Raw genomic sequence first — 55303 nt, 5'->3', positions numbered from 1 at the left:
ACCGTGGTCCCCGCGCGTGCGGGGGTGTTCCCCAGGCGTCGTATCGCCGCGCCCGGCGGCGTCCAAGTGGCAGCGCCCGCACCTCCCCGTACACAGTGACTACAGCCGGGAGACACTCATCACCCGGAAGATGGTCCGGGCGGCGGGCGGGACTGTGTGGGCGTCAGGGGTCGTGGGTCGGGGTGGCTGTGGGCTGGGTGGGAAGGGCAGGGCTGATGCGTAGGACTTCGTCTTCGGGGGTGAGGGCGGTGGAGGTGCGGTCCGGCGTGCCGTCTTCGGGCATATCGCGCTTGCCCAGGCGGCGCGGCGGCGTGTGCCGTGTTCTTCTTTCCCTCGTCAGCGTCGTCTCGGTGGCCGGGTGCATGGGCGAGGCGAGCAGCGCATGCACGCTCGCCGACATGGACTCGGGCGTCTCCGTCGTCTGGCGGCCGGCCGACTTCCAGGGGTCCGGAGGGGCGACCCTTCGGGTCTGTGTGGATGGCTCCTGCGAAGAGCGTGCGTCCGGTGATCCGAGTGTGCCGATGGGGCTGGCCTCGGTGCGGCTTCCGCATGACGTCGGGGCGAAGAAGGTGGCGGTCGAGCTGACCGTGACTCCGGTGAAGGGCGACAGCGTGGTCATGGACACCGCGCAGGCCCAACTGACCGAGGAACGGCCCAACGGGCCGAACTGCGAACCCGTGGCCTGGGTCGCCTCCTTCCGTGCCGACCCGGTCAGGGGGCTGGTTTCTACGGAAGGCTTCTCCGCTCAGGGGGATTAGCGGCATCCGTACCGTCGTCCTTCAGGGGCCCGTCGGCGGCGGTACCGCCGGCGTCCGCAGGCCCAGACGGTCGTGCGGGTCCGCGATCTCCCTCGGGTGCGCGGCCAGCAGGCGGCCCGCCACCGGGAGCGGCATGCGGATCACCACCGGGGTCGGGAGCGTCAGGTCGCGTTCCGCCACCTGGGTGTTGGATGTGCGTACGCGGTCTGTTACGCGGGCCACCACCCTCACATCCAGGGTGAATTGGACCAGGACCGAGGCGAACTTCGGCTTGTGCAGGGGCATCGAGCCCGCTCCGTGTGCCGACGCGCCGGTGGCCGAGCCCGAGCCGTCCGTGTTGCCCATCAACTGGTTGAGGCGGAACTCGTCGGCGTTCAGGACGCCGGCGCCCACCAGGCCGCGCGCCTGTCTGCTCTGTTCGGCCGAGCTCTGGCCGTCCGTCTGGGTGGGGCGGGGCGCGCCCAGGTCGCTCTGGGCTGCCGTCTCGAACGTCATCTTGTCCCCGGTGCCCAGGACCCGGCCCGCCCGCAGGCGTGCGTGCACCGAGGCTTGCAGGTCCTGGCCAGACGCCCCGCTCGCGTGCACCGGGGGCAGCTCCGCGCCGGCGTTGGTGAGCAGGGGCAGGGCCGCGATCAGCCACTCGGTGGAGACCGCCTCGCCCAGGGTGTACGCGGCGGCCTGGCCCTTCCGGCGGAAGCGGTCGTTGCCGCCCGCCGCCCTGATCGCTGTCGACACCAACTCCCGTACGCGTGGAGCACCCTGGAGGCCGTTCACCTGGGCCTCCATCGGGAGCGGGACGCCGTCGGACCGCCAGGCACCGAGGCCCGCCGTGCCGGTGTCCGGGGTGCCCCGGGGCGGGCGTGGAGCGCGGCGTGGGGTGCTCACCCGGCGTAGTGCCGTGAGGTCGCTCTCCAGGATCCGGTGGGTCAGCGCCGTCCGGCCCGATCCGGCCAGGGCCACCCGGCGGTCGCCACGGTGGAGTTCGAGGCTCGCCACGATCGGCACCCGCATCTTCACCGCCTTGGCCGTCTTCGCCTCCGCCACCGTCTTCATGCCCAACTGGCCGCGTGCCGCACCGCCCCTGCGGCGTCCCGAGCCTGAGGCCACACCGAGTCCGCCCGCCCCTCCGACGCTCTTGAGCTGGCCCGCCCCGCCGTCCGGTTTGCCGGAGGCCGCGAGGATGCCCTCCACGCCGGTGGTCGTCCCCTCATCGTGGGAGGTGGCCTGCTGGGCGGCGGCCGAGGTGATGTACTCCATGTCCCGGCCGTCGTCCGCCTCCCTGTCCCAGACCCCCTCGCCGACCCTGTCCACCTTGAACACCGCCCAGTACGGCGTTCTGCGGCCGTCCAGCAGTTCCACCGTGACCCCGCCGTCCATCGCGCTCGCCAGCAGACCGGTCGAGCCGTCCCGGTCCAGGACCCGCAGCAGGCGCTGCACGTTGTCGTTGCGGTCCCGTAGTTGCCGGCGCGGCAGGAGATCGTCCGCCACGTCCTGTTGACCGGTGAGCGCGAGGTTGCCGCGCAGTCCGTCCAGCAGGGGGACGAAGTCCGGCAGGTCCTCGATCATGCCGAAGCCCAGAGGCAGGTCGCGGGCCAGGGTCGGCCTCGGCCGCGCCGGTCCACCCGTCGATGCCCCCGTATCCGTATCCGTGGCCGGGGCTGTAGCCGTAGCCGTAGCCGTACGATCCAGGCCCTCGGCCGGCCGCGAGCCCCCGTCCAGCTTCAGCGCCTTACGTGCCGACGCGGGCAGGGTCACCCCCGCCGCCTGCAACTGCTCCGCTGTGAGCCACACCGCCGCCGCACCCGGCAGGGTACGCGCCGCGTTGGCCACGTACGGGCCACCGCCCGTCACCTTGACCTCCGCGACCATCGTGACGAGCAGATCGCACCGGACGAGATACAGCGGCGCCTTCTTCGGCGTGTGCGCGTTGCGCTCCACGGTCCCCGAGACGGTGGCGGCCTCGGTGTCGCCCGTACTCGACGCCCCGTACCCCGAAAGGCCTTCGCCCATCCGCCAGTCGGTGCCGTTCTGCACGAGGGTGCCCCCGACCGTCACCGCACTGCTGGTGCCCGTCCCCTGCTGTCCGCCCGCCTGGTGGCCGCCCAGCACGAACGTCTCGGTACCCGGCCCCGCCGTCTCGTGCACCAACTGCGGGGCGGCCAGCGCCAGCCGGGTGCCCACCGCGCCGTTCAGCGCGGCCAGCCGGCGTGGGTAGCGCAGGTTCTTCACCACCCACCCCGACGACGCGGCCTGCCGCAGCGAGGCGGTGATCGCCCGCGGGCTGAACCGCTCCTCGACCGCCAGCCGGGGCGCCAGCCCCTCCGTGGACAGCGCCGCGTCCTCCCATCCCGCCTGGCCTCGGGCGGCGGCCCGGGACAGCAGTGACAGGGCGAGGTCACGGACCGGTTGCCCGTCGCCCACGGTCTCCACCAGCTGCCAGTCCCGTACCAGCTGCCCGGTCGCCGGGGTCGGGGCCAGGCCGGACAGATCGCCGATGCCGGACGCCGCGACCGGCTGCACCGGGCCGGGCGCCTGCCCGCCGCCCGCGTCCAGCCGTGCCTTCTCCGCCGTGTCGACGGTGAACTCGGACGGTGTGAGCAGGCGTACGTCCTGTGCGCCGATGCTCAGGCTGGCCAGTGCCCGGGCCTCCGCCGCGTCCCGGCCGGGGGCACCCGGGGTCACCGCACGGGCCATCTTGCGTTTCCGCGAGGTCATCGTGACGTCCACGTTCAGGTTCAGCGCCGCCCCGAACGCGCTCGCCTTCTCCGATCCGTTGGTGAGGACATCGGTACGGGTGGTGGGTCCGGCCTGGTTGCGGCGGGTGCCGCTGGACTGCCGGTCGTAGCGGGCCGAGGCGGTGAGCGCACCCGGTACCAGCCGGGCCTGGGCCAGCACCATCCCGCCGATGGAACGTGAACTGCTGCGCCCGCTCTGTGCGTTGGCCGCGACTCCCGAGTGGCTGCGCACCAGCCAGTCGTCGATGTCGCCGAGATGGCTCGTCACGCCCAGGACGCCGTGGACCCGCAGCTGTACGTCGTGGGAGTGCATCGTGGTCTTGCGGCGCAGCCGGACCCGGATACCCGTGGACAGCAACTCGTCCTTGTTCGCGCGCAAGTTGGCCTCGGAAAGGGCGGCCATCAGCTCGCGGTAGTTGGCACGCTGCGCCTCTTCCTCCTCCCGGCTGGTGTCGGCCGGCGGCCGTGTCGTACCGAAGGCGGGGAGGTAACCGGCCAGCCGGGCATCGGTGGCGAACATGTTCTGTACGGCCCGCAGCATGGGCTCGGCGTCGATCCGGCCGAGCGTGACACTCGATCCCATCGCGCCGAAGGGCAGATGCCGCTCGTCCGAGGCCGGAGCCGAAGCCGGAGCCGATCCCGATGTCGGTGCCGATGCCGATGCCGATGTCGATGTCGATGTCGTAGCCGTAGCCGTAGCCGTAGCCGAGGATCCCGCCGGCCTCTTCACGAACTCGTCCGCCGTCACCCCCTCCGGCAGCGGCAGTCCCAACTCCTGTGCCTCGTCAGCCCGCAGACTGATCCACACCCGCATCGCGTGGGTGGCGACCCGTGCCTCCGGCCGCAGGATCATCCGGGCCGTCCGGGGGCCCGTGCCCTCCACGGTGAACTGCACCGTCCCGACGTACAGCACCTTCTCGCCCCGCACCTCCGCGCCCTGCCGGCTGGAGACGGTCTGCTCGTTCACGCTGAACCGGGCCTTGCGGGCCGCTGCCACCGGCATCGCGGTGCCTCGTACCACCGCAGCGTTGGGTGCGGCCCCGAAGCCGATCGCCGGGCCGATACCGCCTGCGAGGGAGCGGCCCTTGCCCGCCGTCTCGGTCCTGGTGTGCTGCGCCTGCTGGTGGGTACGGAGCTGGGTCTTCCCGGCCGCCCAGGCGGGGGCGAGGCCGGTGACGGCGGCGCGCATCCGGTAACTGCCGCCGCTGCTCCCGTCCTTGGAGTACAGGTCGTCCCCGGTGACCCCGCTGCCCAGCAGCCGGGGCAGGTCCTCCAGCACGGTCGGGGTGGCCGTCGCCTCGTACAGCCGGGAGCGGCCGGGGGCTCCGGGCGCGGTGAGTGAAGGGTGCAGGACGGAGGCGACCGCGTCGAACAGGCCGCCGCCGCCCCGGTGCGGTGCGGCGGTGTCGGAGACGGCGACCGGGGCCAGCGAGTCGGCCAGGGAGACCCGCTTCGCGAGCTCGGCGTCCACCGGCTGCGGCCGGTCCGGCGCCCCGGTGCCCGCCGGGATCAAGTGCTCCGTGGGCACCCGCTGGGCGAGCCTCCCCTTGCCCTGGAAAAGGTGCGCACCCCGGCCCGCCTGCGGCCGGATCCGTACGACGTACACCACCCGGCGCTCCACCTCCACCGAACCCGTGTCGCTCCGCAGCACCCGCGGTTCGGCCACCCCGCGCTGGGAACGGGAGTCCCGCGAGGACTGCCAGGGCTGTACGCTCCCCGTCGCCGCGGCGCCCAGCCACAGCCCCGGGACGACCGGGGCCAGCCCGAACGCGGTACCGCCCGCGCCCGTGCTGGCGGAGTTGCCGACCGAACTGCCGCTGCTGGCGACGCTGTTGTGCTGGACGTCGACCTTGGTCTCCTTGCCCTCCGCGTCGTCCACCGCGGCGAGCGGTGCCCCACCGGGGTCCGGCGGGGCGCTCGCGAGGGTGGCGGTGGGGTGGAACGTGGGCGGCCGGTCGTCGGGCGCGGGTTCGATGCTCACGGTGACGTCGAACCCGTTGCCGCCGCCCTGCCCTTCCTCCGCGCCCTCCACCGAGAACGCGCGGCCCTGGCCGAAGAACGACTCGGGCCGCCCGGCCAGTTCGGCGGAGATGGCGGCCACCGTGCCGCCTCCGTGCCCCACGACGGCCGCGATCGCGCTGCCCACGAACTCCTGCCCGGTCAGCCCGTACGCCGTGGAGAGCCCGCCCGCCTCCAGGTCCACCAGGTACGGGGGCAGGACGAGGCCCTGTTCGGCGCGCTCGTCGATGGCGGGGGGCCGGTTCACGGGGCGCTTCCCGCGGCGCACCGCCCGCGTCGTGGCCTCGTTGCCCAGCGTCTGCTGCATGGCCCGGAGGCTGCCGGGGCCGCCGCTGAGGACGCCAGGACCGGCCGGGTCGCGGCGCGTCATCCGGGCCGCCTCCCCGGCTTCCTCGGACACGCCCCGCGCACTCGCACGCGCACTCGCGCTGGAACTCCCGCTCCCGCCGTCGCTCTCCGCCCCCCGCTGCTGCCTGCGCACAGCGTCAACGTAGCCAGCGGCAGAGCCCTCCGAGCCCGATCCGTCGGCCCTGCGGCCATTCGCCGCCGGCTCCACATCCGTACGTCAACTGCCGTACATCCGACCGTACGTACCCGCCCGGCCCGGCCTCACCCCAGCTCCTCCTCCACCAGTGCCGCCCACTGCGCCACCACCCGCGCACGCCGGGCGGTGTCGTCGGTGAGGAGGTTGGCGAGGCCCAGGCCGCGGGCCATGTCCAGCAGGCCCTGGACCGTCTCGCGGGCCCCGGGGCGGGACTCGTCGGCGCCCAGGAGTTCGACGGCGATCCGGTGGGTCTCGCGGCCCACCCGCGCCTCCAGCTCCGTCACGCGCGGCCGCAACGGCTCCTCGTTCGACGCGGCCACCCAGAGCTGGAGCGCGGCCCGGAACAGCGGGCCCGTGTACAGGTCCACCAGCGCCGCGACCACCTCCGCGCGCCCCTGCACGGGGAGCGCGCGGAGTGCGGCCGAGCGCTCCTCGGCCACGTACTCCACCGCCCCCGTGAACAGGTCCTCGCGGGTCGGGAAGTGGTGCTGGGCCGCGCCCCGCGAGACCCCGGCCCGCTCGGCGACGACCGAGACGGTGGAGCCCGCCCAGCCGTGTTCGGCCAGGCAGGCCACCGCCGCCTCCAGGAGCCGCTGCCGGGTCGCCCGGCTGCGGTCCTGCTTGGGCGCGTGCGCAGCCCGGGAAGCAGAGGAGGAGGAAGCAGAGGAGGAGGAAGCAGAGGAGGAGGAAGAGGTCACCGCACCCATGCCGGGTCCCGTCGTTCAAGGAAGGCCGTCATCCCCTCCCTGGCCTCCTCGGAGGCGAACAACGCGGCGGATCGGGCGATGAGGTCTTCGGCGTACTGGTCGAAGCTCCTCAGCACCGTAGCCGTGACCAGCTCCTTCGATGCGGCCAGCCCCTGCGGTGAGGCCCGGCGCAGGCCGTCCAGGACCGGTTCGAGCGCCTTGTCCAGGTCCACGTCACCGGCGGCCACCGTGACCAGCCCGATCCGCGCCGCCTCCGCCGCGTCGAACCGCTCACCCGTGAGGTAGTACCGGTTCGCCGCCGTACGGTCCACGCGCGGCAGCAGCGTCAGCGAGATGACCGCCGGGGCCAGGCCCAGCCGCGACTCCGTGAGCGCGAAGGACGACGCCTCGCCCGCCACCGCGATGTCGCACGCCGCCAGCAAGCCCAGACCCCCGGCCCGGACGTGCCCGTCGACCCGGGCCACCACCGGCTTCGGCAGCGCCACGATGTCCCGCATCAGGCCCACGAACGCCTCCGGCTCCGGCGGCGCCTTCAGATCGGCCCCGGCGCAGAACGTGGACCCCGTGTGGGCCAGCACCACCGCCCGTACGGTCTCGTCGGCGGCGGCAGCCGCCAGCGCCTCCCGGACCTCGCCCACCAGCGCCGCCGAGAGCGCGTTGCGGTTGGCCGGGGAGTCCAGGGTCAGCGTCGCCACACCCCGGTCCCGCTCCCGTGCGATCAGAGTCACTGTTCCTCCGTCATCTCCGTCTTGTCCACCTTGTCCGCCTTCTCCCGGTCGCGCAGCTCGCGCCGGAGGATCTTGCCGGACGCCGCCCGGGGGACGGCCCCGATGAACTCGGCCTGCCGCACCTTCTTGTACGGGGAGACCCGCTCGGCGACGTACGTCATGACGTCGTCCTCCGTCAGCCCGTCCGCCCCCGGGCCCCGGACCAGGAACGCCTTCGGGACCTCGTTGCCCTCGGCGTCGTACACCCCGATCACCGCCGCGTCCGCCACCTGCTCATGGGTCAGCAGCAGGGCCTCCAGCTCGGCCGGGGCGACCTGGTAGCCCTTGTACTTGATCAGCTCCTTCACCCGGTCGACGACGTACAGCCAGCCGTCCTCGTCGGTCCGGCCGACGTCCCCCGTGTGCACCCAGCCGTCCGCGTCGATCATGTCGGCGGTGGCGTCCGGGCGACCCAGGTACCCCTTCATCACCTGCGGGCCCCGGATCAGGATCTCGCCGTCCGTCCCCGGCTCCGCGTCCCGCGCCGGGTCCTCCAGCGACACGATCCGCATCTCGGTGTTCGGCAGCAGCTTGCCCACCGTGCCCGCCGGCGGCTCCGCCACGGAGAGCGGCACCACATGCGTCCCCGGCGACAGCTCCGTCATCCCGTACGCCTGCCGCACCGGCGGCAGCCCCAGCCGGGCCGAACACGCCTCCGCCAGCTCGGCGTCGAGCGGGGCGGCGGCGCTGACGATGTACCGGAGCGAGGACAGGTCGTACTCCCCCACCAGCGGGTGCTTCGCCAGCGCCAGCACGATCGGCGGCGCCACGTACAGACCGGTGATCCGATGCGTCTGGATGGCCTCCAGGAACTGGGCCAGGTCGAAGCGGGGCAGGACGACGATGGTCGAGCCGCAGCGGAGCGGGGCGTTCATGAGAGCGGTAAGCCCATAAATATGAAAGAAGGGAAGTACCGCCAGAATACGGTCACCTTCCCCCATCGGGATGAACGGTCCCAGCTGCTCCAGGTTCGTCCCGATCGACCGGTGCGTCAGCATCACGCCCTTCGGCGTGCCCGTCGTGCCGGAGCTGTACGGGAGCGCCGCCACGTCCTCGCCGGGGTCGATGGCGACGGCCGGTTCGGGGGCGGTGGAGGCAAGCATGTCCAGGACGGAGGCGTGGCCCTCCGCCTGGTCGCAGACGTAGATCTCCTGGACGCCGCCGGTCAGTTCGGCCGCCCGGCGGGCCGTGTCCAGGAGCGGGGAGACGGTCACGATCCACTGCGCGCCGCTGTCGGCGAGCTGCTTGGCGAACTCCTCGGCCGTCGCCAGTGGATGGACCGTCGTGACGGAGGCCCCGGCGCGGGTGGCGCCGTAGAAGACCGCCGGGTAGGCGATGGTGTTCGGGCTGTGCAGGGCGAGCACATCGCCCTTCCTGAGCCCCGCCTCGGCGAGCGCGGCGGCGATCCGCCGGTGGAAACCGTCGAGTTGGGCGTACGTGAGGGACATCCCGTTCGTCCCGTCGATCAGGGCGACCGTGTCACCGAACCCGGCGGCCTCGCCGAGGACCGCTTCGTGGATGGGTACGTCGAGGGCCGGTACGTCTGCGTACTCGCTGCGGAACACCATGGCGGTCAACCCCTGTCGTCGCGGTGGCCCGCGCCGCCCGGGAGGCGGCGCGGGACGCCGAGCGGGTGTGGAGAGTCAGAATCGCCCCTGAGGGTGGGGAAGGGGGAGAGGTCGGACGGGTTCTTCTGCGCGAGCTCTAGCGCGAGCTCTAGCGCGAGCTCTACTGCAAGCTCTAGTGCAAGCTCTGGTACGAGCTCTAGTACGACTTCGGCAGGCCCAGCGACTGGTGGGAGACGTAGTTCAGGATCATCTCCCGGCTGACCGGCGCGATCCGGGCCACCCGGGACGCGGTGATCAGGGAGGCGAGACCGTACTCGCGGGTCAGGCCGTTGCCGCCGAGCGTGTGCACCGCCTGGTCGACGGCCTTCACGCAGGCCTCGCCGGCCGCGTACTTCGCCATGTTCGCCGCCTCGCCCGCGCCGATGTCGTCGCCGTCGTCGTAGAGCCGGGCGGCCTTCTGCATCATCAGGCGGGACAGCTCCAGGTCGATGTGCGCGGTGGCGAGCGGGTGCGCGATGGCCTGGTGGGCGCCGATCGGGTCCTTCCAGACCTGACGCGTACGGGCGTACTCGACGGCCCTGCCGAGCGCGAACCGGCCCATCCCGATCCCGAACGCGGCCGTCATGATCCGCTCGGGGTTGAGCCCCGCGAAGAGCTGGAGCAGACCTGCGTCCTCGTCGCCGACCAGGGCGTCGGCGGGCAGCCGTACGTCGTCCAGGATCAGCTCGAACTGCTTCTCGGGCGCGTGGAGTTCCATGTCGATCTGGTTGCGGCCGAACCCTTCGGCCTCGCGCGGCACAATGAAGAGGCAGGGCTTCAGCTTCCCCGACCGGGCGTCCTCCGTACGGCCCACGATCAGGGTCGCGTCGGCTATGTCGACACCCGAGACGAAGACCTTGCGGCCGGTGAGGATCCAGTCGGCGTCCGGTCCCGTGCCGTCGCGGCGGGCGGTGGTGGTGATGCGGTGGGAGTTGGACCCGGCGTCCGGTTCGGTGATCCCGAAGGCCATGGTGAGGGTGCCGTCGGCGAGGCCCGGCAGCCACTGCCGCTTCTGCTCGTCCGTGCCGAAGCGGGCGATGACCGTGCCGCAGATCGCGGGCGACACGATCATCATGAGCAGCGGCGAACCGGCCGCCCCCAACTCCTCCAGAACGATGGAGAGTTCGGCCATACCGCCGCCCCCGCCGCCGTACTCCTCCGGCAGGTTCACGCCGAGGTAGCCGAGCTTCGCCGCCTCCGCCCACAGCTCGCGGGTGTGGGAGCCCTCGCGGATGACGGTGGTCATGTAGTCGCGCCCGTAACGCTTACCGAGGGCGGCGACGGCGGCGCGCAGCGCCTGGTGCTCTTCGGTTTCGAGGACGGCGGTACGGACGGCGGTACGGACGGTGCTCATGCGGTCTCCTCCGTTACGGGGGCGCCATCGGCGCGTTCCTGGACTACGGCGAGCAGGGCGCCGACCTCGACCTGGTGGCCGGGGGCGGCGTGCAGGGCGGTGAGGGTGCCGGAGGCGGGGGCGAGGATGCGGTGCTCCATCTTCATCGCCTCCAGCCAGATCAGCGGCTGCCCGGCCTCGACCGCGACCCCGGGCGCCAGGCCCTCCGCGAGGCGGACGACGGTGCCGGGCATGGGGGCGAGGAGGGAGCCGGGGTCGGTCTGCGCGGCGGGGTCGGTGAAGCGGGGCAGGGCGGTGAAGGTGTACGAGGCTCCGGCGGTGTCCACGTAGCGGCGGTCGCGGTCGACCGTGATGGTGAAGTGCCGAGTCACACCGTGGTGTTCGAGGGTGACGCGGTCCGGGGTGGCGGCGATGACCTGGACGCCGTTCGCCTCGTACGGCTCCGGGGTGCCGGTGCGCGGGGTGCGGTAGGCGATCTCGTGCTCGGTGCCGTCCGGTTCGCTGCGGTAGCGCTTGACCTGGGGCTGCGAGGGGACGTTGCGCCAGGCGCCGAAGCGGGTCGGAGTGGGGGCGGGGCCTGGGGTGCTCGTGGCGCGTACGGCTTCCGCGAGGGCGGCGGCGAGGGCGCCGGTGGCGGGGTCGGCGGCTCCCGGGGCAGTGGCGGGGTCACCCGTTCCGGGCGCCGTCAGGTCGGCCAGGTGGCGGTCGTAGAAGCCGGTGTCGAGGCGGGCCGCCATGAAGTCCGGGTGGCGCAACGACCGTACGAGCAGCGCGCGGTTGGTGACCGGGCCGTGGATACGGGCCCGCTCCAGGGCTCCGGCCAGCAGCCGCACCGCCTCCGCGCGCGTCGGGGCGTGGGCGATGACCTTCGCGAGCATCGGGTCGTAGTGGACGCCGATGGTGTCGCCGCCGACGTACCCCGTGTCCAGGCGCAGCCCGGGCGCGTCCGGCACCTCCAGCGTGAGCAGTGCTCCGGTCTGCGGCTGCCAGTCGCGCGCGGGGTCCTCGGCGTAGAGCCGGGCCTCGACGGCGTAGCCCTCCGCTTCCGGCCGGGCGGGCAGCGGCTCCCCCTCCGCCACCCGCAGTTGCAGCGCGACCAGGTCCACCCCGAACACGGCCTCCGTCACCGGGTGTTCGACCTGGAGGCGGGTGTTCATCTCCAGGAAGTACGGCCGCCCCTCCGCCGAGACCAGGAACTCCACCGTCCCCGCGCCCCGGTACCCGACCGCCCGGGCGGCCGCCACGGCCGCGTCGTGGAGCCGTGCACGCAGCGCCTCCTCCAGCCCCGGCGCCGGGGCCTCCTCGATGACCTTCTGGTGGCGGCGCTGGAGCGAGCAGTCCCGGGTCCCGAGCGCCCACACGGTGTCGTACGCGTCCGCCATGACCTGGACCTCGACGTGCCGGCCCTGCTCCACGTACGGCTCCGCGAACACCTCGCCGTCCCCGAAGGCGGACGCGGCCTCGGCGGCGGCGGCCAGCAACTCACCGCCCAGGGAACCCAGTTCGCGGACGATGCGCATACCCCGCCCTCCCCCGCCCGACGCCGCCTTCAGCAGCAACGGCAGATCCTCGGTCGTCGCCGTGGCCGGGTCCACCGGGGCCAGCAGCGGCACCCCCGCCCCCGCCATCAGCTCCTTGGCCCGGGTCTTCGACGCCATCAGCTCGATCGCCTTGACCGGCGGGCCGACCCACACCAGCCCCGCGTCCTGCACGGCGGCGGCAAAGGCGGCGTTCTCGGAGAGGAAGCCGTAGCCGGGGTGCACGGCGTCCGCCCCGGCGGCCAGCGCGGCGGCCACGACGAGGTCGCCGCGCAGATAGGTGTCGGCGGGAGCGGCCCCCGGCAGGCGTACGGCGAGGTCCGCCTCACGTACGTGAAGGGCGTCGGCGTCCACGTCGGAGTACACGGCGACCGTGGTGATGCCCAGGTCACGGCAGGTGCGGAAGATCCGGCAGGCGATCTCGCCCCGGTTGGCGACGAGGAGGGTGCTGATGGTCATCTGGGCCTCACATCCGGCAGATTCGTCATGCGCGGGTCACATCCGGAAGACGCCGAAGCCGCCGCGAGCGCCCTCGACCGGTGCGGTGTGGATCGCGGACAGGCACATCCCGAGGACGGTCCGGGTGTCGCGCGGGTCGATCACCCCGTCGTCGTACAGCCGCCCGGACAGGAACATCGGCAGCGACTCCGCCTCGATCTGCTGCTCCACCATGGCGCGCAGCCCGGCGTCCGCCTCGTCGTCGTACGGCATCCCCTTCGCTGCGGCCGACGCCCGGGCCACGATCGACAGCACACCCGCGAGCTGCTGCGGCCCCATGACGGCGGACTTGCTGCTCGGCCAGGCGAAGAGGAAGCGCGGATCGTAGGCGCGCCCGCACATCCCGTAGTGCCCGGCCCCGTACGAGGCGCCCATCAGGACCGACAGATGCGGGACCCGGGAGTTCGCCACCGCGTTGATCATCATCGCGCCGTGCTTGATGATGCCGCCCTGCTCGTACTCCTTGCCGACCATGTAGCCGGTGGTGTTGTGGAGGAAGAGGAGCGGAATGTCGCGCTGGTTGGCGAGTTGGATGAACTGGGCGGCCTTCTGCGACTCCTCGCTGAACAGCACCCCCTGCGCGTTGGCGAGAATCCCGACCGGATACCCGTGCAGCCGCGCCCACCCCGTCACCAGGCTCGTCCCGTACAGCGGCTTGAACGCGTCGAAGTCCGAGCCGTCGACCAGCCGGGCGATCACCTCGCGCGGGTCGAACGGCACCTTCAGGTCGCCCGGCACGATCCCGAGGAGCTCCTCCTCGTCGTACTTCGGCGGCTCGGCCGGACCCGGATCGGCTTGCGCTTTACGCCAGTTGAAGCGGGCGACGATCCGCCGCGCCTGCCGGATCGCGTCCTGCTCGTCCACGGCGAAGTGGTCGGCGAGCCCCGACGTACGGGCGTGCATCTCGGCCCCGCCGAGGGACTCGTCGTCGCTCTCCTCGCCGGTCGCCATCTTCACCAGCGGCGGTCCGCCGAGGAAGACCTTGGACCGTTCCCGGATCATCACGGCGTGGTCGGACATGCCGGGGACGTACGCGCCTCCGGCGGTCGAGTTGCCGAACACCACCGCCACGGTGGGGATTCCGGCGGCGGAGAGCCGGGTGATGTCCCGGAACAGCGCCCCGCCCGGGATGAAGATCTCCTTCTGGGACGGCAGGTCGGCGCCGCCCGACTCCACCAGGCTGACGCACGGGAGCCGGTTGGCGAAGGCGATCTCGTTGGCGCGCAGGGCCTTCTTCAGCGTCCACGGGTTCGAGGCTCCGCCGCGTACGGTCGGGTCGTTGGCGGTGATCAGGCACTCGACGCCCTCCACCACCCCGATGCCCGTGATGAGCGAGGCGCCGACGGTGTAGTCGCTGCCCCAGGCGGCCAGCGGCGACAGCTCCAGGAACGGGGTGTCGGGGTCGACCAGCAACTCGATCCGCTCCCGCGCCGGGAGCTTGCCCCGGCCCCGGTGCCGGGTCACGTACTTCTCGCCGCCGCCCGCGAGCGCCTTGGCGTGCTCGGCCTCCAGCTCGGTGAGCTTGGCCAGCAAGGCGGCCCGATGGGCGGCGTATTCAGGGCTGTTGGTGTCGAGCCCGGTGGTCAGGACGGTCATGCGGACACCTCCGGTCCATCGATGCCTTCGAGCAGGGCTACGGGGATGGGCAGCCACCGCGACCGCAGCCACTCCCCCACCGCCTTGGCCTGCGGGTCGAACCGGGCCTGCGCGGCGACGCCCTCCCCGAGGAGGCCGTGGACGGTGAAGTTCAGGGCGCGCAGGTTGGGCAGGACATGGCGGGCGACGGTCAGCTCGGCGGTCTCCGGGAGGAGTTGGCGGAATCGGTCGACGGTCAGCTCGTGGGCCAGCCACCGCCACGCCTCGTCGTCGCGCACCCAGACGCCCACGTTGGCGTCACCGCCCTTGTCACCGCTGCGGGCGCCCGCGATGAGCCCGAGGGGGGCGCGGCGGGTGGGGCCGGCGTCGGGGTAGGGGGCGGGGAGGGGCGGTTCGTCGACCTCGGTCAACTCCCGGGTGAGCGGCGGTGGTTCTACGATCTCCCGGCGCCCGTCCGGCAGTACGGCGGTGTGCTCGACCTCTCCCGCCGGTACGTGGGACGCCTCGAACACCCCGTAGGGCGCGCCCTTTCCGGGTGGGGCGGTGACGTGGAAGCCCGGGTAGCTGCCGAGGGCCAGTTCGACGGCGGCTCCGGAGACGGCCCGGCCCACCGCGTCGGCGTCCTGGTCGCGGACGACGAGCCGGAGCAGGGCACTGGCCCGCTCCTCGGTGTCGGCGTCGGGGTGGTCGGTGCGGGCCAACTCCCAGCGGACCTCGGCCGGCGCGCGCCCGCCGCCGCGCTCCAGGGCGTCGGCGAACTGCTCCCTCACCAGCGCCGCCTTGGCCTCGATGCCCAGGCCCGTGAGGACGAACACGACCTCGTTGCGCCAGCCGCCGAGCCGGGTGAGCCCGGCCTTGAGCGTGGGCGGCGGGGCCTCGCCGCGTACGCCGTCGATGCGGACCCGGTCCGGGCCGTCGGGCGTGAGCCGTACGGTGTCGAGGCGGGCGGTGACGTCGGGGCCGGCGTACCGGGCTCCCCCGGTCTCGTACAGGAGTTGGGCGGTGACCGTGGAGAGATCGACGACGCCCCCCGTACCGTCGTGCTTGGTGATCACGGAGGACCCGTCGGCGTGGATCTCGGCGAGGGGGAAGCCGGGGCGGCGGATGTCGTGGGCGCCGAAGAAGGCGTAGTTGCCGCCGGTCGCCTGCGTACCGCACTCCAGCACGTGCCCGGCGACCACGGCCCCCGCGAGCGCGTCCAGGTCGTCCGGGCCCCAGCCGAAGTGGGCGGCGGCCGGGCCGGTGACGAGGGCCGCGTCGGTGACCCGGCCGGTGACGACGATGTCGGCCCCGGCCCGCAGGCAGGCGGCGATCCCGGTGCCGCCGAGGTAGGCGTTGGCGGTGAGGAAGCCGTCGGGCACGGGCAGGCTGTCGCCCTCGACGTGGGCCACGGTGACCGGGACGCCGACCTTGGCCGCCAACTTCCTTACGGCGTCGGCCAGTCCGGCCGGGTTCAGCCCGCCCGCGTTGGCGACGATCCTCACCCCGCGCTCGTGGGCGAGGCCGAGGCCTTCTTCGAGCTGGCGCAGGAAGGTGGTGGCGTACCCCTTCTCGGGGTCCTTGAGGCGGCTGCGGCCGAGGATGAGCATGGTCAGCTCGGCCAGGTAGTCGCCGGTGAGGACGTCGAGGGGGCCGCCGGTGAGCATCTCGCGGACGGCGTCGAAGCGGTCGCCGTAGAAGCCGGAGGCGTTGCCGATGCGGAGGGGGGCGGGGGCGTCGTTCATCAGAGCCCGTCCCGCTCCGCGCGCGGCAGGCGGCCCGGTCCGGGGGGCCCGGCGAAGGCCTGGGCGATGGAGAGCCACTGGTCCGCGTCGCGCCCCTCGGCGGTGACGGCGAGGTCGGTGCGGTGGGCGCGCTGGGTGACCAGGAGGCAGAAGTCGAGGAGCGGGCCGGTGACGCGCTGGGCGGCGCCCTCGGGGCCGTACGCGATCAACTCGCCTTCCGGTGTCCGCAGTTCGACGCGGAACTCGGTCTCGGGGGCCGTGATCCCCCGTACCGCGTAGGCGTAGTTCCGGGCCCGTACCCCGATCCGCGCGACGTGCCGCAGCCGGGCGGTGGGGGTCCGGGTGGCCCCGAGGGCGTCGGCGATGTCCTGGCCGTGGGCCCAGGTCTCCATGAGCCGGGCGGTGGCCATGGACGCGACGCTCATCGGCGGCCCGTACCAGGGGATCCGGGTCCCTTCCGGGGCGTCCCGCAGCACCTGGTCGAGCCGCTGCCGCCCGTCCCGCCACCGGGCGAGCAGGGCGTCCGGCTCGTGGGCGGCGACCAGGGCCTCGGCGGCCTCGTCGACGAAGGACTCGGGAGCGGCGAACGCCTTCTCCACCTCGTCGCCGAACCGGTCCGGCTCGGTGGCCGCCAACAGCGCGACCCCGTCGGTCCAGGCGAGGTGGGCGACCTGATGGGCGACGGTCCAGCCCTCGGCGGGGGTCGGGCCACGCCATCGCCCCGGCTCCAACGCACCGACCAGCGCGTCGAGTTCGTCGCTCTCCTCGCGCAGATCGTCGACCACCGCTGCGACATCGGACACGTGCGCTCCCCTCGGGACCGGGTGTGGTGCCCAGGAGCATGGCAGCGGTCCAGGAAACAATCAAGCACGCTTGCATGATTTTCTGCCCGGGGGCCACCACCGTGGGTGGCCGGCGGGGACCAGACCGCAGGTGACCCGGGAGGACCTCAGCGCCCCGCCGACTCCGGGAGGGCCGCCATCGCCACGTCGACCATCCGCTCCAGCGCCTACGGACCCGGCGCCTCGGCCACATCCAGCGCCGGGGCGAGGACGGCGAAGGCCCGGTCCGTCAGCACGGCGGGGTCCTCGGCGCCGCCGCTGTCGCTCCAGCGCCGCAGCACGGTGTCGAAGGCGGCGAGGGCGGCACCGGCGGCGAGACGGGGATAGAGGTCGGCCTCCGGGTCGAGCCCCTGGCGCCGGGCCATCTCCACCGCGAGGTCGTCGCGCCACTGCCCCTGGTGCTCCAGGAAGCGGGCGCGCAGGGCGGGGGTGCGCAGGATCAATTGGACGACCCGCAGGGCCCGGCCGGAGTGGTCGACGCCGTCGGCGCAGGCCGCCATGGCGACCCAGACGGCGTGCCGGAGCGCCACGGAGGGGGACTCCTCGGCGGGGCGGGCGGCGAGCTCGGCGCACATGCCGGTGCCCATATCGGCCAGGAACTGGACGACCACGTCCTCCTTGGACGCGAAGTAGCGGAAGAACGTCCGCTTGGAGACTCCGGCGGTGGCCACGATCTCGTCGACGGTGACCGCGTCGAACCCCTCCACCGCCATCAACTGGAGTGCGGCTTCGGTCAGTTCGGTCGAGACGAGCTGGCGCTTGCGCTGGGCCATGGTCACTTCGGGGCGGGTGCTCACGTCGGCCATCGTAGCGTCATGCCATCGCTGACATCCAGTGCTACTCAGACACTCAGTGACTTCTTGACACCTGGTGCCACACAAGACAACGTATGCCACATGACTCGGAACCCGACACCGAAGCAGTCCTGGACCGTCGAGCGGATCCCCGACCAGACCGGCCGCGTCGCGGTCGTCACCGGGGCCAACAGCGGCCTCGGCCTGGCGACCGCGCGCGCTCTCGCCCACCGGGGCGGGCACGTGATCCTCGCCGTGCGCGACAAGGAGAAAGGCCGCCGGGCCGTCGCGGACATCGCCGCCGGGCAGCCCGGCGCCGACCTGGAGGTGCGCGGGCTGGACCTGGCCGACCTCGACTCCGTACGGACGTTCTCCGACGCCCTGCACGCCGACCGCCCCCGGCTGGACCTGCTGGTCAACAACGCCGGGGTGATGGCGCCGCCGCGCTCGTCCGGCGCTCAGGGGCACGAGCTGCAGTTCGCCGCCAACCACCTCGGCCACTTCGCGCTCACCGGGTTACTGCTGGACCTGCTGGAGCAGGGGCAGGACCCCCGCGTCACCACGGTGACCTCGGTCAACCACCGGAAGGCGCGCCTCGACTTCGACAACCTGAACGGCGAGCGCGGCTACAAGCCGATGGTCTTCTACGACCGGTCCAAGCTGGCCAACGCCGTGTTCGGACACGAGTTGCACAGACGGCTGTCGGCGGCCGGCAGTCCGGTCCGCAGTGTGCTCGCGCACCCCGGCTATACCGCGACCCGACTCCAGACGAGCGCGCCGACGGGTCTGGTGAAGCTGCTGTTCGGCCGTGTCCTGCTCCCCCTCGCCCAGCGCCCCGAGGCCGGCGCGCTCCCGCAGCTGTACGCGGCGACCGCCCCGGGCGTGCGCGGCGGCGAGCTCATCGGCCCGGACGGCCGCGGGGAGCTGCGCGGCGGACCGACCCGGGTACCCCTCGCCCCGGCGGCCACCGACGCGGAGACGGGGCGGCGGCTGTGGGAGGTGTCGGAGGAGCTGACCGGTGTCCGCTTCCCGTTCCCGGCACCCGCCTGAGGCCCGGGGCCGCGTCCGGTTGCCGTTGCCGTGTCCGGTCGCCGGTTCCGGTCGCCGTTTCCGGTTGCCGTGTCCGGTCTCCGTTTCCGGTCGCCGGTTCCGGTTGCCGTGTCCGGTCTCCGTTTCCGGCGCGCGCACGAGGCCGGGAGCTGTGTCCGATTCCCGTTCCGGCGCCCGCCTGACACCGGCCGCCGCTGCTAATCTCCGCCGATGACTGCCGAACCGCACCTGGTGACCCCGCACTTCGACGGCGACCGGCTCATCCTGGAGGAGCGCCGGGACGGCGGATTCCTCCGCTACGCCTTCCCCGGTACGGCGACACCGCCCGTGGGCCCGCTGCACGCGCTCTCCCTGGACGAGGCCCTGCACGCGCGCCTGTGGCCGGCCGGCACGGCGGAGGCCGTCCTGCGGGCCTGGGCGGAAGGTTCCGGCCCGTGCGGGGCGGTGGAGGTCGGGGTGCACGATCCGGCCGCCGTCCCTCCCGTACGGGTCCGGGCCGGGGCGATCATGATCCGTGACGGGCACATGCTGCTCATCCACTTCCAGCAGCCGGACGAGGGCGGCCCGCACTTCGAGATCCCGGGCGGCGGGGTGGAGCCGGGCGAGACGCCCGAGGAGGCCGCGGTACGTGAGCTTCGCGAGGAGACCGGCCTCCACGGGAGCGTCGGGCGCGAGGTGGCGCGGGTCTGGAAGGAGGGCCGGCACGAGCACTACTTCCTCATGGCGGCCGAGGGGCGCGTCGGACCCCCCGAGACGCTGGACACCTACGGCGGCACCCCCGTCTGGATCCCCGTGGACGAGCTGCCCGCCACCCCGCTGTGGCCGCGCCGGCTGTCCTGGCGGATCGAGCACTGGCACCGGACGGGGTGGCCCGCGCACCCGGCCGAGCTCGCCGACTCCATCACCGACCTCCAGGCACGCTGCACTTGGTGACCCCACGCTGGAAACTCCCGCCCTGCCCCGCGTAGGGCGGGCGGTAATGTGGAAGGAACGGGCCGCACGCGGCTGATCACCTTCGCCGGCGGCTGAGGCCCCGGTCTGCGCCCCCTCACCCCTTCTTCTTCCGCGCCCCCGTCTGACTGCGTACCGCCCCCATGCTCGCCCCGATGACCAGGGCGATGGCCAGGGCGTCCGTCGTGGACAGTGCCTGGTTGAGGATGAGGAAGCCCGCCGTGGCCGCGATCGCCGGTTCCAGGCTCATCATCACCGCGAAGGTGGAGGCGGGCAGGCGGCGCAGGGCCATGAGTTCCAGGGTGTACGGGAGGACCGAGCTCAGGACCGCCACCGCCGCGCCGAGTGCCAGCGTGGACGGCACCGTGAGCTTCGCGCCGGACTCCCAGAGGCCGAGCGGCAGCGAGAGGACCGCCGCCACCACCATCGCCAGGGCCAGCCCGTCCGCCTGCGGGAAGCGGCGGCCGGTGCGGGCGCTGAACACGATGTACGCCGCCCACATCGCCCCCGCCCCCAGCGCGTACGCCGCGCCCACCGGGTCCAGACGGTCGAAGCCCCCGCCGCCCAGCAGGACCACGCCGACCAGGGCGAGCCCGGCCCACACCACGTTGATCAGGCGGCGTGAGGCGAAGACGGAGAGCGCGAGCGGGCCGAGCACCTCCAGGGTGACGGCGATACCGAGCGGGATACGGTCCAGCGCCTGGTAGAACAGCGTGTTCATGCCGCCCATCGCGACGCCGAAGGCGACCACCGTGCCCCAGTCCGCGCGCGAGTGGCCGCGCAGCTTCGGCCGGCACACCACCAGCAGGATCAGCGCGGCCGCCGCCAGCCGGAGCGTGACGACGCCCAGCGCCCCCGCCTTCGGCATGAGCAGCGCCGCGACGGCCGAGCCGAACTGGACGGAGAGACCGCCCGCGACCACCAGCACGATCGGCACCAGCGCCGCGCCCTTCCCGGGACCGGAGTCCTTCCGGCCGACCGTGTCCAGAGCGGGTGCCGCCTCGGGTACGGCGACGGCTGCGGCGGCGGCCGGCTCTGAAGCGCTGGGCTGGACGTTCACGGGCGGCCTTCCGGAGATACGAGGGGTGGGCGGGCGTCACGTCCCACGCCCACCCACGGTAGAGACCCGCGCGCGTCCCGTGAAATGAGTTCTGGGCTCCCGTTATGCTCCGGACGCATGAGCAACCCGGAAGGCGCGGAACCCGCACGCGCGGAAGACGTGGAACCCGCAGGCGGACCACGGTCCCCCGGCCGCCCCGCACGCGACGCAGAATCCCCCGCTCCCGCCACCCGTGCCGTCGAACTCCGTCACCTCCGGGCCTTCCTCGCCGTCGCCGACGAGGGCAACGTCACCCGGGCCGCCGGGCACCTCGGCCTCACCCAGCCCGCCGTCTCCCGCACCCTCGCCGCCCTGGAGCGCCACCTGGGCATCCGGCTCGTCGACCGCTCCACCCACCACCTCGCCCTCACCCCCGAGGGCGTCGCCTTCCGGGACAAGGCCGCCGCAGCGGTCGCCGCCTTCGACGAGGCGCTCGACACCGGGCGGCTGCGCCACTGGCCCCTGCGGCTCGGGCACGCCTGGTCGGCCTTCGGCCCGTACACCACCCCGCTCCTGCGGACCTGGCAACAGCGGTATCCGGCCACCCCGCTGGAGCTGCTCCGGATCGACGACCGCACCGCCGGGCTCACCCGGGGCGAGGTCGACGCGGCGCTGCTGCGCGGGCCGGTGGAGGCGCCGGGGCTCGTCACCGAGGTGCTGTTCACCGAGGCCCGGGTGGCGGCGGTGACGGCGGACGGCCCGCTCGCCTCCCGTACGTCGCTGGGCCTCGCCGACCTCGCGGGCGGCCCCGTCGTCGTCAACACCGTCTCCGGCACCACGACCCCCGGGCTGTGGCCGCCGGAGGCCCGGCCCGCCGCCACCCTCACCGTCGCCAACACCGACGACTGGCTGACCGCCATCGCCGCCGGGCGCGGCAACGGCGTCTCGGCCGCCTCCACGGCCGCCATGCACCCGCACCCGGGCGTCGCCTACATCCCGCTCGACGACGCCCCGGGCGTCCCCGTCCTCCTCGCCCGCCGCGACGCCCCGGGCCACCCGGCCCTCCTGAAGCTGGCCGCGCTGGCCCGGGAGATCGTCGCGCGGCACTCCGTGCACCAGGCCCCGGCACGACGGCCGCACCAGGCCTGAGGGTGAGGCCACGCGGCCTCGTGGGCGCTGACGATGTGGCGCCGCGGGCGCTGATGACCTTGCGCTGCGGGCGCTGACGGACTGGCCCTGCGGGCGCTGACTCCGCCGTCAGCGGGGCAGGGGCTGCACCAGGGCGTCGCGGTACCAGTCCGCCGGACGATCGACCTTGCGGACGGTACGGGCGTCGAGCGCGACGGCGGCGGAACTCGTCCCCAGCGTTCCATCCGGGTGCCAGGTGCCGACGACGGTCACCCAGGTGTCGGCGGGCAGGGTCTCGCCACCGTGGATCCGTACTTTGACCGCCTGGGCGTCCGCCGAGCAGCAATTGATCAGAAGCCGGGTCAGGTCCCAGCCCTCACCCCGTTCGACGGGCGTGACGAAGCCGGTCATCTCGATGGTGCGTCCCTTGACGGCCTGTTCGGGGTCCTGGCGGACGCGCGTGGTGAAGTCGCCGAGGGTCAGTGGGAGGGGCGAGATCGCGGGGAGTGGTTCGAAGTCATCCTGCTGTACGGCGATCGGCTTGGAGGTCTGCCGGGAGGCGGTGTAGGCGCCGAGGGCCGGCGGGGCGTAGAGAAGCATGCTCAGCGCGGGCAGGAGGAGCAGCCAGGCCGCCCCGGGCACACCGGAGTGGTCGTGACGGTGGCCGTCGTGGTCCTCGTGCGTTGCCTGCTCACCCCTGTCCCGAGGTGCGCCCGGCCTGCGCTGCGACCAGACGTCGGCCACGCCGAGCAGGAGCAGCAGGACCCCCGACGCGATCAGCATCGGACGCATCCACTCCTTGACGTAGCGCAGGTAGAGGTCGGTGAGGAGGGCGATGTGCAGCAGGCCGGTGCCGCTGAGGACGAGCAGGATCGCCTGCGGGAAGCGCTTCACAGCAGTATTCCTCCGACGAGCGTGCCGCACAGGATGGCGACGACGGTCGTCGCGGCGGAGAAGCGGATCGCGAAGGCCCGGCCGAACGTGCCCGCCTGGAGCGCGATCAGCTTGAGGTCGACCATCGGCCCGACCACCATGAACACCAGCCGCGCGACGGGCGAGAAGCCGGTGAGCGAGGCCGCGAGGAAGGCGTCGGCCTCCGAGCACACCGACAGCAGGATGGCGAGCCCGGCGAGGAACAGCACCGACAGCCAGGGCGAGTCGGAGAACGTGTCGAGTACGGATTGGGGGACGGCGACGTTGAAGGTGGCGGCGGCCATGGCCCCGACGACGACGAAACCGGCCGCGTGCAGGAAGTCGTGCTGGAAGCCGAGCCGGAACTCCGTCCAGCGGCTGTGCCCCGGCTCGTGTCCGGTGTGGCGCACGGTCGGCCGCAGCCACTTCTCCCGGCCCAGTGCGAGCCACAGCCAGCCCATCACGACGGCCGTGGCGAGCGAGGCGAGCAGCCGGGCCACCACCATGGACGGGTCGCCGGGGAAGGCGATGGCCGTCGTGGTCAGGACGACCGGGTTGACCGCCGGAGCCGACAGCAGGAAGGCGAAGGCCGCGGCCGGCGTGACACCCCGGCCGATCAGGCTGCTGGCGACGGGGATCGACGCGCATTCGCAGCCGGGCAGGACGACCCCGGCCGCCCCGGCCACCGGGACGGCGAGCGCGGGCCTTCGGGGCAGCGCACGGTCGAACACCCTCGCCGGCACGAACGCGTTGATGGCGCCGGACAGAGCCGTTCCCAGCAGCAGGAACGGCAACGCCTGAACGGAGATGGACAGGCAGACGTTCCGCCATGCCTGCACGGCCGGTGCGTCGCCCCACAGGCCGATGACGACGACCAGGGTCCCGGGAAGCACCGCCGCGCCCAGAAGAAGCAGGGGCGTGAAGAGGGGCGAGCGGCGGAGCTGGGGCTCGTCCCCGGCGGCCACGGGAGCGACTGCGTCCGCCGTGGCCCCGTACGGAACCCCTGACCGTTGACCTGCGCTGTGCATGCCGCTCCGATTGTCCGATGCTCGGACCGAAAGATACCTCCCGCCGGCCCGGCCCCCGGCGCGCGCCGACGCCGCTCCAGGGCCGCGTGCGCCGGCCGGTGCTGCTGAGAGCCGGGGCGACTGCGGCCAGCAGGCTCACCTCACCCGCCCGGCGATCGTCCGCGCGCAGACCAGCGATTCGGTACGGGTGGTGTCGACCTCGACGTCGTAGACCACGCCCCGGTGGACGAGCTCCGCCTGTGCCGCGGCCATCCCCACGACCCGGTCGCCCCGGGCGATCTCCCGCCCCGCCGCGACCTCGCTCTCGCACCGGACGCCGACCCACAGCACCCCGAGCCCGTCCAGCCTTTCACGCCACCGCCGCTGGCCCGCCGCCCCGCTGAGGAACACCTCGTCGACGATGATCCGGGCACCCGCGCGGGCCATCGCGGCGACCCCCTCGGTCCAGGCGTCCTCCAGCTGCCGGAACTCCGGCCCGATGCTCACCCCGCCGTCCGGGCCGAACGCGATCCCGGCGTCCGAGGCCTGGAGGGCGGCGGGCATCGCGTCGACCATCGTGTCGGTCCCCAGCGCGAGCCAGGGGTCCGGCAGGACGGCCTGCAGGCACCGGACGATCCCCGACTTTCCGGAGCTGGAACCGCCGTTGAGCACGATCACTTGGGTCTTCACGCCCGTCACCTGAGCCTTCACGCGCGTCACCGTACAAGCGCCCGCAGGCGCGGGAAACGCATTTCAGCGGCCGCCTCCCTCCTCCCTGTCCAGCCCCTCCGCGTCCAGCCCCTCCGCGATCACCTCCGCCAGGTGCCGTGCCCGCCGCCCGGCCAGCTGGTCCAGCTGCGTACGGCAGGAGAAACCGTCCGCCAGCACCTCCGCCCCCGGCTCCGCTCCCCTCACCGCAGGCAGCAGTTGCTCCTCCGCACACGCGACGGACACCTCCCAGTGCCCCTTCTCGAAGCCGAAGTTCCCGGCCAGGCCGCAGCATCCGCCGCTCAGCTCACCGGTCAGCCCCGTCCGCTCCCGCAGCCGCCGTTCCGCCGCGTCCCCGAGGACCGCGTGCTGGTGGCAGTGGGTCTGGCCGACGGCCGGGCGGTCCAGGCGGGGCGGGGTCCAGTCGGGGGCGTACTGCTCCAGGTACTGCGCGAACGTCCTTACGGATGTGGCTAGTTCGGCGGCTCGTGGGTCGTCCGGGAGGAGTTCGGGCAGGTCGGTGCGGAGGGTGGCGGCGCAGCTCGGTTCGAGGACGACGAGCGGGTGGCCGGGGAGCAGGCCGATCCGGTCCAGGGTGCGGCGCATCACCGCGCGGGCCCGGTCCAACTGCCCGGTCGATACGTACGTGAGGCCGCAGCACACCCCGCTCGGCGGCGGCAGCACCGTACGCCCCGTCGCCTCCTCCAGCACCCGGACCGCCGCCCGCCCCACCTGCGGGGACAGGTACTCGGTGAAGGTGTCCGCCCAGAGCTGCACCACCCGGCGGGAGGGGAGGATGTGCGTCCCTGTGCCCTGACGTCCGCGCAGCCAGCGGCTGTACGTCTCCGTCGCCAGCTCCGGGATCGTCCGCTCGGGCGTGATCCCCGCCAGCCGCTTCGCGAGCGCGGCGAGCGGGCGGATCCGGGCCAGGGCGTTGAGGGGGCGGGCGAAGGGTGCGGCCAGGCGCAGCCACTGCGGCAGGCGGCCCAGCGCGTAGTGGGCGGCGGGGCGGAGCCGGCCCCGGTAGTGGTGGTGCAGGAACTCCGCCTTGTACGTGGCCATGTCGACGCCGACCGGGCAGTCGCTGCGGCACCCCTTGCAGGAGAGGCAGAGGTCGAGCGCGTCCCGGACCTCCGCACTCCGCCAGCCGTCCGTGATCACCTCGCCCGCGAGCATCTCGTGCAGCAGCCGGGCCCTCCCCCGCGTCGAGTGCGCCTCCTCGCCGGTCACCCGGTAGGACGGGCACATCACGCCCGCGCCGGGTGCCGTCTCCGTACGGCACTTGGCGACGCCGACGCACCGCCGCACGGCCCCCGCGAAGTCGCCGCCGTCCTGGGGGTAGCCGAACTCCACGTCCACCGGGCGCCCCGGCCCCGGCCCCGGCAGGACGTCGAAGCGGAGGTTCTCGTCGAGGCGGGCCGGGCGGGCGAGCATGCCCGGGTTCAGGCCGCCGTCCGGGTCCCACAGGTCCTTGAACCGGCCGAAGAGGCCGACGAGTTCGTCCCCGTACATCCGGGGCAGCAGCTCCGCGCGCGCCTGCCCGTCGCCGTGCTCGCCGCTGAGGGAGCCGCCGTGCGCGACGACGAGGTCCGCCAACTCCTCCGAGAAGGCGCGGAACCTTGACACGCCTGCCGGTGTCAGGAGGTCGAAGTCGATGCGTATGTGGATGCAGCCGTCGCCGAAGTGGCCGTACGGGGTTCCGCGCAGGCCGTGCTGCGCGAGCAGGGCCCGGAAGTCGCGGAGGTAGGGGCCGAGCCGGGCGGGCGGCACCGCGCAGTCCTCCCAGCCGGGCCAGGCCTCGGTGCCGTCGGGCATCCGGGTCGCGGTCCCGGCGGCGTCCTCGCGGATGCGCCACAGGGCCCGCTGCCCGGCCGGGTCGGTGACGACGGTCCCGTCCACCGCGTCGGCCGCCCGCAGGATGCGCTCGGCGTGCGCCCGCGCCTCGGCGGGGGTGGCGCCGCCCGTCTCCACGAAGAGCCAGGCGGCCCCGCGCGGCAGCCCGGCGGGTTCGCGTACGAGGTCGGCGGCCATGCCCTCGACGGTGAGCGGGCGGTACGGGAGGAGGCCGGGGGCCGCATCGGCCGCCGCCGATTCGTCGGCGTACCCGAGGACGGCCAGGGCGCGGGCGCGCGGGGCCTCGACCAGGCGGACGGTCGCCTCGGTGACCACGGCGAGGGTGCCTTCGCTGCCGCAGAACGCCCGTACGGGGTCGGGGCCGCCGGGGTGTTCGGGGAGCAGGGCGTCGAGCGCGTAGCCGGAGATGCGGCGCGGGAGGTCGGGGTAGCCGGTGCGGAGGAGGGCGAGGTGGGCGCCGACCAGTTCGCGTACGCCTTCGGGGCCGTGAGCCGTCCTTCCGCGTACGCCGGGGAGCCCGGAGCCTCGGCCCTGCTCCAGGCTCAGCGCCTCACCCCCGTACCGCACCACCTCCAGCGCCCGCACGTTGTCCGCCGTGGTGCCCCAGGCCACCGAGTGCGCGCCGCAGGAGTTGTTGCCGATCATGCCGCCGAGGGTGCAGCGGCTGTGCGTGGACGGGTCCGGGCCGAAGGTCAGGCCGTACGGGGCGGCGGCCGCGCGCAGGTCGTCCAGGATCACGCCGGGCTGGACGGTGGCGGTGCGGGCGGCCGGGTCCAGGGCGAGGATCGAGCGGAGGTGGCGGGTGAGGTCCAGGACGAGGCCGGTGCCGGTGGCCTGGCCCGCGATGGACGTGCCGCCGCCGCGAGCCACCACCGGCACCCCGTACTCCTGGCAGACCGTCAGCGCGGCCGCGATGTCGTCGGCGTCGCGCGGGGCGAGGACCCCGAGGGGGACGCGGCGGTAGTTGGAGGCGTCCATCGTCATCAGGGCCCGGGCGGTGGGGCCGAAGTCGGCCTCGCCGCGTACGGCGGAGCGGAGCGCGGCGGCGAACCCGTCAGGAGCCTCGGCGGTCGGGCGATACGGCGGGCGATGCTGTTCGGCCATGGCTTCAGGATGCCGTCGGTACACATGAACTCTTGGGATGCGGACGGATAAAAACCCGCAAGCCGCACAAAAAAGCCCACAAGATCTTCCCAAACAGACCGTCAAGTCTCCTATAGTGACCAAGACTTGAGCAGGAACTATCAGCTCCAGTTGTGCATGATCGCCCGCCCCCGTGGTGAACTGTCCGGATTTATCCGGTGCAGTTTCGCCCGTTCCGCACCGTCCGCCACCGAGGACTCCGATTGCGCCCCTCATTCAGGCCCACCGCACTCGCCCTGCTGATCTCGGCAGCCGTCACCGGCACGCTGACTCTGTGGGCCGTGGTCGCGGCCCCCGATTCGGTACGGACCCCGCTGGCCTGGGGCGCGGGCGCGGCCGCCGTGCTGCTGAGCGTCTGCGTGGCCGTCACCGTCCACACCCTGGGGACCGCGCGCACGCTGCGCTCCCTGCGGGCCGCCGACTCCCAGCGGTTCACCTCCGAGACCTCGCGCCTGGTCTCCGCCTCCGCCGCCGAGGCCCAGCGCTTCACCGCGGAGACGGCCCGGATCAAGGCCGCCGCCTCCGCCGAGTCCGTCCGGGTCACCACCGAGGCCCGCGCCGAGAACGACCGGATCGCCGCGGAGGCCGCCGCCGAGCGGTCCCGGCTCTCCGTGACCGTCGACCGGCTCACCGCCCGCGCCACCCGCGCCGAGACCGAGCGCTCCGCCGCCGTCGCGGCCTGCGCCAACGCGGCCGGGCGGATGCAGGCCCTGGCCACCAGCATGCTGGCCGACCTGCGGGAGATGGAGCACCGGCACACGGACGAGTCCGTGCTCGGGGACCTGCTGTACCTGGACCACCGCACCGCCCAGGCGGGCCGGCTCGCGGACTCCATCGCCGTACTGACCGGGGCGCGTTCCGGGCGGCGCTGGGCCAAGCCGATCGTCATGGAGTCGATCCTGCGCGGCGCGATGGGCCGCATCGGCTCCTACCAGCGCGTGCGCCTCCACTCCACCAGCGATGTCGCGATCGCCGGGCACGCGGCCGAGGGCGTCATGCACGCGCTCGCCGAACTCCTGGACAACGCCGCCAACTTCTCGCCGCCCACCGCCGAGGTCCACGTCTACGTGGAGGAGGTCCCGGCGGGCATCGTCATCACCGTCGAGGACAGCGGCCTGGTCATGAGCGAGGTGCAGCTGCGCCGGGCGGAGAAGGCCGTCTCCGCCGACCACCAGGACCTCACCAACCTCTCCGGCACCCGGCTCGGTCTCGCCGTCGTCGGCCGGCTGGCCCGTAAGCACGGTCTGACCGTCTCCTTCCGGCCCTCCGCCCGGGGCGGCACCGGCGCGCTGATGATGCTCCCGCAGGACGTCATCGCCCGCACCACCGCACCGGCCCCGGGCCCGGCGGCGGCTCTCCCGGAGGCCGTCACCGCCTCCGCTCCGGCCTCCGCCTCCGCCTCCGCTCCTGTCGAGCCGGAGCCGTCGCACGCCTCGGCCGCCGGCGCGGACACCACCGAGGCCACGCCCACGGCCCGGACCCTCACCGCCGTCGACTCCGCCACGCCCCTGACCCCGGCGGCGGAGCCGGAGCGGACGGACTCCGAGCGCGTGGCGTCCGAGCGCACGCAGTCGGAGCGCACGGAGTCCGAGTCCGAGTCCACCGGCACCGTCCCCGCGTTCGGCGAGAGCGGCCTGCCCAAGCGCCGCCGCGGCCGCACGCTGGCCGCCGCCGAAGCCCGTACCGGCCACGCCACCCCCGGCGGAGCCGACACCCCCCGGGCCCGTACCACCGACCCGAAGGTCCAGGCCGCGCGCTTCAGCACCTTCAGCCGGGCCGTACGTGCCAACTCCCCGCACCCGGAAGGCAACACCCGATGACCGCGACCACCGACGAGAAGCTCAACTGGCTGCTGGAGGGGCTGCTCGACCGCACCCCCGGAACCCGCCACGCCCTCGTCCTGTCCCGCGACGGCCTCAAGCTGTGCCGCACCCCCGAGCTCTCGGTCGACCAGGCCGACCAGTTGGCGGCGATCTCCGCCGGGATCCAGAGCCTGTCGCACGGCGCGTCCATCGAGTTCGGTGACGGCACCGGCGGCGTACGCTCCGCGATGGCCGAGTTCTACGGCGGTGTGCTGTTCATCGTCGAGGCGGGCGCGGGCGCCCATCTGGCCGTCGTCGCCGACGAGGACTCCGACGTGGGCCTGGTGGGCCACAACATGAGCGAGCTCGTCGAGCAGCTCGGCGAACACCTCGTCGCCCCGCCGCGCGCGCCCTTCGACACTTCGGCGGCGGCCGAGAGTCCGGCCGTATGACGACGGCGCCCCGCCCCCGCCCGGGCCGCGACGACGATCCGGACCGGCTGTACACCCTCACCGGGGGACGCAGCCGCTCCGACTCGGCCGCCTTCGACCTGGTGACCCTCGTCGTCGCCGAGTGCGACCCGGCCCCCGGCATGCAGTCGGAGCACGTCGCGATCCTGCGGATGTGCCAGGGCCCGACCGCCGTCGTCGAGATCGCCGCGAGCCTGAACCTGCCGGTCAGCATCGTCCGCATCATGCTGTGCGACCTGCTGGACACCGGCCGGATCAGCGCCCGCCACCCCCGTACCGCCCGTGTCGCGGACCGGCTCCCCGACCCCGACATCCTGGAACAGGTGCTCGTTGGACTCCGCAACCTCTGACCGCGCCGCCCTGAGCGACACCGCCGACAACGGCCTCAAGATCGTTGTCGTGGGCGGCTTCGGGGTCGGCAAGACCACCATGGTCCGATCCGTGAGCGAGATCCGTCCGCTCAACACGGAGGAGACGATGACCCGCGCGGGCGAGGCCGTCGACCACCTCGACGGCGTCCAGGCCAAGACGTCCACCACCGTGGCGTTCGACTTCGGCCGCATCACGCTCGACGCACGCTCGGTGCTGTACCTCTTCGGCGCGCCCGGACAGGAGCGGTTCTGGTTCCTGTGGGACCGGCTGTTCTCCGGCACGCTCGGTGCGGTCGTCCTGGTGGACACCCGCCGACTCGCCGACTCCTGGTACGCCATCGACCGCCTGGAGCACCACGGCACGCCGTTCATCGTGGCGTGCAACGACTTCGGCGGCCCGCTCCACAGCGAGCAGCAGATCCGTGAGGCGCTGGACCTCTCGGACGACGTGCCGCTGGTGGAGTGCGACGCCCGGGACCGGTCCTCCAGCAAGTACGTGCTGATCACGCTCGTCGAGCACCTCGCCGCGCTCTCCGCCGCCCGCCTGAGCGCCGCCGATACGGCCGGATCCGAGACGGCCGTATCCGAAGCGGCCGTCCCCGAGGTGACCGCCCCCGCCGCGGCGCTGGCGGCGGCCGCCCCGACCCCGGAGTCCGCCCCGTGACCACCACCTCCGGCAGCACGCCCGGCACCACCTCCGGCAGCCCGCCCGGCACCGCCTCCGGCTGCCCCGTCACCCACGGGTCCGTCCCCCTGTCCGGGCCCCGCTTCCAGAGCGACCCCGTCCAGCTCTACCGGGACATGCGGCGCGACCACGGCGCCGTCGCCCCGGTCGTGCTGGACGGCGACGTGCCCGCCTGGCTCGTCCTCGGCTACCGCGAGCTGCACCAGGTCACCGGCGACCCGGCCCTCTTCAGCCGGGACTCCGACCTGTGGAACCAGTGGGACCGCATCCCGGACGACTGGCCGCTGCTGCCGATGATCGGCCGTAAGCAGCCGTCGATCCTCTACACGGTCGGCGAGCGGCACAGCGTCCGCGCGATGATGATCAGCAACGCGCTGGAGGGCGTCGACCCGTTCTCGCTGAAGCGGTACGCGGAGGAGTTCGCGGACGAGCTGATCGACCGGTTCTGCACCAAGGGCGCGGTCGACATCATCGCGGAGTACGCCAAACTGCTCCCCGCCCTGGTCCTGGCCAGGATCTACGGCTTCTCCGACGAGGAGGCGTACCCCCTGGTCGGCGCGATCAACGACATGATCGACGGCCGCGAGCGGGCGCTCGCCGGGCAGCAGCATCTGGGCGCGTCGATGTTCCAACTGCTGGCCGACAAGCACGCCGAGCCCGGTGACGACGTCGCCAGCCGGATGATCGCGGACGCGGGCGGCTTCACCGACGAGGAGGTCGCCCAGGACCTCATGGTGATGATGGCGGCCGGCCACCAGCCGACCGCCGACTGGATGGGCAACTCGCTGCGCCTGATGCTCACCGACGACCGGTTCGCCGCCTCGCTCTCCGGCGGCCGGCACAGCGTCGCGGAGGCCATGAACGAGGTCCTCTGGGAGGACACCCCGACGCAGAACGTGGCGGGCCGCTGGGCCACCCGCGACACCCACCTCGGCGGCCGCCACGTCCGCGCCGGCGACCTGCTGCTCCTGGGGATCGCCGCCGCCAACGGCGACCCGCAGGTGCGGACCCACGCCTCGGCGCTGACCGGCGGCAACAACGCCTTCCTCTCCTTCGGCCACGGCGAGCACCGCTGCCCGTTCCCGGCCCAGGAGACCGCCGAGGTCATCGCCCGTACCGGCATCGAGGTCCTCCTCGACCGGCTGCCGGACGTGGACCTCGCCGTCCCCGCCGAGCAGCTCACCCGCCGCCCGTCGCCGTGGCTGCGCGGGCTGACGGACCTGCCGGTGCTCTTCACGCCCACGCCCGCCCTCGGCAGACCCGCAAGCCTCGGAGGCCCCGCATGACCCGGATCGCGCTCGACCCCTTCGTCAGAGACCTCGACGGCGAGAGCGCCGCGCTGCGGGCCGCCGGTCCGCTGGCCGAGGTGGAGCTGCCGGGCGGTGTACACGTGTACGCGGTCACCCGCCACGCGGAGGCCCGTGCGCTGCTCACCGACAGCCGGGTGGTCAAGGACATCAACGTGTGGGGCGCCTGGCAGCGCGGCGAGATACCGATGGACTGGCCGCTGATCGGCCTGGCCAACCCGGGCCGCTCGATGCTGACGGTCGACGGGGCCGACCACCGCCGCCTCCGTACGCTGGTGGCGCAGGCGCTCACGGTACGCAGGGTGGAGAAGCTGCGGGCGGGCATCGAGGCGCTGACGAACGCGAGCCTGGAGAAGCTGGCGGCCCACCCGGCGGGGGAACCGGTCGACCTGAAGGCCGAGTTCGCCTACCCGCTCCCCATGAACGTGATCAGCGAGCTGATGGGCGTGGACGCGGCGGACCACCCGCGGCTGAAGGAGCTGTTCGAGAAGTTCTTCTCGACGCAGACGCCGCCGGAGGAGGTCCCGCAGATGATGGCGGACCTGGGCGCGCTCTTCACGAAGATCGTCAACGACAAGCGGAACGACCCCGGCGACGACCTGACCAGCGCGCTGATCGCGGCCTCGGAGAACGGTGACCACCTCACCGACGAGGAGATCGTCAACACGCTGCAACTGATCATCGCCGCCGGACATGAGACCACGATCAGCCTGATCGTCAACGTGGTCGAGGCGCTCCAGACCCACCCGGACCAGCGCAAGCGGGTCCTCGACGGCGAGATCCCGTGGGACGGCGTGATCGAGGAGACCCTGCGCTGGAACACCCCGACCTCGCACGTCCTGATCCGCTTCGCGACGGAGGACATCGAGGTCGGCGACAAGATCCTGCCGAAGGGCGAGGGCCTGATCATCTCGTTCGGCGCGCTGGGCCGGGACGAGGAGAGTTACGGCCCGACGGCGGGCGAGTTCGACGCCACCCGCACCCCGAACCGCCACATCGCCTTCGGCCACGGCCCGCATGTCTGCCCGGGCGCGGCGCTGTCCCGCCTGGAGGCGGGCATCGCGCTCCCGGCCCTGTACGAGCGCTTCCCGGACCTGGAGCTGGCGGTCCCGGCCGCCGAGCTGCGCAACAAGCCGATCGTGACGCAGAACGACCTGTACGAGCTGCCGGTGAAGCTGGGCTGCCCGTTCGGCCACGAGTCGTAGCACTCCTGGGGGTCCACGGGTCGGAGCGCACGTCTCATCGGACGGACACGGTTACGGCACCGTGCCACCGAGGGACTACGCTCCGACGCGTGGCCGACATCCAGATTCCCGCTGACATCAAGCCCGCCGACGGACGCTTCGGCGCCGGTCCTTCCAAGGTGCGGACGGAGGCGCTCGACGCGCTGGCCGCCACCGGCACCTCTCTCCTCGGTACGTCCCACCGCCAGGCCCCGGTCAAGAACCTGGTCGGCGAGGTACGCGACGGCGTGCGCGCGCTCTTCTCCCTCCCCGAGGGTTACGAGGTCATCCTCGGCAACGGCGGCTCGACCGCCTTCTGGGACATCGCGACGCACGGTCTGATCGAGGCGAAGTCCCAGCACCTGAACTTCGGTGAGTTCTCCTCCAAGTTCGCCAAGGCCGCGAAGCTCGCGCCCTGGCTGTCCGACCCCACCGTCATCGCCTCCGACCCGGGCACCCACCCGGACCCGCGGGCCGAGGCGGGCGTGGACGTCTACGCCTTCACCCACAACGAGACCTCCACCGGTGTCGCGGCGCCCATCAAGCGCGTCGCGGGCGCCGACGAGGGCTCCCTCGTCCTGGTGGACGCCACCTCGGGCGCGGGCGGCCTCCCGGTCGACATCACCGAGTCCGACGTCTACTACTTCGCCCCGCAGAAGTCCTTCGCCTCCGACGGCGGCCTCTGGATCGGCGTGTTCTCCCCGGCCGCCCTGGAGCGCGCCGCCCGGATCCACGCCTCGGGCCGGCACATCCCGGAGTTCTTCTCGCTCCCGACGGCGATCGACAACTCCCTGAAGAACCAGACGTACAACACCCCGGCGCTGTCCACCCTCTTCCTGCTGAACGAGCAGCTGAAGTGGATGAACACCCAGGGCGGCCTGGACTTCACGACGGGCCGCACGGCCGCGTCCTCGGGCCACCTCTACGGCTGGGCCGACGAGTCCAAGTACGCGACCCCGTTCGTCACGGACCCGGCGAAGCGCTCGCAGGTCATCGGCACGATCGACTTCTCGGACGAGATCGACGCGGCGGCCGTCGCCAAGGTGCTCCGCGCCAACGGCATCGTGGACACGGAGCCGTACCGCAAGCTGGGCCGCAACCAGCTCCGCGTGGCGATGTTCCCGGCGATCGACCCGGCGGACGTGCAGGCGCTGACGGCGTGCATCGACTTTGTGATCGAGAAGCTTTAGCTCTTCGGTTCTGTACGGCAGTACGGCAGTAGGGCAGTACGGAGACGGCCCGGCACCCGCTTGGGGTGCCGGGCCGTTTCGGCACCCCCCTGCAAACGCTGAGGACGGAGTCAGGGGCGCGCCGCTAGGGTGCCGCCCATGAATTCACCCGAGCCTGCCGCGCCCCGCATCACCCACGTCCCGTACACCGGAGGCGAGAAGGAGAGCCTTCACGCCAGCCTGGACCTGCACCGCGACGCGGTGCTGTGGAAGCTGGAGGGGCTGGACGACGAGCAGGTGCGGCGGCCGATGACGCCGACCGGGACGAATCTGCTCGGCCTGGTCAAGCATCTCGCCGCCGTCGAGTACGGCTGGTTCTGCTCGACGTTCGGCCGGGAGACCGAGCCGTTCTGGTTCGACCCGGCGACCGAGGACATGGCGGCCGGTCCCGACGAGACCACCGCCGGCATCATCGCCTTCCACGCCCGCGCCCGCGCGGCCGCCGACGCCGCGATCCGGGAGACGGACCTGGAGACGACCGGTACCGCGTGGGACGGGCGGGTCGTGTCGATGCGGTGGGTGCTCATCCACATGCTGGAGGACACCGTCCGGCACGCCGGCCACATGGACATCGTGCGCGAACTGATCGACGGCGCGGTGGGCCGCTACCCGGGCACGGAGTGACCGGGCCCGTCGGCTCCCACTCCCCCGGGGCACTCCCCCGGGGCCGGGGCTGGGCTCACCTCACCCGGGAGCCGCCGCGGGAACCGCCGCCGTCCGAGCCGTCCTCGTCCTCATCGTCATCGTCGTCCGGGATGTGCACGTCGAAGACGTTGATGTTGATCTCGACGACCTTCAGTCCGGTCATCGTCTCCACGGCGTCGATGACGTGTGTACGGATCCGGTCGGCCAGCTCATGGATCGGAACGCCGTACTCCACCTCGACGTCGACGTCGATCGCCGTCTCCTTCTCGCCCACCTCGACCTTCACGGTCCGTCCGCTGCTCGACGATCCGGAGACCCGGCCCGTCACGGCACCCAGTGCCTTCGAGGCGCCCTTGCCCACGGAATGAACGCCGTCGGTCTCACGGATCGCGATGCCCGCGATGGTGGCCACGACGCCGTCGGCGATCGTGGTCCTGCCGCGTACGCCGCTTCCTTCGCTTCCAGCGCTCGTCGCCGAGTTCCCGCTCCCAGGTTCGATGTCGACCATGTCGCTCCGCCTCACAGAGAGTGGTTGCCACGGGTGCTCCTCCCACCCGCGCGGGCCCCCTCATCCACTCTCCGCCCGCCTGCGGCCATCCGCCATTCGGGGTACCGGACCTCAGTCGCGCGGCAGTAGCGTCCCGAGCGGGCCCAGGTCCAGATTGAGGTCCTCCGGACGCACCCCGTGCTGGTCGCAGAGCTCCTTCATCCGCCGGTCGAGCAGCATGAGCGTGGTCCCGATCTCCTCGACCTGCTCATCGCTGAGGTCGCCCTGTTCGACCCGGCGGATCGCCTGGCGCTCCATGAGCTGCCGCAGCAGCTCCACCACGGTCAGGACCAGGGCCACCAGGTCCCGCCCCATCTGCTCGGAGTCCAGATCGACCCGTGAACCCGCCCCCGCCGCCGGGCGCGGGCCCGTCACAGCGGCCCCCCGTCGGCCCAGGGCGCCGGAACCCGCTCGCTGACCGACGACAGCAGGGCGTGCAGCGACACCCGTACGAGAGGTACGTCGGCGATGGCGATCACCAGGTCCCCGCTGACGACGACCCCGGTCGCCAGAACCCGGTCCAGCAGGTCCACCAGCGGCACCCCGATAGGCCCGCTCAGGGGCTCCGGGCTGTCCCAGGGCACCACCGGGCGCTCCCCGTCCACCGGCTACACCTCCCCGACGAAGGAGTACGGCACCCAGGGCCCGGTCAGCTCGATCCGCGTCCCGGTCCGCTCGCCCAAAGCCCTTACCAGGCCGGCCAGTTCGTTCGCGCGCTGCTCGGCCACGAGGTAGGTCGCGTTGAGCACGTGCACCCGGCCGTCGCCCCCCGGTACGGCCCCGTGCGTACGGAGGCGGCGCGACGCGGCCGCCAGCGCACGGAGTTCGGCGTCCACCGACTCCGCGACGGACAGCGCCTGCTCCCGGCGCCGCTCCCGGCGCTCCTGGACCCCGCGTTTCCGGTTCAGGTAGGCGAGCCCCGCACCGGGAGCGGGGGCCGCACGCCCACCGCTACCCACGGGGACGGGCTCCCGCTCCTCCTCGGTGGCCGGGGACTCGGGCTCGTACACCTTCACGCCCCACTCCGCGTGGTGCGCGATCCGCTTCAGCACGCCGTGGAAGCGGTGCGCCTCGTCGTCGAGGGCGCGGCGGGCCCGGTCGTCGTCGTGGTAGAGCGTGGCGAGGGGCAGCGGTACGGCGGGCCCGTGGAGGGCCGCGGCGGACACGACCTCGTGGTGGGCCCGTGCGTACCGCTCGATCTCCGGCGGGTCCGAGAGCCGCGACTGCCAGACCTCGTCCGTGAAGTCGGCGGCCGGGACGGTCTGGACCACGGCGGTCAGCGGCCCGGACGGCAGCAGCCGGACCGCCGCGCCGCCGGGCATGCCGGCCAGACCGGTGACGTCCGCCGTGTTCGCGGCACGGGTGCCCCGGCAGACGGCGAACACGTAGGTGACACAGGCGGCGTCCGGAGCCCGGTCCCGGGGTGCGGGGTGCGTCATCTCTGCCCGGTCTCCTTGCTGTTGTCCCTGTCGACGTTCCGGTCGGTCTCATTCGTGCCGGCCGGTTCGAGGGCCTGGAGGCGCTCCCGCAGCCGGCGGTTCTCGTCCTCCAGGGCGTTGTGTTTCGCCCGGGAGCTGAGGGCCGGATCGGTCTCCCACCAGTCGATGCCCGCCTTCTTCGCGGTGTCGACGGAGGCAACGAAGAGGCGGAGCCGGATGGTGAGGAGTTCGATGTCGAGGAGGTCGATCTTGATGTCCCCGGCGATGACGATGCCCTTGTCCAGGACGCGTTCGAGGATGTCGGCGAGGTTGGTGGTGGACTGGGGGCCGTTGGCCGGCGGGCTCCCCTGGCGGAAGTCGAGGTCGGTCACCGCGCGGCCTCCGACCGGCGCCTGCGGCTCGCGCGCTTCGGAGCGGGCGGCTCCTCCGGCTCCTCTTCTTCGTCTGCTTCCTCTTCGCCCTCGTCCTCTTCGCCTTCGTCTTCCTCCTCTTCCTCAGGCTTCTCGTCCTCTTCCTCGTATGCGTCCTCCGGTTCCTCGTCCTCTTCGTCGCCTTCTTCCTCGCCCTCCTCGCCTTCCTCTTCGGGCTGCTCGTCCTCGGCCTCTTCGCCGTACTCCTCGTCCTCGGCCTCGCCCTCCCCGTCCTCGGCCTCCTCCGCCTCCTCCGCCTCCTCGCGTTCGACGGCCTCCTCGTGGGTGACCACGACCTCGCCGTCGCGGATCTCGCCGCGCCAGCCCTCGGGCTCCTCCTCGGTGAGGGTCACGTACCGGTGGAAGTGCTTGAAGTCCAGCCGTACGCGGCGGCCCTGGGCGCGCCAGAGATTGCCCGTCTTCTCGAAGAACCCGGACGGGTAGTACTCCACGACCAGCACGATCCGCGTCAGGTTCGGGGCCAGCTCGTGGAAGCTGATGGCGCCGCGCGTGCTGCCCTTGGCGCCCTCGGACGTCCAGACGATCCGGTCGTCCGGCACCTGTTCCTGCACCGTGGCCTTGAAGCTGCGGGTGGAGGGGCCGACCTTGACCTTCCAGTCGGTCTCCTCGTCATCGCCCTTCGAGACGCTCTGGACGCCCTTCATGAAGCCGCTGAACTCGTCGTACTGCGTCCATGCGTCGTAGGCGGTGCGCAGCGGTACGCCGACGTCCATCACCTCGATGATGTTCATGAACTTTCCGCCGCCGGCCTTGCGGTTGCCCTTTCCGCCGCCGCCGTCGTCGCCGCCACCGCCGAAGAGGCCCTTCGCCTTGTCCACCACCGCGTCCTTGGCACCCTTGGCCTTCTCCGATACGAAGGCCTTGGCCGGGGATTCGCCCTGGAGGACGCGCGAGGCGATGGAGGGGAGCGAGCCGCCGTTCTCGGCGCTGTCGGTCAACTGGCCGGTCAGATCCTTGAGTTTGCCGCCCGCCTTGTCGGCGAGCTGCTGGACCTGGGCACTGGCGAACTTCGACAGTTCCTCTTTGATGCGATCGACGCCCGACTCCGTCGGAGCCTCGGATGCGTCCTTGTCCGTCGTTGCCATGGCTGACTACCTCCGGCGGTCGGCGCGCTGGGATGCTGACCGCTTCGATGTCGCTGCCTTCTTCGAGGCAGACTTCTTCGCGGCGGGCCTCTTGGCCGCGGACTTCTTCGCGGCGGATTTCTTGGCGGCGGGCTTCTTGGTGGCGGGCTTCTTGGCCGCCGAGGTGCCGGACGCCGACTTCTTGGCGGGGGCGGTCTTCTTGGCCGGGGCGGTCTTCTTCGCTGCCGTCTTCTTCGCGGGAGCGGACTTCTTAGCTGCGGCCTTCTTGGCCGGTGCCTTCTTGGCGGGGGCCTTCTTGGCGGGGGCCTTCTTGGCGGGGGCGGTCTTCTTCTCAGCCGACTTCTTGGCCGGGGCCGCCTTCCTGGCGGGTGACTTCCTCGCCCGGGACCGGGGCGGTGGGGCCGCCTCTTCTTCCTCCTCTTCGAACTCCTCGTCCTCGTCCTCCGCGGGCTCCTCGTCCTCTTCCGGCTCCTCCTCCGGCTCCTCTTCCTCTTCCTCCTCTTCCTCCGGCTCCTCTTCCTCTTCCTCCTCTTCCTCCGGCTCCTCTTCCTCTTCCTCCTCGTCCTCTTCCTCGTACGCGCCTTCCGGCTCCTCGTCGTACTCTTCGTCCGCCTCTTCGTCCGCTTCGTCGTCCGGCGCCGCGGTGAGCCGGGCCGTCCGGTCGCCGATGGCGTCCGCGAGGTTGGCCATGGAGCGGTTGGCGGCGGCTGTCACCGCCTGGCGGCCCGCTTCGAGGACCTCGCCCCGCAACTGCTCCTGCAATTCGGCCACCTGCGGAACCTCGCCGAGCCTGCGCATGCCCTCGGCGGCGAGCTGACGGGGTTCGAGTCCGAACCGGCGCCCGGCCAGATAGGTCGCGACGCTCAGGGCCAGCCGGCCCTTCTTCGTCCGGCCCAGCACGTATCCACCCACCACGGCGGCTGCGAGCGCCACCTTCGCCTGGTCATCCATGCCTGTCACCTTCTGTCGTCGGTGTCCGGCCGATCTGCGCGGCGTACAGCCGGTCGAGCAGCCTTTCCTCTTCCGCTTCGAATTCCTCCAGCCCGATGTGCCCATCGTCGAGCTCGTGGTTGAGTGCCGCGAGCTGCGCGCGGATCACGCCGGGGTCGTAGAGCTCGCGTTCGGCGGCGTCCTGCAACCGCTCCGCGACCCACATCACGCCCCGGGCGGGCGCGAGGGGGAGCAGCAGTACTCCGGAGATCAGCCCCATCGTCAGCCACCACCGACGGGTGCGGGCGCGCCCCGGTCCCCGGCCCCGGCGAAGCTGTGGCAGGGCAGCGGACCGACGATGCGGAGGTCGACGTGGTCGCGGTGGGCCGCGGCGAAACGCTCGGCGGTCGCGCGGAACCGGTCGCTGTCGGCCTGCGCCACAAGGAAGGACACGTTGAGCGCGCAGCCGGGCACCTCCGGGCCCCCGGCCGTCGCGCGGGCCATCGGCGCCAGGTCGCGCAGCGCACGCCGTCCCGCCTCGCCCGCCCGGCGCGCCAGGGCGGAGGCGACGGCTTCGCCCAGCCGCACATCGGCCTCGTAGCCGGGGCGCCTGCGGGCTGCCTCGCGCAGCCGCCGTACGGTCGCGTCCCCCGCCACCAGCGCGGCGAGGGAGTCGTGGGCGGGCAGCGCCTTGACGTTCATCTCGATGTGCCCGGCGACCCGGTCCAAGGCGGCGAGGTGCGCCGCCTCCGCCGCGGCCAACTGGGCGCGCAGGGCGTCCTCGTCCGGCGCGACCATGCCGAAACGCATCGGCAGCACGGGCCCGCTCGCCGCCAGCTGCGCCAGGAGATCCTGGTGGGCCAGCAGGTCGCGGCGCCGGGCACGCAACTGGGCGGGGGCGGCACTGACCACCGCGGCCACCGGTCCCGCGCCGACGGCCCGCAACGCGGCGGGCGGACTGCCCACGCCCCCGGACTTCCGGGGCAGCGGCGTTCCGGCCCGGACGACCGCGTACACGTACAGCTCCGGCCCTTCGACGGTTCCCGGTCCCTCGGCGCGCACGTCAGGCCTCCGCCCGGCGGCGGCGGCTCGCGGAGCCGCCACTGCTGCTGCTGACGGGGGCCCGCCGCTTCTTCGGACGCGCGGGCCTCTCCTCCGTTTCCGCCTCGTCCTCGTCGTACTCGTCGTAGTCGTCGTCCTCGTCGGAGCCCCCGGCTCCGACCGCCTTGCGTACGGTGTCGCCGACCGACTCCGCGGCCTTGCGCACCTTCCGCTTGCCGACGGAGCGCGCGGCGGAGCCGCCGAACAGCTCGGGGACGGTGGAGCTGCTGGGGTCACGTTCGAGGTCGAGGCGGTTGCACGCTTCCGCGAAGCGGAGGTAGGTGTCCACGCTGGCCACGACTATGCGTGCGTCGATCTTCAGGATCTCGATACCGACCAGGGAGACCCGTACGAATACGTCGATCACCATGCCCCGGTCGAGGATGAGTTCCAGCACGTCGTAGAGCGAGCCGGAGCGGGGCGGGCACGGAGCGACACCGTCGACGTATGTCGTGGTCGTCATGGGGGGTCCTTCCAGCAGTCGGACGGAGTCGGACGGGTCACTCGTCGGCGGCACCGCGCCGGTAGCGGCGGACCCGGGTGTACTCCAGGAGTTCGCAGGCCTGGTCGAGCCGCACCTCGTACGAGGCGAGGAGACTGGTCGTGTCCGGGATGCGGGGCACTTCGAGGACGTCCACGACGACGGCCCAGCCGTCGTCGGAGCGCCGGATCGCGGAGACGCCCTCGGCCGGGTGGCTGATCAGCGTTTCCAGGCTCCGGCAGGCGGCGCGGGCGGCGTGCTCGGGCCCCTTCGCGGCCGGGGGCTTCTTTTTCGTCCCCGTGGAGGAGCGCTCGGCGCGCGCTGAACGTTGGTCTGCCATGGTGACCAGTCTGGTCACTGTGGGGCTCCCCGCATCTTGGGAAGAGCCGGTGGTGCGACGCCCCCCCCCACCGGGGCCGGACCTCAGGCGGAGGCGAGGGGGTACGGCCGGCGGGCCTCCGGCGGAAGCGCAGGGAGGACAGGGAGGACAGGGAGGGTGGGCGGGGTCAGACCTCTCGCGGCCGACGGGCCAGGACGAACCCCTGGGGCACCCGCTCCGGGAACGGCCCCTCCGTCTCCCGCTCCCGCCACACCCGGAACACGACCTCCAGGCCCGCCTCCCGCAGCAGCCCGGCCACCCGATCGGGCTGCCGCCGGTGGAAGACGAGCGAGACCTCCCGGCCCAGCGCCTCCGTCATCCGCAGCGGCTCGTCCCCCACCTGGAAGCCGAGCTGCACAGGCGCCCCCGGGGCCAGCACGCGATGGAACTCCGCGAAGACGCGCGGCAGTTCCTCGTCCGGGACGTGGATCGTGGAGTACCAGGCGAGGAGGCCGCCCAGCGAGGCGTCCGGCAGGCCGAGGGCGAGCATGGAACCCTCCTCGAAGCGCAGCCCGGGGTGCTCCTGACGGGCGACCGCGAGCATCTGCGGCGAGAGGTCGATCCCGAACACGTCGAGGCCCAGGCCCAGTTCGCTCAGGTGCGCGGTGACCCGGCCCGTCCCGCAACCGACGTCGGCCACGGGCAGGCCGCCCCCGCCTCCGCCCGCCGCCGCGAGTTCCGCGAAGACGGCCAGCACCCCGCGCTCCAGCGGCTTGGCCGCCAGCTCGCCGCGCGAGAACTCGGCGTAGGCGGGGGCGATGGCGTCGTACGAGTCCCGGGTGGTGCGCTGGAAGTCGGCCGGCGGGCCGGAGGCGGCGGTCATGGCCGCCACTGTAGGCGGCGCCTCCCCCCGGCCGGGGAGTCGGACCAGCGGCGCCCTCCCCGGCCCCGACACCCGGGGCCGGCCACGCATTCCCCGGCCCCGGGTGTCAGGCCGGCCACGCATTCCCCGGCCCCGGTGTCAGACCATTGGGTTGCCGCTGACCGTCTCCTCGGGCGGGACGAGGTCCTGGACGACGTCCCAGTGCTCGACGATGCGGCCGTCCTCCAGCCGGAAGACGTCGACGATGGCGACGGGGCCCGGCGCCCAGCCGTGGACGATGCTGTGGGTGAAGACGAGGTCGCCCTGTGCCGCGATCCGCTGCGGCTCCCACCGGAAGCCCCGCAGATCCGGGACCGCGGCACGGAGGGCGTCCAGGCCGCTCGGCATCCCAGGGCTGTGCTGGACGTAGGGCTCGGCCCAGTACCGGTCGAGCGCCGTGAGGTCCTTCTCGGCGAAGAGCTCCCGCATGGCGGTGAGGACGGTCTCGGTGTTGCGCCGGGCCGGGTCCGCCTCGGGGTGTTCGGTCACGGTCATCTCTCCTCGCTGGTCCTGACGGGCCCGGGGTCCTTCCCCGCCGCCCTCGTACGGAAGGGGGACAGGACCCTGTCCCGCCGCCCTCATACGGAAGGGGGCCGGGCCCCCTCCCCGCCGTCCGTACGCTCGTACCGCAGCGCGCCCGAGGGGCAGCGCCGCACCACCTCCACCACGCGACTGGCGTCGGCACCGTCGGGCCGGATCCACGGGCGCCGGCCGGTGTCGAACACCTCCGGCAGACCGCGGACGCACTCGGCGGCGTGCCGGCAGCGTCCGGCCTCGAAGGTCACGGTGATCGACCGGCCCTCGTACGACCGCCGGTCCGTCCGCTCGCTCATTCCGGGCCTCCGTTCAGTCACTGACCCGGCTGCGGGACTGGTAGAGCAGGTCCTGGTACTCGGGGTGCCGGGCGATCCACCCCGCGAAGAACGGGCAGGTGGGCAACACCCTCAGCTTCGCCGCGCGCGCCTCGTCGAGGGCGGTACGGGCCAGGGCCGACCCGACCCCCTTGCCCTCGTACCGGGGTGAGACCTCGGTGTGGAGGAACGCGATGAGTTCCGTCGTACGGAGGTAGTCCGCGAAGCCCGCGACCTCGGACTCCCCCTCGATCCGCGCCTCGTACCGCTTGGCCTCGGGAACATCCTTCACTGCGACTGCCATGTGTCCTGTCCTCTCCTCTTCTCTGCGTTCGTGCCGCACCGGCCCGGTCCGGGTGGTGCGTCCCCGTCGTACCAGCCCGGGGTCAGGCGGCACTTCCGGCGCGCCCGGCGGCCAGGAGCTGCGTCTCCCAGGCGAAGGCCACCCCGGAGGCGCCGCCGTGCTGGGCCTGGACCTCGGCGGCCGCCGGCAGGGTCTCCTCGCGGGCCCAGTCGCGCTGCCACTCCCCCATCACGGCCATCCACGTGATCGGGACGACGCCCGCCTGGACCATGCGGCGCACCGCCATGTCGTGGGCCTCCGCCGAGACGCCTCCCGAAGCGTCGGTGACGGCGTAGACGTCGAAACCCTCGCCGGCCGCCTGGATGGCGGGCATGGCCAGGCAGATCTCCGTCCAGAGCCCGGCGAGGACCAGCTTCTTCCGCCCGGTCGCCTTCACGGCGTCGACCACGCGCTGGTCCTGCCAGGTGTTGATGAAGGTCCGGTCGATCGGCTTCTGCTCCGGGAACACGTCCTGGATGCCCTGGATCAGATAGCCGCCGCGCTCCTCCAGCACCGTGGTCAGGATGGTCGGGACGCCGTACGCCTTGGCGGCCTTGGCGAGTCCGACGACGTTGTTGACGACCATCGTCGGCTCGTGGCTGTTCAGGTTGGCGAACTGGAAGGGCTGGTGGTCGATCAGCACCAGGACGCTCTCCTCGGGCGTCAGCAGCGCGTCGAGTCCGGCCTTGTTCGGGGTGCTGACGGTGCTCGCGGTGCTCATGGGGGTGTCCCTTCTGGAGCCGTACGCCATGTGGTTGACGCGTCACCCACACTAGGCAGCAGGTGGTTGATGCGTCAACCAGTTCTGGTGGCGGCCGGTTCACCGGGAGCCGCGACGGCCTCGCTACGCTCCTTCCATGGACGCACCGCCTCGCTGGCTGACCCCGGAACAGCAGGCCGCCTGGGACGGCTTCATCCGCATGCAGGAGAAGCTCATCGGACGGCTCTCCCGCCAGGTCCAGGCCGACTCCCACATGTCCCCGGCCGACTACATCGTGCTGGCCAAGCTCACCGAGGCCGGCGGGCGGATGCGCCTCATGGACCTGGCCAAGCTGGTGGAGTGGGAGAAGAGCCGCATGTCCCACCAGGTGGGGCGGATGGCGAAGCGTGGACTTGTGGCCAAGGAGGACTGCCCCGACGACGGGCGCGGAGCGTTCGTCGTCGCCACCCCGGCGGGCCGCGAGGCCATCGAGGAGGCCGCGCCCGTCCACGTGGACCACGTGCGGCGGCTGTTCGTCGACGCCCTCACCCAGGAGGAGCTGGACACCCTCGCCCGCATCTCCCACCGCGTCCTCGCCCACATGGAGAAGCAGCCCGACTGAGACCGGCCGCGGCGACCACCGCCGCGGCCGATCACGCCCGCTGTCAGCGACTCAGCAGCCGGAACCGCCGCACCGCCAGCGGCAGGAAGACCAGCGTGATCACCACCGGCCACACCACGGCCATCAGCAGGGCGTGCTCCTCCACCCACGTACCGCCGCCCGCCACCGGGTTGCCGAAGAGCTCGCGGGTGGCCGTCGCGGTCGAGGAGAGCGGGTTCCAGGCGGCGACCGTGCCCAGCCAGCCCGGCATGAGGGACGGGGCGACGAAGGTGCTGGAGATCATCGTGAGCGGGAAGGCGACCGCGTACAGCCCGCCCGCCGCCTCCGGGGTCGGAACCAGCAGGCCCAGCCAGACGCCCACCCAGATCAGGCTGAACCGCAGCAGCAGGAGCAGCCCGAACGCCCCGAGGGCGGGCACCACCCCGCCGCCCGCGCGCCAGCCGATCAGCAGCGCGGTGACGGCCAGGATGGTCAGCTCGGCGGCGGCCACCGTCAGGTCGGCCACCCCACGGCCGGAGGCGAAGGCGGAGGGCGCCATCGGCATGGACCGGAAGCGGTCGACGACCCCCTTGCCCGCGTCGGTGACGACGGCCACGGCGGTGTTCATGAACCCCATGGCCATGGTCATCGCGAACATGCCGGGCATCAGGAACTCCCGGTAGTCGCCGCCGCCCGGCACCTTCATGGCGCTGCCGAAGACGTATCCGTACAGCAGGACGGAGAGGATCGGGAAGCCGAGCTGCCAGACGACGGCGGACGGCTGCCGCTGGTAGTGGGTCAGGCTGCGGCGGGTGATGTTCCAGCAGTCGGAGACAGCCCAGTGGGCGAGGCCGTGTTCGCGGGGCGCCTCGGCCGCGGTGCGGCCCGGTGCGACGACGGTCATGCCGCCGCCCCCTCTCGTACGGCCTGGGCGTCGCCGGCAGGCGCGCCGTCGGCGGGCGTGTCGCCGGCGGGCGCGTCATCCGTACCCGCGCCGTGGCCCGTCAGCCGCAGGAACACGTCGTCCAGGCTCGGCCGGCGCAGCCCGATGTCCTCCACCGCGATCCCGTCGTCCTGGAGGCTTCGGGCCACCTCGGTCAGCGCGGCCACCCGGTCGGCGACCTGGGCGTGCACCCGGCGGGTGGTGCCGTCGGTGAGGACGAGCCCGCCCCCGGCGACCCGGCCGACGGCCCGCGCCACGGCCGCCAGGTCGCCCTCCTCCGCGGCGACGACCTCGATCCGGTCGCCCCCGACGCGGTTCTTCAGCGCGTCGGGGGTGTCGTCGGCGATGGCCCGCCCCCGGTCGATGACGGTGATGTGCGAGGCGAGCCTGTCGGCCTCGTCCAGGTACTGCGTGGTGAGCAGTACGGTCGTGCCGCCCGCCACCAGGGCCCGGACCGCGTCCCAGACCTCGCCCCGGCCGCGCGGGTCGAGCCCGGTCGTCGGCTCGTCCAGGAAGAGCACGTCGGGCGAGAGGATCATCGAGGAGGCGAGGTCGAGCCGGCGTCGCATGCCGCCGCTGTACTCCTTGGCGCTCCGGTCGGCGGCCTCCACCAGGTCGAACCGTTCCAGCAGCTCCCCGGCGCACTGCCGGGCCCCGCGGTTGCCCAGGTGGAAGAGGCGCCCGAACATCTCCAGGTTCTGCCGCCCGGTGAGGCCCTCGTCGACGGCGGCGTACTGACCGGCGAGCCCGATCCTGCTCCGTACGCGGCGGGGCTCGCGCCCCACGTCGACCCCGGCCACCTCGGCCCGGCCCGCGTCGTACCGCAGGAGGGTCGCGAGGACCCGTACGGCGGTGGTCTTCCCGGCACCGTTGGGGCCGAGCAGGCCGTGGACGGTGCCGGGACGGACGGCGAGGTCGAACCCGTCGAGCGCCCGCTTCTCCACCCCGCCCTTCCCCTTCGCCGGGTACCGCTTGACGACCCCTTCGGCGAGTACGGCGTATCCGGACGCGAACGCGGACCCGGAACCGGACCCGGACCTCGGCCTGGATTCAGACATGGCCATGGCATAACCCCCTGCTTCTCCGACTGACCCGGAAGCGAATTGAGTACACCGTACCCCAAACTGAGTACGCTGTACCTCAATACGAGTACGGCGTACCCAAATCGCCTCCCGCGCACTACGCTGACCGCATGGCGAACGACGGATCGACAGGATCAACAGGGTCGACGGGACCGACAGCGACGGCGGCGAAGGCGACGGACGGCACCACCACCGGGAGCGGCGACATCGCGCGCAGCCTGGAGCTCCTGTGGGGCACCGGGGACCGCCCCAGCCGCGGCCCCAAACCGGGCCTCACGCTGGACCGGATCGTCACGGCCGCCATCGCCGTCGCGGACGCGGAAGGGCTGGCCGCCGTCTCCATGCGCCGGCTCTCCACCGAGCTCGGCACGGGCACGATGTCGCTCTACCGGTACGTCCCCGGCAAGGCCGAACTCCTGGACCTGATGCTCGACCGGGTCCTGGGCGAGCCGCTCTCCGCCGAGCCCGACCGTCCCGCCGCCGACCACCCCGTACCGGAGGACTGGCGGGTGGCGATCAACGCCATGGCCACGACCTACCTCGACAACCTGCGCAGCCACCCCTGGCTGCTGAAGATCAACCAGGCCCGTACGGTGCTCGGCCCCAGCGCCCTGCGCGGTCTGGAGCTCTCGCTCGCCGCTCTGCGCTCCATGGGGCTGCGCGACCCCGAGCTGATCGGCGTGATCATCACGGTCAACAGCTTCGTGGAGGGCCTCGCCCGCACCCAGGGGGACGCGGCGGAGGCGGTGGCGCAGACCGGGCTGAGCGACGAGGAGTTCTGGGACAGCCAGCGCCCCTACCTGGAGCGGGCCATGCTCAGCGGCGCGTACCCGATGATGGCGGGGATGTCGGAGGACACCTTCAGCGCCGACTTCGACCACTTCGCGTTCGGGCTGGAACGGCTCATCGCCGGTTTCGAGGTCCTGGTCGCGGAGCGGAAGGCGGCCGGCTCGGCCGACGGCTGAACGACGTACCAGGCATGACCGGACATGACAGGGCGCCCGGCCCGTGCCCCAATGGATATATGGACGCCAGCCGGGAGCTAGCCCCTTTCGTGAAGCAGTACGCCGTCCTGCTGAGCACCCACCGCCAGGACGGCACGCCGGTCGGCACGCCCGTGAACATCGCGGTGGAGGGCGATCACGCGTTCATCCGTACGTTCTCGTCCGCCTGGAAGGTCGAGCGGATGCGCAACCACCCGAAGGTGGAGCTGGCCCCGTGCACGGTCCGGGGCAGAGCCACGGGTCCGGAGATCAGCGCCCACGCGCGGCTGCTGCGGCCGGGCACGAAGGAGAACACGCACGCGGCACGGATGCTGTCGCGGAAGTACCCGATCGTGCAGGGCGTGCTGGTGCCACTGGTGCACCGGCTGAAGCGGGACAGGACGCTGCACTACGAGGTGTGGCCGGTGGTGAACGGCGACTGAGGCTCCCGCACGCCGCGCTCTCCGCCGCCTACCCCCGCTTTTTCCGGAGGGCGAACCACAGGACTCCCGCGCCGATGACGACCACGGCACCGAGCCCCACACTGCCCTTGCCGTCACCGTCCTGACCGTCACCGGCCCCGGAGGAGGGACTGCCACTCCCCGAAGGCTTCCCTTTCTCCCCCTGGCCCCCCTCCTTCTCCGGGCCCCCTTCCACCTCGACCCGCACGACCCCGCTACCCGCCCCCTCGGAGCCGAACATCAGGGCCGAGCCGTCCGCCGTGTAGGTCACCGACTCCGCCTGCCGCTGGAACGGCGCGGCGACCGACCGGCTCTCCCCGATGCGGCCGTCCTCGAAGTCGTACACGCGGGCGCTGAAGTACGAGCGCAGCACCAGCGAGCCCCCGTCGGGCGAGAAGGCCCCGTCCGTCACCCACGGCACCTCGCCGACCCGCCGGAAGGTGTTCGGAGCGCCGGTGGTGAGCTCGGCCGGCCCTTCGTAGAGCCCGCCGCCGTCCTCGTTCTTGGAGGCGATGTAGACGCGCCCGGTCTTCGGGTGGACCATCAGCGCCTCGGCGTTGCGGGCCCCGTCGGCGTACTTCACGTCGTACTGGGTGGCGGTGACGGTGGCGTCGCGGAGGGCCTTGGGCTCGGGGAAGCGGTAGATCCAGACGTGGGACCAGGACCCGTCCAGGTTGTCCCCGATGTCACCGACGTAGATGTCCCCGTCCGGCCCGATGGAGATGCCCTCCACGTCGCGCGGCTCCCCCACACCCCGCATGGTGATGGTCGCGACGGTCTTCCCGGTGCGGGAGTCGACGGCGAAGACGTAGGGGCCGTCGTCACTGTCGTTGTGCGTCCAGTAGACGCCGGGGTGCAGACGGCTGGCGGCGAGACCGCTGGACTCGGTGATACGGGAGTCCTCGATCGTGAAGTCACGGTCGGGTTCCCCGTCGGCGGCGACGGCGGGGCAGGCGGCCCCCAGGAGCAGCAGGAAGGCTGCGGCGGGAGGGGCGGCAACGGCGAGACGTGCCGGGCGGCTCGGATACGGACGCATGGCCCAAGTGTCCACCGTCCCGGACTCGTCCACGGCCCGGCCCGGCCCGGTCCACGGCCCCCGCCCCGTCCACCGCAGGGTCCACCCCGGCCGGCCCCACCGTGTCCATCGTCACGTCGCAGGCCACAGCCGCGATCGGCCATGATGACGCCATGCGTTTTCTCCCGGTCGGCGACTCCATGACCATCGGCGCCACCGGCGACTTCACCTGGCGCTACCGCCTGTGGCAGCACCTTGAGGCCCTCTGCCCGACTCCGTACGAGATCGTCGGGCCGCGCACGACGCTGTACGACCCCGGGGCGAACGCCCCGCTCTCCGACGCGTACGCCGACCCGTCCTTCCCGCCCGACGCCCGCAGGCACCTGGCGGGCTGGGGCGAGGGGTGGCTGCATATGGCCCCGGTGATCGCGGACGCGGTGCGCGCGGCGGAGGCGGACGTGCTGCTGGTCTCGCTGGGACTGATAGACCTCGGGTTCTACACGGACGCCGAGCAGACGGCGGCCAACGCCCGCGCGTTCATCGAGGCGGCCCGCACGGCCAACCCGCACATCCGGATGGTGCTGCTCCCGGTGATACCGAACGTCCGGGCCGAGTCGGACGCCCCCTTCGCCGCCTCCTGCGCCCGCTTCAACGACCTCCTCGCCAAGGCCGTGGCCGACCTGGACACCCCGGCCTCCCCGCTCCTGCTGGCCTCGCGCCCGCCGGGGTACGACATCCACACGGACACGTACGACGGCACCCACCCCGGCCCGACCGGCGAACACCTCCTCGCCGCCGCCTTCGCCGACGCGATGCACCAGGCGTGGGGTCTGGGCGGCCCGTACGCGCGGCTGGAAGCGGCGGCGGTCCCGGCCTGACGGGGCTCCGGCCCGGTCCTCCCCCCGCCCCCTGGACGCCGAGGGTGGACGCCGGGGCGGGGCCCTGTCGGACCGGGGCGTCCGCAGGCCCGTCGGCTCAGCCGAGGTTGCCGTCGGCCACGGTCCCCGTACCCAGGTTGCGGACCGCAGTGCCCCAGCCGCGCAGGTCGTTGCCGGTGACCCAGGCACCCTGGCTGCCGGCCATCACCCCCACACCGGCCTCGGCGCCGCCGCCCTCGCCGACGCGGGCGACGTTGCCCTGGACCGACACGTTCACCGCGTTGCCGCCGATCCGGATGGCATAGGTCCCGGCCGGTCCGCCCGTGCCCGCGCCGGTGATCCGGTTGTCGCGGACGGCGGCTTCCGATGAGGCCACCGAGATGCTGTTCTGGGTGGCGCCGAGCACGGTGTTCTGGGCGATGAGGGCCTCGGTCGACCCGGTGTCGACGCCGATGCCGTCGCCTTCGACGGCCGACAGATGGTTGCCGGTGATCACGGCGTGCGGGGACCGCTGCACCTGGATGCCCTGGCAGTTCCCGTCGGACGGGTGGCGGGTCGTGGCGACGACGTTGCCGGTGATCGTCGCCCCGTCCGTACGGCTGACGTAGATCCCCGTCTCGCCGTTCGTGGCGCGGACGAGATTGCCGCTGACGACCACCGAACTGTTCTGCCCGGCCGACGTGTTGGACACGACGATCCCCCCGCCGGAGCCGGTGCCGCCCCCGGAGCCCGCGCCGAGAATCGTGTTCCCGGTGATGGAGATGTCCTCGATCGGGATGCCCGAACCGGAGCTGACGTGGATGCCGGTGATCGCGGCCGCGTCGATCGTGTTGTCGGCGATCACCGACTGGGCCCAGTCGGTGGCCCGGACACCGTAGGCCCCGCTGCTCTCCACGCGGTTGGCCAGCACGCGGATGTTCCGGTGCGGCCGCCGGTGCGTCGGGGGCGCACCGGCGGGTGCGACGTAGTGGTCGCCGCACAGGGCGTCGTACGGGGAGTTGACCGTGGGCCGGGAGTTCCGCATCACGCACCCGCTGATCAGGATGTCCTCGCACGGGGTGCCGTCGAAGTCGGGGGCGGGCAGATTGGCGGCACCGGTCGCGCCGGTGATCTGTACGGCCTCCAGCCGGTTCGGCACGACCGGAGTGCCGGTCCCGGCGTACACGCCGTCGAAGAGGCAGTCGACGATCCGGGCCCGCCGGACCGCGTTGAGCTCGATCGCGTGCGCCTGGGGGACGTCGAGGACGGTGGCGTCCCGGACGGTGAATCCGTCGGCATGCGTGAACACGAAGGCGGGGCAGGTCGAGGTGAACTGGCTGCCGCGCATGTCCCACGTACCGCCGAAGACGCGTATGCTCCCGGCCCCCTCATAGCCGGCGACGGCGGGCATACCGCTGGTGTAGTTCTTGATGAGGGCCGAGGTGTTGCCCGTCCGGAACAGCCGGGCACCGTGGGCCTGCACGGTCATGCCGGGGCCGAGGAGCAGGGACTCCCCGAGCGCGTACGAACCGGGCGGCACGAGCAGGGTCGCGCCGCCGCCGGGTACGGCCCGCGCGCGGGTCAGCGCGGAGCGGAACGCGGCAGTGTCGTCGGCCACCCCGTCCCCGACCGCGCCGTGCTCCCGTACGTCGAAGACGACGGCGGGCGGGACCGGATCGGCGGCGGCCGGCCCGGCGGCCAGTATCCGGGCGGCACCGGCACCGCCGAGGAGCCCGCCGGTAGCCAGCATCAGGGCGCGTCTGTCCATGGTCGGTTCGTCCTTCGCCAGGTGGGGCGGCCAGGCAGCTCCGGCCCAACCTCCGCGATCCAAAGTCTGCGAGGCATCCTGCCACGGACCGCTGATCACCCGGGCAGGCCGGCCCGCCCCGACACCGGCTCCCAGACCGAGCAGTCGTGCGCGAAGAACACCCGCTCCGGCTCGAACGCGGCCAGCCGGTCCATCCAGGGCCGGTACGGCGGAAGCGGCGGCGCCACCCCGTCGAGCACGGCGCGTCGGGCCAGCTCGTCGGAGGCGTAGTGCGAGGCGAAGTCATGGGCCTGCCCGGCGAAAACGACCACCGTGCCGCCCTCCTGCCGAACGACGAGCGACTGATGCCCGTCGGTGTGCCCCGGGGTCGGCACCACCCACACCCCGGGCCAGAGTTCGGCCTCCCCGGACAGCTCCTCGTACCGAGCGCCGGGAAATTCGACGAGGGCGTCGATGGTGTATCCACCCCGCCGCGCGGCAGCCAGCTCAGTCTCCTGCACCAGCACGGGCACGCCCGCCAGCAGAGGATTGCCGCCGATGTGGTCGAAGTGGAGGTGACAGTTCACCACGACGTCCACGTCCCCAAGTCCCGCCCCCACAGCAGCCAGCGCGGCCTGCAACGGCCGCCGCCGGGGCCGGTAGTGCGCCTCGGCCCCCGCGTCCCCGGCCCCGATGCCCGTATCGAAGAGGAGCCGCCCGCGCTCGTGCTCGACGAGATAGGCGAGAACGGGCTCCACTCTGGGGTGCGGACCGCCCGTCTCAGCTGCGGGCCGGACGAAGAAGCCGAGGTCGAGGCGGTGCACGGTGACGGTCTCGGTCACGTTCGTACGCTGCGTCATCCAGCCAGCCTGGCAGCCGGGCGGGGCGGTGTCCGGCGGCTCTGCCGACAGCGGAGCCTTCAGCCGTGCGTCCCCTGCATCTCCCGCGAGACGCCTGGGTGCGCAGCAGGCTGCCCAAGCAGGACGGCCGTCTATTCTGCGGACATGATCCAGCCCGTCGAACTCGTCATATTCGACTGCGACGGCGTCCTCGTCGACAGCGAGCGCATCGCCGTGCGCATCGATGCTCTCGTCCTGGCCCAGTTGGGGTGGCCCCTCACCGAAGCGGAGATCGTCGACCGGTTCATGGGCCGCTCAAGTCGGGCGATGACCAGGGACATCGAGGCCCACCTCGGGCGGAGCCTGCCGGCCGACTGGGAGGGGGAGTTCGCGCACCTCTACCGCGACGCGCTGGAAGCCGAACTCACCGCCGTCCCCGGTGTGGTCGACGCGCTCGACGCGCTCGCCCACATCCCCACCTGCGTAGCCTCCAGCGGGAGCCACGACAAGATGCGTTTCACCTTGGGGATCAGCGGCCTCCGCCAGCGCTTCGAGGGCCGCGTCTTCAGCGCCACCGAGGTGGAGCACGGCAAGCCGGCGCCCGATCTGTTCCTCCACGCTGCGCGGCGGATGGGCGTCGCGCCCGAGGCGTGCGCCGTGGTCGAGGACAGCCAGTACGGTCTTCAGGCCGCCCGGGCCGCCGGGATGCGCGCCTTCGCCTACGCGGGAGGCATGACTCCCCCGCACCACCTCGAAGGCCCCGGCACCGTCGTCTTCGACGACATGCGCACCCTGTCCGGGCTGCTCGCCGGCCGGTGACCGGCTCTCGCCTCCGTACCCTCACCCCACCGGCTGCGACCCGAGCATCGTCAGCGCCAGTTGGGTCAGTTCGCCGGAGACCTCCTCCGGGCGGGCCCGGCGGCAGCGGCGGGTGTGGTGGGCCATCAGTTCGTGGACCGAGCCGACCATCACCATGACGTCGACCCGGTGGTCCCGGTCCTCCGCCTCGCCCCGCTCCACCGCCCGCTCGGCCTCCCCCGTGAGGAACTCCGTCCACAGCGCGCGCCAGAGCTTGCAGTGCTCGTCCACCACCGCGCTCACGCCCAGCACCTCGACGAAGGTCACCCGTGCCTCGCGCGGATCGCGGGTGACGGACTCCACGTACGCGTCGAAGAGGCGCCGGACCCGATCCGCGATCGAGCACTCGTCCATCCCCTCGGAGAGCAGGGCGGCCTCCATGGCCCGCAGGCCGGTGGTGGTGACCCGGTTGTGCAGGGCGATGAGCAGCCCCTCCCGGGTCCCGTACTCCTGCCGGAGCGCGTCGGGCGTGACCCCGGCCGCCTCGCACAGGTCCGCCTCCGAGGTCTCCCGGTAGCCGACGACCCCGTACAGCTCCCTTGCGGCGTCCAGCAGTTGTTCCCTCGCCTGGGTACGGGCCTGGTCACCGGGCCCCGTCCGCTGAACCGCCCAGCCATCAGCCACCGGTCCTCCTTCAGCGCAAGGTGCGGGAGAGGGCCTCGGCACCTCTGCACGAACCGCCGCCCCATTGTGCGCGCCCGGAGGGCCACCGGAGCGCCACGCCACACCCGAACGGGCGAATGCCCGCACGCGGAAACGCTTCTTCTCGGCGCGTCGATCAGCGCGGCGGTCGGCGCGGCGGTCGGCGCGACGGTCGGCGCGACGAGAAGTGAGGGGCGCGCCGGGCCCTCAGCACTGCTCCTCCGCGTACGAGAACGCCTCCCGGTGCTCGTCCACGCTCTCGACTCCGTCGCGCGCCCGCAGGGCCAGGTCCCGGGCCAGGCGCCGGGCCAGTTCGCGCAGGGCGTCGTCCGGCGTGGCTCCCTCGACGTACTCCAGCAGGCCCGCCAACGCCTCCAGTTCGCCGGTATGAAGTGCCACGTCGACGATCTCCTGGCCCTCCGCCGTGAGCGCCTCCACGGCGCGCCGCCGACAGGCCGTGCTCCGCAGCCGGGTCACGGCGTCATCGGGTCCCAGCTCCGGGCCTTCTCCCGCCGCGCCGAACGCTTCGAGCCGTCCGAGCAGAGCGTCCGGCTCGCTGTGCGGCGCGCGGTAGAAGGGCCGCTCGGCGCTTCCCGCCTCGCGCGGGTCCAGCCGTACCTCGGAGAGGAACGCGGCGACACGGACCGGCGCGGGCGTCAGTCCGCTCCCCATCCAGCGGGCGGAGTCCAGCAGCGAGCGACCGGACCCCTCGGGGATGTGGAAGAAGCACCATCCGGAGACGCCGCACCACAGCAGCCCCGTCTCCCCGCCGTCCCCCAGGAGCGTCCGGCTGAACGCGGCCGTGAACTCCACGCTCCCCTCGACGTCCCCCTCGAAGTCGTCCTGGCTCGGGTCGTGCACATCCCCGTATGCGGAGACGCCGGCCACCGGGACCTCCTCGGCCAGCAGCACCTCCGCGACGACCGTCATGTATCCGCCTATGACCGATTCGAGGGCGCCCCGCAGCGGAGGTGAGCAGTCTTCGGCATTGGCGTACGTCACGGCGGCTCTCCCACGTCGGTCCCGGAGGCGAGTTCGCCTCCTTACCGCCGTTGCCCGCATCACGCCTGTTCACACGGGGTCGGCTCGACCCTGTCGTACGGGGCAGGGGCCGACGCC

At 72.8% G+C, this 55303-nt stretch carries 55 protein-coding genes; 17 read left to right on the top strand and 38 right to left on the bottom strand.

The genetic code is table 11. The features are described 5' to 3' along the window. Positions 1-248: 248 nt before the first annotated feature. Complete coding sequence (locus tag ACFWRT_RS10490) at positions 249-758, top strand: hypothetical protein (RefSeq protein ID WP_380950655.1); 510 nt, start codon at positions 249-251, stop codon at positions 756-758. Positions 759-779: 21 nt separating this feature from the next. Here ACFWRT_RS10490 and ACFWRT_RS10485 read toward each other — a convergent pair whose 3' ends face one another. The 10 genes from ACFWRT_RS10485 to ACFWRT_RS10440 form a co-directional block, all read right to left on the bottom strand. Further along, entirely contained in the window at positions 780-5819 is a 5040-nt protein-coding gene (locus tag ACFWRT_RS10485) for a hypothetical protein (protein WP_380950719.1), read from the bottom strand. 302 nt (positions 5820-6121) lie between these two features. Beyond that, a complete protein-coding gene (locus ACFWRT_RS10480; protein ID WP_380950656.1) occupies positions 6122-6763 on the bottom strand; it encodes a TetR/AcrR family transcriptional regulator in 642 nt (213 codons plus the stop codon). Next, a complete protein-coding gene (locus ACFWRT_RS10475; protein WP_380950657.1) occupies positions 6751-7491 on the bottom strand; it encodes an enoyl-CoA hydratase family protein in 741 nt (246 codons plus the stop codon). The genes ACFWRT_RS10480 and ACFWRT_RS10475 overlap by 13 nt, the downstream gene beginning before the upstream one ends. Further along, entirely contained in the window at positions 7488-9098 is a 1611-nt protein-coding gene (locus ACFWRT_RS10470; protein ID WP_380950658.1) for a 4-coumarate--CoA ligase family protein, read from the bottom strand. The genes ACFWRT_RS10475 and ACFWRT_RS10470 overlap by 4 nt, the downstream gene beginning before the upstream one ends. A gap of 196 nt (positions 9099-9294) precedes the next feature. Then, positions 9295-10491 carry an acyl-CoA dehydrogenase family protein gene (locus ACFWRT_RS10465; RefSeq protein ID WP_380950659.1) on the bottom strand — a complete coding sequence of 399 codons (1197 nt, stop codon included), beginning with the start codon at positions 10489-10491 and terminating at the stop codon, positions 9295-9297. Beyond that, complete coding sequence (locus ACFWRT_RS10460; RefSeq protein ID WP_380950660.1) at positions 10488-12488, bottom strand: ATP-binding protein; 2001 nt, start codon at positions 12486-12488, stop codon at positions 10488-10490. Before ACFWRT_RS10460 ends, ACFWRT_RS10465 begins: the two co-directional genes overlap by 4 nt. Before the next feature lie 36 nt (positions 12489-12524). Next, on the bottom strand, positions 12525-14123 hold the full coding sequence (locus tag ACFWRT_RS10455) for an acyl-CoA carboxylase subunit beta (protein WP_380950661.1): 1599 nt from the start codon (positions 14121-14123) through the stop codon (positions 12525-12527). Then, entirely contained in the window at positions 14120-15847 is a 1728-nt protein-coding gene (locus ACFWRT_RS10450; RefSeq protein WP_380950662.1) for an acyclic terpene utilization AtuA family protein, read from the bottom strand. The genes ACFWRT_RS10455 and ACFWRT_RS10450 overlap by 4 nt, the downstream gene beginning before the upstream one ends. Then, positions 15847-16650 (bottom strand): TIGR03084 family metal-binding protein, encoded by an 804-nt coding sequence (locus ACFWRT_RS10445; protein ID WP_380950663.1) that lies wholly within the window; start codon positions 16648-16650, stop codon positions 15847-15849. Before ACFWRT_RS10445 ends, ACFWRT_RS10450 begins: the two co-directional genes overlap by 1 nt. A gap of 206 nt (positions 16651-16856) precedes the next feature. Next, a complete protein-coding gene (locus ACFWRT_RS10440; RefSeq protein WP_380950664.1) occupies positions 16857-17495 on the bottom strand; it encodes a TetR family transcriptional regulator in 639 nt (212 codons plus the stop codon). A gap of 90 nt (positions 17496-17585) precedes the next feature. On the opposite strand from ACFWRT_RS10440, the gene ACFWRT_RS10435 reads away from it, so the two are divergent. Together ACFWRT_RS10435 and ACFWRT_RS10430 are read left to right on the top strand one after the other, a co-directional pair. Then, a complete protein-coding gene (locus ACFWRT_RS10435; protein ID WP_380950665.1) occupies positions 17586-18533 on the top strand; it encodes an oxidoreductase in 948 nt (315 codons plus the stop codon). A gap of 210 nt (positions 18534-18743) precedes the next feature. After that, complete coding sequence (locus ACFWRT_RS10430) at positions 18744-19466, top strand: NUDIX domain-containing protein (RefSeq protein ID WP_380950666.1); 723 nt, start codon at positions 18744-18746, stop codon at positions 19464-19466. Positions 19467-19581: 115 nt separating this feature from the next. Here the strand turns inward: ACFWRT_RS10430 and ACFWRT_RS10425 are convergent, their stop codons facing one another. Continuing rightward, positions 19582-20544, bottom strand: coding sequence for an EamA family transporter (locus ACFWRT_RS10425; RefSeq protein WP_380950667.1), 963 nt, complete (start codon positions 20542-20544; stop codon positions 19582-19584). 117 nt (positions 20545-20661) lie between these two features. Between ACFWRT_RS10425 and ACFWRT_RS10420 the strand changes: the two genes are divergently transcribed. Then, positions 20662-21672, top strand: coding sequence for a LysR family transcriptional regulator (locus tag ACFWRT_RS10420; RefSeq protein ID WP_380950668.1), 1011 nt, complete (start codon positions 20662-20664; stop codon positions 21670-21672). A 108-nt stretch (positions 21673-21780) separates the two neighbouring features. Here ACFWRT_RS10420 and ACFWRT_RS10415 read toward each other — a convergent pair whose 3' ends face one another. From ACFWRT_RS10415 to ACFWRT_RS10400, 4 genes are all read right to left on the bottom strand, one after another. Beyond that, positions 21781-22545 (bottom strand): TIGR03943 family putative permease subunit, encoded by a 765-nt coding sequence (locus ACFWRT_RS10415; protein WP_380950669.1) that lies wholly within the window; start codon positions 22543-22545, stop codon positions 21781-21783. Then, entirely contained in the window at positions 22542-23591 is a 1050-nt protein-coding gene (locus ACFWRT_RS10410; protein ID WP_380950670.1) for a permease, read from the bottom strand. Before ACFWRT_RS10410 ends, ACFWRT_RS10415 begins: the two co-directional genes overlap by 4 nt. Positions 23592-23726: 135 nt before the next feature. After that, a complete protein-coding gene (gene cpt, locus ACFWRT_RS10405; RefSeq protein WP_380950671.1) occupies positions 23727-24260 on the bottom strand; it encodes a chloramphenicol phosphotransferase CPT in 534 nt (177 codons plus the stop codon). A 63-nt stretch (positions 24261-24323) separates the two neighbouring features. Further along, complete coding sequence (locus ACFWRT_RS10400; RefSeq protein WP_380950673.1) at positions 24324-27236, bottom strand: FAD-binding and (Fe-S)-binding domain-containing protein; 2913 nt, start codon at positions 27234-27236, stop codon at positions 24324-24326. A gap of 242 nt (positions 27237-27478) precedes the next feature. Between ACFWRT_RS10400 and ACFWRT_RS10395 the strand changes: the two genes are divergently transcribed. The 8 genes from ACFWRT_RS10395 to ACFWRT_RS10360 all read left to right on the top strand — a co-directional run bounded on the left by ACFWRT_RS10395 (position 27479) and on the right by ACFWRT_RS10360 (position 34986). Further along, positions 27479-29095 carry a sensor histidine kinase gene (locus ACFWRT_RS10395; RefSeq protein ID WP_380950674.1) on the top strand — a complete coding sequence of 539 codons (1617 nt, stop codon included), beginning with the start codon at positions 27479-27481 and terminating at the stop codon, positions 29093-29095. Continuing rightward, entirely contained in the window at positions 29092-29529 is a 438-nt protein-coding gene (locus ACFWRT_RS10390; RefSeq protein WP_380950675.1) for a roadblock/LC7 domain-containing protein, read from the top strand. Before ACFWRT_RS10395 ends, ACFWRT_RS10390 begins: the two co-directional genes overlap by 4 nt. After that, positions 29526-29897: a DUF742 domain-containing protein gene (locus tag ACFWRT_RS10385; protein ID WP_007449967.1), complete on the top strand. Its 372-nt coding sequence runs from the start codon at positions 29526-29528 to the stop codon at positions 29895-29897. Before ACFWRT_RS10390 ends, ACFWRT_RS10385 begins: the two co-directional genes overlap by 4 nt. Continuing rightward, a complete protein-coding gene (locus ACFWRT_RS10380) occupies positions 29878-30582 on the top strand; it encodes a GTP-binding protein (RefSeq protein ID WP_380950676.1) in 705 nt (234 codons plus the stop codon). Before ACFWRT_RS10385 ends, ACFWRT_RS10380 begins: the two co-directional genes overlap by 20 nt. Further along, positions 30579-31889 (top strand): cytochrome P450, encoded by a 1311-nt coding sequence (locus tag ACFWRT_RS10375; protein ID WP_380950677.1) that lies wholly within the window; start codon positions 30579-30581, stop codon positions 31887-31889. The genes ACFWRT_RS10380 and ACFWRT_RS10375 overlap by 4 nt, the downstream gene beginning before the upstream one ends. Continuing rightward, on the top strand, positions 31886-33115 hold the full coding sequence (locus tag ACFWRT_RS10370; protein ID WP_380950678.1) for a cytochrome P450 family protein: 1230 nt from the start codon (positions 31886-31888) through the stop codon (positions 33113-33115). Before ACFWRT_RS10375 ends, ACFWRT_RS10370 begins: the two co-directional genes overlap by 4 nt. An 89-nt stretch (positions 33116-33204) precedes the next feature. Next, entirely contained in the window at positions 33205-34323 is a 1119-nt protein-coding gene (serC, locus tag ACFWRT_RS10365; RefSeq protein ID WP_380950679.1) for a phosphoserine transaminase, read from the top strand. Positions 34324-34461: 138 nt separating this feature from the next. After that, on the top strand, positions 34462-34986 hold the full coding sequence (locus ACFWRT_RS10360; protein ID WP_380950680.1) for a DinB family protein: 525 nt from the start codon (positions 34462-34464) through the stop codon (positions 34984-34986). A 55-nt stretch (positions 34987-35041) separates the two neighbouring features. Here ACFWRT_RS10360 and ACFWRT_RS10355 read toward each other — a convergent pair whose 3' ends face one another. From ACFWRT_RS10355 to ACFWRT_RS10280, 16 genes are all read right to left on the bottom strand, one after another. Continuing rightward, positions 35042-35515 carry an Asp23/Gls24 family envelope stress response protein gene (locus tag ACFWRT_RS10355; RefSeq protein WP_380950681.1) on the bottom strand — a complete coding sequence of 158 codons (474 nt, stop codon included), beginning with the start codon at positions 35513-35515 and terminating at the stop codon, positions 35042-35044. Positions 35516-35626: 111 nt separating this feature from the next. Beyond that, positions 35627-35929 carry a gas vesicle protein K gene (locus ACFWRT_RS10350; RefSeq protein WP_380950682.1) on the bottom strand — a complete coding sequence of 101 codons (303 nt, stop codon included), beginning with the start codon at positions 35927-35929 and terminating at the stop codon, positions 35627-35629. Beyond that, positions 35926-36138 carry a gas vesicle protein gene (locus tag ACFWRT_RS10345; RefSeq protein ID WP_239697354.1) on the bottom strand — a complete coding sequence of 71 codons (213 nt, stop codon included), beginning with the start codon at positions 36136-36138 and terminating at the stop codon, positions 35926-35928. Before ACFWRT_RS10345 ends, ACFWRT_RS10350 begins: the two co-directional genes overlap by 4 nt. 24 nt (positions 36139-36162) lie before the next feature. Next, on the bottom strand, positions 36163-36993 hold the full coding sequence (locus tag ACFWRT_RS10340; protein WP_380950685.1) for a GvpL/GvpF family gas vesicle protein: 831 nt from the start codon (positions 36991-36993) through the stop codon (positions 36163-36165). Beyond that, positions 36990-37364 carry a gas vesicle protein gene (locus tag ACFWRT_RS10335; RefSeq protein ID WP_380950686.1) on the bottom strand — a complete coding sequence of 125 codons (375 nt, stop codon included), beginning with the start codon at positions 37362-37364 and terminating at the stop codon, positions 36990-36992. Before ACFWRT_RS10335 ends, ACFWRT_RS10340 begins: the two co-directional genes overlap by 4 nt. Then, positions 37361-38509 (bottom strand): SRPBCC family protein, encoded by a 1149-nt coding sequence (locus ACFWRT_RS10330; protein WP_380950687.1) that lies wholly within the window; start codon positions 38507-38509, stop codon positions 37361-37363. Before ACFWRT_RS10330 ends, ACFWRT_RS10335 begins: the two co-directional genes overlap by 4 nt. A gap of 6 nt (positions 38510-38515) precedes the next feature. Further along, entirely contained in the window at positions 38516-39460 is a 945-nt protein-coding gene (locus tag ACFWRT_RS10325) for a histone protein (RefSeq protein ID WP_380950688.1), read from the bottom strand. Beyond that, positions 39453-39719 carry a gas vesicle protein GvpG gene (locus ACFWRT_RS10320; protein ID WP_380950689.1) on the bottom strand — a complete coding sequence of 89 codons (267 nt, stop codon included), beginning with the start codon at positions 39717-39719 and terminating at the stop codon, positions 39453-39455. Before ACFWRT_RS10320 ends, ACFWRT_RS10325 begins: the two co-directional genes overlap by 8 nt. A 2-nt stretch (positions 39720-39721) precedes the next feature. After that, positions 39722-40501, bottom strand: coding sequence for a GvpL/GvpF family gas vesicle protein (locus tag ACFWRT_RS10315; RefSeq protein ID WP_380950690.1), 780 nt, complete (start codon positions 40499-40501; stop codon positions 39722-39724). A gap of 1 nt (position 40502) precedes the next feature. Continuing rightward, positions 40503-41003: a gas vesicle protein GvpJ gene (gvpJ, locus tag ACFWRT_RS10310; RefSeq protein ID WP_380950691.1), complete on the bottom strand. Its 501-nt coding sequence runs from the start codon at positions 41001-41003 to the stop codon at positions 40503-40505. A gap of 37 nt (positions 41004-41040) precedes the next feature. Continuing rightward, positions 41041-41361, bottom strand: a complete 321-nt coding sequence (locus tag ACFWRT_RS10305; protein WP_380950692.1) for a gas vesicle protein GvpO — start codon at positions 41359-41361, stop codon at positions 41041-41043. Positions 41362-41527: 166 nt separating this feature from the next. After that, a complete protein-coding gene (locus ACFWRT_RS10300) occupies positions 41528-42223 on the bottom strand; it encodes a class I SAM-dependent methyltransferase (protein ID WP_380950693.1) in 696 nt (231 codons plus the stop codon). Between the two features lie 138 nt (positions 42224-42361). Further along, complete coding sequence (locus tag ACFWRT_RS10295; protein WP_380950694.1) at positions 42362-42757, bottom strand: nuclear transport factor 2 family protein; 396 nt, start codon at positions 42755-42757, stop codon at positions 42362-42364. A gap of 83 nt (positions 42758-42840) precedes the next feature. Beyond that, positions 42841-43095 (bottom strand): (4Fe-4S)-binding protein, encoded by a 255-nt coding sequence (locus ACFWRT_RS10290; protein ID WP_380950695.1) that lies wholly within the window; start codon positions 43093-43095, stop codon positions 42841-42843. A gap of 13 nt (positions 43096-43108) precedes the next feature. Further along, positions 43109-43417 carry a GNAT family N-acetyltransferase gene (locus tag ACFWRT_RS10285; RefSeq protein ID WP_030567121.1) on the bottom strand — a complete coding sequence of 103 codons (309 nt, stop codon included), beginning with the start codon at positions 43415-43417 and terminating at the stop codon, positions 43109-43111. Positions 43418-43499: 82 nt separating this feature from the next. Next, a complete protein-coding gene (locus ACFWRT_RS10280) occupies positions 43500-44177 on the bottom strand; it encodes a hydrolase (RefSeq protein ID WP_380950696.1) in 678 nt (225 codons plus the stop codon). A 136-nt stretch (positions 44178-44313) separates the two neighbouring features. On the opposite strand from ACFWRT_RS10280, the gene ACFWRT_RS10275 reads away from it, so the two are divergent. Beyond that, positions 44314-44778 carry a MarR family winged helix-turn-helix transcriptional regulator gene (locus ACFWRT_RS10275; protein ID WP_380950697.1) on the top strand — a complete coding sequence of 155 codons (465 nt, stop codon included), beginning with the start codon at positions 44314-44316 and terminating at the stop codon, positions 44776-44778. Positions 44779-44821: 43 nt separating this feature from the next. On the opposite strand, the gene ACFWRT_RS10270 is transcribed toward ACFWRT_RS10275, so the two are convergent. Together ACFWRT_RS10270 and ACFWRT_RS10265 are read right to left on the bottom strand one after the other, a co-directional pair. After that, on the bottom strand, positions 44822-45661 hold the full coding sequence (locus ACFWRT_RS10270) for an ABC transporter permease (protein ID WP_380950698.1): 840 nt from the start codon (positions 45659-45661) through the stop codon (positions 44822-44824). Next, on the bottom strand, positions 45658-46758 hold the full coding sequence (locus tag ACFWRT_RS10265) for an ATP-binding cassette domain-containing protein (RefSeq protein ID WP_380950699.1): 1101 nt from the start codon (positions 46756-46758) through the stop codon (positions 45658-45660). Before ACFWRT_RS10265 ends, ACFWRT_RS10270 begins: the two co-directional genes overlap by 4 nt. A 134-nt stretch (positions 46759-46892) precedes the next feature. Between ACFWRT_RS10265 and ACFWRT_RS10260 the strand changes: the two genes are divergently transcribed. Further along, complete coding sequence (locus ACFWRT_RS10260; RefSeq protein WP_380950700.1) at positions 46893-47747, top strand: TetR/AcrR family transcriptional regulator; 855 nt, start codon at positions 46893-46895, stop codon at positions 47745-47747. A gap of 59 nt (positions 47748-47806) precedes the next feature. After that, positions 47807-48208 carry a PPOX class F420-dependent oxidoreductase gene (locus tag ACFWRT_RS10255; protein WP_380950701.1) on the top strand — a complete coding sequence of 134 codons (402 nt, stop codon included), beginning with the start codon at positions 47807-47809 and terminating at the stop codon, positions 48206-48208. Between the two features lie 28 nt (positions 48209-48236). Here ACFWRT_RS10255 and ACFWRT_RS10250 read toward each other — a convergent pair whose 3' ends face one another. Next, positions 48237-49262, bottom strand: a complete 1026-nt coding sequence (locus ACFWRT_RS10250) for an SdiA-regulated/phytase-like domain-containing protein (protein WP_380950702.1) — start codon at positions 49260-49262, stop codon at positions 48237-48239. A 152-nt stretch (positions 49263-49414) separates the two neighbouring features. Between ACFWRT_RS10250 and ACFWRT_RS10245 the strand changes: the two genes are divergently transcribed. Then, on the top strand, positions 49415-50119 hold the full coding sequence (locus ACFWRT_RS10245; protein WP_380950704.1) for a GDSL-type esterase/lipase family protein: 705 nt from the start codon (positions 49415-49417) through the stop codon (positions 50117-50119). Between the two features lie 97 nt (positions 50120-50216). Here ACFWRT_RS10245 and ACFWRT_RS10240 read toward each other — a convergent pair whose 3' ends face one another. Beyond that, positions 50217-51866 carry a right-handed parallel beta-helix repeat-containing protein gene (locus ACFWRT_RS10240; protein ID WP_380950706.1) on the bottom strand — a complete coding sequence of 550 codons (1650 nt, stop codon included), beginning with the start codon at positions 51864-51866 and terminating at the stop codon, positions 50217-50219. Between the two features lie 95 nt (positions 51867-51961). Further along, the gene (locus ACFWRT_RS10235) at positions 51962-52705 is read right to left on the bottom strand and encodes an MBL fold metallo-hydrolase (protein ID WP_380950707.1); all 744 of its coding nucleotides are present in this window, start codon (positions 52703-52705) and stop codon (positions 51962-51964) included. A 144-nt stretch (positions 52706-52849) separates the two neighbouring features. Here ACFWRT_RS10235 and ACFWRT_RS10230 point away from each other — a divergent pair, with 144 nt between their 5' ends. Next, on the top strand, positions 52850-53503 hold the full coding sequence (locus ACFWRT_RS10230) for an HAD family hydrolase (RefSeq protein ID WP_380950708.1): 654 nt from the start codon (positions 52850-52852) through the stop codon (positions 53501-53503). Positions 53504-53524: 21 nt separating this feature from the next. On the opposite strand, the gene ACFWRT_RS10225 is transcribed toward ACFWRT_RS10230, so the two are convergent. Both ACFWRT_RS10225 and ACFWRT_RS10220 read right to left on the bottom strand, forming a co-directional pair. Further along, on the bottom strand, positions 53525-54166 hold the full coding sequence (locus tag ACFWRT_RS10225; protein ID WP_380950709.1) for a TetR/AcrR family transcriptional regulator: 642 nt from the start codon (positions 54164-54166) through the stop codon (positions 53525-53527). A 225-nt stretch (positions 54167-54391) separates the two neighbouring features. Continuing rightward, the gene (locus ACFWRT_RS10220; RefSeq protein ID WP_380950711.1) at positions 54392-55186 is read right to left on the bottom strand and encodes a CYTH domain-containing protein; all 795 of its coding nucleotides are present in this window, start codon (positions 55184-55186) and stop codon (positions 54392-54394) included. Positions 55187-55303 lie beyond the last annotated feature (117 nt).

Source organism: Streptomyces cyaneofuscatus (assembly GCF_042718795.1).
Classification (GTDB): domain Bacteria; phylum Actinomycetota; class Actinomycetes; order Streptomycetales; family Streptomycetaceae; genus Streptomyces; species Streptomyces cyaneofuscatus_A.
The sequence above is the reverse complement of the archived record's forward strand: the minus strand, read 5'-3'. Positions and strand labels throughout refer to the sequence as shown.

Excerpts from the sequence above, each read along its gene's own strand:
- ACFWRT_RS10355 (WP_380950681.1), bottom strand. The coding sequence starts at position 35,515 with ATGGTCGACATCGAACCTGGGAGCGGGAACTCGGCGACGAGCGCTGGA.
- ACFWRT_RS10400 (WP_380950673.1), bottom strand. The coding sequence starts at position 27,236 with ATGGCCGAACAGCATCGCCCGCCGTATCGCCCGACCGCCGAGGCTCCT.
- ACFWRT_RS10270 (WP_380950698.1), bottom strand. The coding sequence starts at position 45,661 with ATGACCGTCGTCGCACCGGGCCGCACCGCGGCCGAGGCGCCCCGCGAA.
- ACFWRT_RS10455 (WP_380950661.1), bottom strand. The coding sequence starts at position 14,123 with ATGACCGTCCTGACCACCGGGCTCGACACCAACAGCCCTGAATACGCC.
- ACFWRT_RS10485 (WP_380950719.1), bottom strand. The coding sequence starts at position 5,819 with ATGCAGCAGACGCTGGGCAACGAGGCCACGACGCGGGCGGTGCGCCGC.
- ACFWRT_RS10390 (WP_380950675.1), top strand. The coding sequence starts at position 29,092 with ATGACCGCGACCACCGACGAGAAGCTCAACTGGCTGCTGGAGGGGCTG.
- ACFWRT_RS10260 (WP_380950700.1), top strand. The coding sequence starts at position 46,893 with ATGGCGAACGACGGATCGACAGGATCAACAGGGTCGACGGGACCGACA.
- gvpJ (WP_380950691.1), bottom strand. The coding sequence starts at position 41,003 with ATGACGACCACGACATACGTCGACGGTGTCGCTCCGTGCCCGCCCCGC.
- ACFWRT_RS10430 (WP_380950666.1), top strand. The coding sequence starts at position 18,744 with ATGACTGCCGAACCGCACCTGGTGACCCCGCACTTCGACGGCGACCGG.
- ACFWRT_RS10410 (WP_380950670.1), bottom strand. The coding sequence starts at position 23,591 with ATGCACAGCGCAGGTCAACGGTCAGGGGTTCCGTACGGGGCCACGGCG.
- ACFWRT_RS10440 (WP_380950664.1), bottom strand. The coding sequence starts at position 17,495 with ATGGCCGACGTGAGCACCCGCCCCGAAGTGACCATGGCCCAGCGCAAG.
- ACFWRT_RS10465 (WP_380950659.1), bottom strand. The coding sequence starts at position 10,491 with ATGAGCACCGTCCGTACCGCCGTCCGTACCGCCGTCCTCGAAACCGAA.
- ACFWRT_RS10280 (WP_380950696.1), bottom strand. The coding sequence starts at position 44,177 with ATGAGCACCGCGAGCACCGTCAGCACCCCGAACAAGGCCGGACTCGAC.
- ACFWRT_RS10285 (WP_030567121.1), bottom strand. The coding sequence starts at position 43,417 with ATGGCAGTCGCAGTGAAGGATGTTCCCGAGGCCAAGCGGTACGAGGCG.
- ACFWRT_RS10290 (WP_380950695.1), bottom strand. The coding sequence starts at position 43,095 with ATGAGCGAGCGGACGGACCGGCGGTCGTACGAGGGCCGGTCGATCACC.
- ACFWRT_RS10245 (WP_380950704.1), top strand. The coding sequence starts at position 49,415 with ATGCGTTTTCTCCCGGTCGGCGACTCCATGACCATCGGCGCCACCGGC.
- ACFWRT_RS10325 (WP_380950688.1), bottom strand. The coding sequence starts at position 39,460 with ATGGATGACCAGGCGAAGGTGGCGCTCGCAGCCGCCGTGGTGGGTGGA.
- ACFWRT_RS10340 (WP_380950685.1), bottom strand. The coding sequence starts at position 36,993 with ATGACGCACCCCGCACCCCGGGACCGGGCTCCGGACGCCGCCTGTGTC.
- ACFWRT_RS10300 (WP_380950693.1), bottom strand. The coding sequence starts at position 42,223 with ATGACCGCCGCCTCCGGCCCGCCGGCCGACTTCCAGCGCACCACCCGG.
- ACFWRT_RS10470 (WP_380950658.1), bottom strand. The coding sequence starts at position 9,098 with ATGGTGTTCCGCAGCGAGTACGCAGACGTACCGGCCCTCGACGTACCC.
- ACFWRT_RS10480 (WP_380950656.1), bottom strand. The coding sequence starts at position 6,763 with ATGGGTGCGGTGACCTCTTCCTCCTCCTCTGCTTCCTCCTCCTCTGCT.
- ACFWRT_RS10265 (WP_380950699.1), bottom strand. The coding sequence starts at position 46,758 with ATGTCTGAATCCAGGCCGAGGTCCGGGTCCGGTTCCGGGTCCGCGTTC.
- ACFWRT_RS10420 (WP_380950668.1), top strand. The coding sequence starts at position 20,662 with ATGAGCAACCCGGAAGGCGCGGAACCCGCACGCGCGGAAGACGTGGAA.
- ACFWRT_RS10330 (WP_380950687.1), bottom strand. The coding sequence starts at position 38,509 with ATGGCAACGACGGACAAGGACGCATCCGAGGCTCCGACGGAGTCGGGC.
- ACFWRT_RS10235 (WP_380950707.1), bottom strand. The coding sequence starts at position 52,705 with ATGACGCAGCGTACGAACGTGACCGAGACCGTCACCGTGCACCGCCTC.
- ACFWRT_RS10230 (WP_380950708.1), top strand. The coding sequence starts at position 52,850 with ATGATCCAGCCCGTCGAACTCGTCATATTCGACTGCGACGGCGTCCTC.
- ACFWRT_RS10360 (WP_380950680.1), top strand. The coding sequence starts at position 34,462 with ATGAATTCACCCGAGCCTGCCGCGCCCCGCATCACCCACGTCCCGTAC.
- ACFWRT_RS10240 (WP_380950706.1), bottom strand. The coding sequence starts at position 51,866 with ATGGACAGACGCGCCCTGATGCTGGCTACCGGCGGGCTCCTCGGCGGT.
- ACFWRT_RS10255 (WP_380950701.1), top strand. The coding sequence starts at position 47,807 with ATGGACGCCAGCCGGGAGCTAGCCCCTTTCGTGAAGCAGTACGCCGTC.
- ACFWRT_RS10450 (WP_380950662.1), bottom strand. The coding sequence starts at position 15,847 with ATGAACGACGCCCCCGCCCCCCTCCGCATCGGCAACGCCTCCGGCTTC.
- ACFWRT_RS10295 (WP_380950694.1), bottom strand. The coding sequence starts at position 42,757 with ATGACCGTGACCGAACACCCCGAGGCGGACCCGGCCCGGCGCAACACC.
- ACFWRT_RS10250 (WP_380950702.1), bottom strand. The coding sequence starts at position 49,262 with ATGCGTCCGTATCCGAGCCGCCCGGCACGTCTCGCCGTTGCCGCCCCT.
- ACFWRT_RS10305 (WP_380950692.1), bottom strand. The coding sequence starts at position 41,361 with ATGGCAGACCAACGTTCAGCGCGCGCCGAGCGCTCCTCCACGGGGACG.
- ACFWRT_RS10435 (WP_380950665.1), top strand. The coding sequence starts at position 17,586 with ATGACTCGGAACCCGACACCGAAGCAGTCCTGGACCGTCGAGCGGATC.
- ACFWRT_RS10370 (WP_380950678.1), top strand. The coding sequence starts at position 31,886 with ATGACCCGGATCGCGCTCGACCCCTTCGTCAGAGACCTCGACGGCGAG.
- ACFWRT_RS10385 (WP_007449967.1), top strand. The coding sequence starts at position 29,526 with ATGACGACGGCGCCCCGCCCCCGCCCGGGCCGCGACGACGATCCGGAC.
- ACFWRT_RS10460 (WP_380950660.1), bottom strand. The coding sequence starts at position 12,488 with ATGACCATCAGCACCCTCCTCGTCGCCAACCGGGGCGAGATCGCCTGC.
- ACFWRT_RS10275 (WP_380950697.1), top strand. The coding sequence starts at position 44,314 with ATGGACGCACCGCCTCGCTGGCTGACCCCGGAACAGCAGGCCGCCTGG.
- ACFWRT_RS10320 (WP_380950689.1), bottom strand. The coding sequence starts at position 39,719 with ATGGGGCTGATCTCCGGAGTACTGCTGCTCCCCCTCGCGCCCGCCCGG.